The organism is Methyloterricola oryzae, assembly GCF_000934725.1.
Lineage (GTDB): Bacteria > Pseudomonadota > Gammaproteobacteria > Methylococcales > Methylococcaceae > Methyloterricola > Methyloterricola oryzae.
Window position 1 is genome coordinate 1 of the sequence record NZ_JYNS01000020.1, and the last position, 57,671, is coordinate 57,671.

Consider the following 57,671-nt stretch of genomic DNA (forward strand, 5'->3'; position numbering starts at 1 on the left):
TAGGCGCTATCGGATGAACAAATACCAACATGTTGTCGCTTGGTAATACTTCACGCGGCCAAACCGATGGTTTCGAAGGTGCGCTGGAGTTCTTCGCGGAGTGCGACATAGTGTCGATCCAAGGGGTGGGGATGCGCCGGCGGTCGTCCGGGTTTGCGGGTGATGCCGGCCAGCAGCGGCTTGATGACCTGTTCGCGGAGCAGCAGGTAGGCACACATTGTCCGCACGCCGGCGGGTTCGGCCTGGTAGCGTCGCGATCCGCGGCTGCGCAGGACCAGCTGCTTGCCACGCAGTTTGGCCAGATCATAGGCGGCGTGGCGGCTGGAATAGGTTTCGACGGGCCAACCGGATCGCTGCCGGACCGTTTCCGCCAATTGCGCCAAGGTAAATCCATCGGGTCGGGTGGCGAGGCCGACCACGGCGTCCACCACGGTACGGTTGCGGGCTTTATTCAGATCGATGCCCGCCAATCGCCGGGTGCCGCGTGTGGTCGGCTCACACCATTGATCAAAGGTACCTTCATCCAGGAAGCTGATATGGGCCACCTGCACGGTATCCAGAAAACGGACCAGCATGCCGCCCATGCGTTCCAGCATCACCGGCAGTTTGTCCAACACCTTGCCACATCGCAAGTCCTTGCTGTTATGGACGACGACTTCCGCCCGCAGAACCCGCTCGCCTTTGTCATAGAGCTTCAGCGTCAGGTGCCCCCAGTGCAGCTTGAAGACCGTCAGGTCGTAGCTCGGGGTCTGGACGGCTTTGACGAGTTTCGGTACGTCGCGTCCCCGCGTTGGTATTCGAAACGGGCGATGCGTGCGGCCGAAGATCGTCTTGAGCTGTTTGACATCCAAGGGCTGGCGGGCGCGATCAATCAGCTTCTGATACACCTCGTCCAGGGTGGCGCCCCGGTGGAACAAGAGGTTGCGGCTCAGTTCCAGTTGAAACACCGAATACTGATAGACAAAGCCGCTGTGTTCCTGCGCTTCCCGGTCCAGGACGAAGCACAGACAGCTGGAGTAGATCCAGCGATCACACACCGCTTTCAGGCTGCCTTGTGCCATGATTTCGTGCAGCGTCTCCGCCAGGCGGTTGACCGCCTCGAAGTCACTGCCCTCGACGAAACAATTACTGGCTTTGCTCACCGTCAGCCGTTGCCGTCGCGCCTGCCGTTCCACCCATTCGTGGCCGTTCAGGATCACCTGCGCGCCAAACGGCGGATAGCCGCACATCCGGATGGTGACATGCCCCCACTCGGCGTCGATCAGATGAAAGTAGTAGTGCTTGACGTAGGGCCAACTCTTGCGGTGATGCAAATCGAGAATCCGGCCGTCGGCCGTGCGCTTCACTTCCCACACGGGCGCCGGCGCGTTGCCCGTGATCACCAGGAACAAGCCCTGAAATCCGGGATCGGTCGGCAGATGCTCCTCTGCCAATTCGTGTTTGCGCTCCCCAGCTTTCGTCTCGACCAGCGGAATCCCATGCTTCTCGCAATAACCCCGAACCCGTCGGGAGAACGTCCCCGCCAGATCGCGCAGATGGGCATCGTCCAGTTCCGAGTCATCCCCACGCCAGCGCCGCCACCAACTGCGCATCCCGCCGCCAGTCTGACCCATCGGGAAGTAGGCATTGACCACCAGGCGATCGACACAGTCGTAACGCCCTTCGATCAGCTCCGCATAGTACCGGGAAAATTCATCAGGTGTGTTCATGCCACAAGGCTAGACCCTTCACAACCGCCCGCTACATCTGTTCGCCCCAAGCGAACCTCAGTTTCCCGGCGAAGTCCGGGAAAATGCATAGTATCTGACGCTCGAAAGTTCAATTCTTGGGAGTATCTCCGAAGCCAGTCTGTGATCGTATGAATGCGACTTCAGGCGAGAGTCAGTTCATCGAGTCGAATCTCCGAAGATTCCGCAAGCGGTCCAGGCGGCTCGCAATCATTGCATAGAACAGCGAAATCCTGATCATCGACACAGTGCCCAATAGGTGGGTCTTCGCCTTCAAGCAGTATCTCCGTCAGCGCATAGCAGACATAGGGGCTGTCACGCTGAACAAGCGTTCCACACCGAGAGCATGGAGTGACCAATCCACTGGCAGTATAGACTGTCGAGAGCTTCAAGATGGCGGCAACTTCCGGCTCGTGAGTCTGCCAGCAGCTATGGGAGCAATAGTGGTGCAGCGATTCACTGGATGAAATAAAGAGCGATCCGGGCGTCTGACTTGCGGGGTCAGACGGCGTCAGTTCTTCAATGCGCCGATCTAGGCTAATAAGTGGCCCCTGGACGAGACCACCGCACACTTCGCAGATGAATGTCAGCTTGCTCATGATGTTGCCCCGTTAGCTGGAAGGTCTGTGGTTGCGGAATGTTCGCCGTTGAAAGCGATCTCGCCAATGCCGGGCGAATCGAGCAGCTCAGCACAATGTCGGATGCCCGGCTGGTGCCATCGTCCACAACTCTCCCATCGATGCCGTTATAACCCACAAGATGGCGGTGGACTTGCTACCATTGAGTTACGTGGCGCGCCTTTGGGAACCATTTTGTATCGTCGCGCAGCCGGATGAAAGGGAAGCCGCACTTGTTCAGAATCGTCATATTGGGGTGTCTCGCCACCCTCACCAGCGCGGTGTTCGCCGCCGCCAACACCCTCCAAGTCAACTACGACGGCTTCACCGTCTGGCTGGACTGCACACGGCACGGTGCGTACATGTTCGCCTACACAGTAGGCTTTGATTCTGGGCATGAACCACGGTTGAACGATTTCGCGCTTGATCCCGGCGTACCGGCAGAGTGTCAGCCAACCTCGTCCAAGACGTTCCATTCTCCGGATGGGGCACCTCGTTTCGATCGTGGGCATCAGGTTCCCGCAAATCACATGGACGGTTCGCCCGTGTCGATCATGGAGACGAACTATATGACGAACGTATTGCCGCAGACATCGACGCTGAACCGCGGTGCTTGGCTGGCCACGGAGGAAATCATCGAGTGCTACCGCGATCTGCAGGATATCCAGGTGTTCGGTGGCGCCATCTGGGGCAATGACACTACCAATGACTATTTTGTCGAATCCCATGGGATCGAGACTCCCGACTACTACTGGAAGGTGATTGTCCGTGCTGACGGCAAGGCCCTCGGCTGGCTATTTCCGAATACCGATCAACCGACACGTAAGCGCCTGGACAAGTATCTGGTGAAAATCTTGAATTTGGAGAAACGCACAGGCGAGCGGTTTCCCGTCACGCCAATGGTCCGCAAGCGCAAACCGCTGGCGTCCTGGCCGTTGCCTGACGACTGCGACAAGGGCTAAGACATGATCATCAAGCCGACCGGCGATGGCAAAAGCGTACTGGCTGAACTGGAAGCGCTCCGACAGTCAGCCGACCGCAAGCGTCGCCGGCAGATCGAGGAGGAAATCCGCATCGTGCGTGCCGGACAGAAGGGCGAAAGCGAGTCGGCCTATTTCATCGACTTCGATTTCGCACAATCCCCCGACATAGCGGTGATCCATGACCTTCGGATCGAGTTCAACGACCGGGTCGCCCAGATCGACCATTTGTTGATCCACAGCAGCCTTGCCTGCTTCGTGCTCGAGACCAAGCACTGCTATTCGGGGGTGAAGATCACGGAGTCCGGCGAGTTCTTGCGCTGGAACCATGACCAGAAGAACTACGAGGGCATGCCTTCACCCCTGGCACAGAATCAGCGCCACGTCGCCGTCTTGGAGGACCTCTTCCGTTCTATTCTGAATCAGGATCCATGGTACTCGGCACGACCAAGCTTCCACCCATTCATCTTGATCTCGCCCCGGGCCCGCATCGACCGTCCCAGCCAGTTCGACACCACCCAGGTCATCAAAGCAGACCTGCTGGGCGCCGCGTTGCGGGAAATCCTGGCACGCCCGGGAGAGACTGATTTCCCTGCCAAGATATTCTCCGAGGAGGAACTGCAGCGATTCGCCAAGATCGTCGCTCGACACCACAAGCCGCTGGTGTTTAACTACGCCCGTAAATTCGGGATGGAATCCAAGAGGGAGCTAAAGGTAGGACACAATCGGCCGTTTGATCCGGTCACTCCCTCGCCGCGTCGAGACAAACCGTGTCGCTCCCGGCGCAGCCCGCTTCTGCCCAGCGTGGTCGGGCTCGCAAGTCTTGGCGCGCTCATACTGTTCTGGCCGCAATACAGTCCGTGGCTGCAGAACTGGATGACCAAGTCTTTCAATACGATCCTCAGCCCGCAGCACGTACCCGTGCGTCAAACACCGAAGTCACAGTCCGCCGGCACCAAAGCCATGGATGAGCATGCCATCACGATCGGCGATCAAAATGGCAATCCGGTACCCGTAATCCAAGGCAACTTGTCCAAGATTCGTCAGGAAATGCAGCGTTCGGGACTCGGCACTGGGCAATTGTCACAGGAGACCGCGCCGGAGAATCAGGCAATGGAAGGCTGCGACCCCAAACCCGTGATGAGCGACGCGGAAATCCAAGCCTGCCGGCGGGCTAGGCCCGGTCGGTAGTGTCCTGCGCCAGGTAACGGTCGGACTTATTAGGAGGCTCTCTCTCGTTCTGGGCTCCTGGGTGTATGCGCCGCGGTGCCTGCCCGGCTGACACCGCTCGCAAGAACCAACTCTGGGCATAAACGTACTCCCGGTCGGCCTGAGGGTCATGTATTCGCTCAGTGCCCGTTAAGGTCATGGACGCCTCATCCACGGCAACCAATGTGGTATCCCAAAGGGCTGGAAAGTCGTGGAGGGATTGTCGGGTTCGCGGATCGAACAACTCGGCGACCCGGATATGACGGTTCAGTGCATGGTCGCGCTGCTCGCCCAGTCGCAGAATGGCGCGGACAGGTGGGATCATGCAGGAGCGAAAGCGAGGGAGCAACCAACCCTGCTCCCTCATGCGCCAGACGTCGAACATCATGATTCGACTGTCCCAGAGATCGGCAGAATGGTGGGTTTATGCAGCAGTGAGCACCTCACCGCATCGCACCACAGGCCGAGCGCCGGCGCAGGTAGGTGGGGATGTCGTAGTTCACCCCGTTCTGCCAGGCAGGCCGATACGGCAGCACCGGGCGCGGTGCAAATCCGGTTTTCCAGCCGGAACGAAAGGCGAACTTGGCGGCCACAAGGCCCTGAATCAGTCGGTTCAACATGGTCGGTCTCCGTCTTGGGTGATGGACGGGACCAGTCTACGGAAGGCAGTCGCTCACCCGGTGAGCCACTAAAGATTATTTTTGATACAGGGCCGCCAGCCGCTGCGCTGTCTCCTGGACCTGCTGGCGCAGTGCCTCGGGCTCCAGCACTTCGACCTGATCCCCGTTGCGCAAGATGTCCATGAGCAGTTCTTGGGGCTGGGTATAGGGCAACGTCAGGCAATAGCGGCCTTGCTCATCCCACTGCCCTTGCTGCTGGGGATGCCAGTGCTCGGCTTGGACCCACCGCGAACGCTCGGGGGTGAAGCGCAGCAGCGCCCAGTGCACCTGGGTGCCGGAGAAGATGCCATAGCCCCCCGCGAGTTCTGCATCCAGTTCCGACTCATCCACCTCGATGGCTTGGGTCGGCAGGACCGTGACCTGCTCCAGGGCATCCACGGCGAAACTGCGGAGGCCTTCGCGTAGATGACACCAGGCGTCCAGGTACCAGTTGTCCCGGTAGTGCACCAAGCGCTGCGGGGAGATTTCCCGGACTGTGGTTTCATTGTTTGAGCGGTTGTAATGAGTGACTGTGAGCCGCTTGCGCTGCAGCAAGGCCTGGGCGACCTGCGGAAACAGGCGCGAGTCACAGCGGCGCCGTGCCGCAGGCAAAACCCGGACACGCTGTTCCACTGCTGCCGGTGTGTGGTCTCCTGACGCCAAAAGCGTGTTCAAGCGGGTCAACAACGGTTGGATGTGGGCATCCAGCAGTCCTGGCTGGATCTGCGCCAGTAACTGGCGCATGGTCAGCAGGGCATGGATTTCCGAGGCGTTGAACCAAAGACCGGGCAGTTCGTGCGCGGGCAGTGTTGTTCCTTCCGTCTGTCCCTGAAAGCGATAGGCTCGCGCCTGCCGGTCCCAGACGATGGGCGCGCCCAGTCGGTCGCGCAGATACTCCAGATCCCGCTTGAAGGTGGCGATGGAGACATTCAGTGCTTCGAGAAAGCGTGCGACCGGAACCACGCGATGTTCGTGCAGCAACTGTTCGATGCGGTAAAAGCGCTCGGTCCGGTCCATGGTCGGTTGAGGTTCAGCGTTACGTGATCAGTCACGGTCCTTCGACGTGGCTGTGATCAAGGCTACTTGTCACCGGTTGCTACTTCGGTTCTGCTCGTCCCGCGTTTGCGGCTTGCACTGGCTGGCCTGGGATCGGGTCGGGCAGTGAATTCATCGGCGGGCAGGGGCAGCAGCAGTTCCCCGGCCTCCTGGGGCGTGGCATGCAGCCACTCGGTGCGCAGTGCCTGTGGAACGATGACCAGGGAGCGCTTTTCGTCCCCTGGCGCATGGAAGCGTCCCATCACCGGATGGCCGTCGGCATTGATGGTGAGCATGGAGAAGCTGGTAAGCCCGACGCCGTCAGGAGTGCGCCAATAGTCCCAAATGGCGGCCACGGTAAACACGCCCTGGTCCTGGCGCTCAATGCGCCAGCGAATGGCCTTGCCGGTGGCATAGTCCGGCTCGAAGAAGCCCTGCATGGGTACCAGCGCATACCGGCGTTTCTTCCAGGGATCGCGGTAGCTGGGTTTGACCGCCACCGTTTCGGAACGGGCGTTATAAGTGTGCCGTGAAATCTTGGTGTCTTTCGACCAGAACGGTACCAGGCCGAACTGGGCTTCTCGCAATTCCATGGCCTCGGTGTCCGGCGCCACGATGACAATGGGCGCCCGATACGACACATAGGTTTCCCGCGGATAGTCGAAGGTCGGCTCGGGCAGATTCAACGCGGAACGGAAATCCGGCCGGGAGGCGGGAATGAAGTTGGTGCACATACGTGACTCCTGGACTTTCACGGTGGGCCCTGAGGATTCCGTCGCTGCTGTAGGATCGGCAACAGGAAATATCAGCGCCCCAGAATGCCTGATTCTCGCGCAAGCCGAGTCGATGCACCACGGCGAAAACCAGAAGGGTTTTGGATTCAGCCGGCGTTCATCTCGGCGGTGATAGAAAGGAGGCGTGGAACCTGAGTTCCCGCCTTCATTCACCACGAGACACGACCTGGTTAACAGGCGTGCAACCACCATGAATACCTCAGCCCGCTCGAAGTGGCTGGTCTGTTTGCTCGCGATGCTCCTGCTGCTGTCCGGCTGTGCCGTCTATCCCCGTTACGGCGGATACGGTTACGGCCATGGCTGGGGACATGCTTACGGCCGGCCCTATGATGGGTATGGCAACGGCTATGGCCACCGCGGCGGTTGGGGTGGCTACGGTCATCACCACCATCACCACGACGATGATTGAGCGAAGTCGCAGGAAAAAAGGCGCGGCCAGCGGAGCGCTGTCTTGGGATCGTAGGCCAGCCGCGCAAGCAAGTGACAGGGAAGGAGGAGGTGACCCTGCCACATAAACAGTCTAGATCCCTTTGCCCGCTCGGACCGACCCCAAAACGGATACGTTGTATCACGGGTCCGAGCGGGGTCTCAGCGCTACTGGCTTCGCCCAGATGGCGAAACCTGCAATTTGGACCCGACTCAGCCTGGCCAATCGAACGCGTCTACATCGAAGGTCACGGGGCGGTTCGCATCAGGGCTCTTGAGAACCCTCCCCCCAGAACCAACCCAATGTCGTGACCGGGATCAGCCCGGCGAATTCACCGGAAATTCTGTCCCATTGCCTTCAACTGGCCAGGGTGCCTTCAGGTCTCCGTGCTTTGCGTGGGGGTGTGGATTTGCACTGGAGACGGTTATAAGGCTAGTGGCTTCAAGCGGAACCATCGGTGATGCAGTTCACAGCGCGGGTCCGCAGAATTCCCGGTTCGACCTGGAGCGCTTGTCTACCCTGAACAGCCCCTTCGTCCGATGTCATCGGGCAAAGCGTGAATACTTCACAAGTCTGGCGGTGAATAGGATACGGAATCCCAGTTACCCATCGGCGAGACTATACCCAACCCCGATGCGATCCTGATGAATTCGGTCAGCGCGTCGCCTCGGGAACAAGATATCGAATCACAAACACCGGAAGGAGAGATTCATGGAAACTCGTCATGGCCGTTTCGCTATAGCCTCGCTTGTCGTTGCTTTCGTCATGCTAGCCCCGTTGGGAGCCGCCCAGGCACAAGGGAAATCCGGAGCCCACATCGCTGCTCAGGACACAAAGATGCCCACGACCAAGAATCTCTCCGCACGCGGGAGCATCGCGATGGTGCCAGGATCGGTGCCGCTGATCCGGAATCTGTCGGCCAGGGGCAGTCTCGCCCAGGTGATGCCTGCTCCGAAAGACGAGCCGAAGGCAAACCTCGATACGGCACCTGCAGTGGCCGGCCTATAGGATCGAGGCCCATTTATTCGGGCGTTACCCGCCCGCTTCGTTGTCCGGCTCAGCCGTCCTCGAAAGCCTAACCCACTACTCTTCGTCCAGGGATGGACGGCCCTCACGACTGTTAGAGTACCCCTTGCTGTCAGCCAGCTCAAAGATCACCTGATGGCAGGTTCCAGCCAATTCCTGCCCTTGGCGCCACCGTCAGGGTGGCCAGTGGAGCGACTGTTCCGCTCCGGTAGCTGTCGCTCGCGCGCCCTCCTTGATCGTCATGTCGGTCGGTCGATACGTTTAACTTAAATGGCAGCTTCTGACCCAAGAGTTGCCAAAACAATTAGATCAGACACTCATGCTTACCTCTTTTTTGGCTTTGTCTTACGCCGTCCTTCTTGATAACTGACATTGTATCCTCCATGTCTTAAAGAGATAGCCACGTAATTGGGGGCGAACTTGAGAGAGACGAAGCCTTTTCGGGTACTGTGCCTGGACGGAGGTGGTATGCGCGGCGCGTACCAGGCGGCGTACCTAGCCACCTACGGAGAGCGGGTTCAAAACAGCCAGAAGCTTGAGCAACCAATCGACGTTGGGACTGCGTTTGACCTGATCGTCGGCACCAGCACGGGCGGGATAGTCGCGTGCGGCTTGGTAGCCGGTGTGCCGCTGCTCGACATCCAGAACCTCTACTCCGAGGCCGGCAGCAAGATCTTCCCGATGCAGTGGGCAAGGCCGCTACCGGTGGTTGGCATGCTGGTGAAGGGGCTCGGCGTAGGTCTACGCAAGGGAGATGCGGCGCTTCGAAGCACGCTTGAAAGCACCCTGGGCGACAAGACGGTCAAGTCGGTGTACGACGAGCGCGGAATTGCGCTGGCCGTGCCGACGCTGGACATCAATCGCCATGCGGCCGTGGTCTTCAAGACGCAGCACCTCAAGCGACTGAACGGACGGGACAACGGCCGATCCCTGGTCGACATCTGCATGGCCACCAGTGCAGCTCCGATCCTGCGGTCGATGGCTAGGCTAGACGAGCCTGGCGGCCAGGGCGCCAAGGCAACCTATGTGGATGGCGGACTCTGGGCCAACAACCCCGGCCTCATCGGCATGATGGAGGCGATCGAGATCTTGAACGACCGCTGTGAACAGCGCCCGATCCACTTGTTCATGCTCGGCACCTTGCCGTCGCAAGGGGGCGAAGAGGTCAGCAACAGTTCTCTCCATCGCGGAGCTAGTGGATGGGGCTTCGGGCTTCGCGCCATCGCAGCCAGCCTGAACGCCCAGGCCGTTGGGTACGACTACCTCACATCCAAGATGGCTGAGATGCGGGGCGACGGAAGCTTCGCGTTTCGCCTGCCTGCGCAGTGCCCATCGAACGAACTGCGCGACTACCTGAAAAACATGGATGACGCGCGCCAAAAGGTGCTCAATGCGCTCGCACGTCAGGCCATCTCCGATGTCGACTTCGCGTGGGCATCGCGCGCGAAGGAACTGGAAGCCTTCCGTTCCGCCCTGGCCGAAGCCAGGCTTCAAACCACCGCCCAAGCAACGAGGGAGACAAATGGCTGATATCGACTGCCACAGCGAGATGAGGGGATTCCACCGGGACCAGGTCACGCTCTCGAACAAGCAGCAGGGCGAGATGCGTACGCGGCGTGACGCCGGGCGCACTCGCTTGGAGAACGGTCTGAATGAGGCCAAAAAACCTCAGCCTAAGGAAGTTCAATCGCAGGGGTCGTACCAGATGCGCACAATGGTCCAGGACGATGACAACGACTACGACATCGACGACGGGGCATACTTCGCTTCGGATGACCTCAAGGATGACGCTGGCGTCGCGCTGACACCGCTGGCTGCTCGCCAGCGCGTTTGCGATGCCCTAGTGTGGGACGGTCGACTCAAGCAGGAGGCCACCGTGAAGCGCAACTGCGTTCGGCAGGTCTACGCCGCGGGCTACCACATCGACATCCCGGTTTACCGCATCGTCACCACCAAAGATGAGAACGACGAGCCGGTGGAGCATTACGAACTGGCAAGCGGTGATGACTGGACGCGTTCCGACGCCCGGGCCGTGACCCGCTGGTTCAACGGCTTGGTGGGTGAACTGAACGCCGGCGAATCGGACGGTAGCCAGATGCGGCGCATCACCAAGTTGACCAAGAAGTTTGCGCGCCGCGCGGGCTGGAAGAACAAGACGACCAGCGGGATCTGCATCACCAAACTTGTTGTCGACCACTTCCATTACAGCGCGGATCGGGACGACAAGGCGTTGCGCGAAACGTGGAACGCCATCGAAAAGAAGCTCCAGAAATCCACCGAAATCGACCACCCGGTGCTCGACACCAAGCTCGCGCCGACTGGCGACGATGCCGTCACGTTCTTCCACGATTGCTTGAGCAGTGCGCTCAAGACGCTCGAGGTGCTGGACAACTCAGATTGCACGCGCAAGCAGGTGCGCGAAGCGTGGGATGAGGTATTCGACACTGACTTCTTCAGTAGGCAACCAGACAACAACGGCGATGACGGTGGTGGCAAAGGTTCCGCCATGAAGGTCACGTCGGTTGAGACAGCTCGGCGCAATGATGGTGGCGGGAGGTTCGGCTGAGGACCGACGCAGAGCGCGACCAGATCGCAGGTGAGATCGAAGCCGGCCTCGAGCGATACCGCCCGGGGCAGTGGCAGCGGTTGGGCATGGACCAACTGAACAAGACCCACAAAGGTTTAGTGGCGGGTTGGCGGGTGGACATCCCCGCTGGATCGCTCGAACTGCAAGAGGTCGACCACCTTGTGTTGGCGATCGACGTCGCGTTTCCGAACTCGCAGCCTCGGGTCTTCGCGCCCGCGGCGGGCAGCGACTACAGTTGGCCGCACGTAGAACAGGCCGGTTTGTTGTGCTTGCGGTCCAGCAAGAGCGCCGCACCGATCGCGGATCGGGTTGTGACGCACCTAAACGATGCAGAGGAACTGCTCAACTTTCCTGAGACGAAGCGATGCCAAGAGTTCGAGAGGGAGTTCGCAGCTTATTGGGCGCATCGGGCTACGAACAGTTCCGACCAAGCTCGAGTGTGGAGCCTTGTCACGCCCGGCGGGGTGACACGCGAAGTGGCGTACTTCTTTGACGCGCGGTCCAATCGCCACGTGATAGCCGACGACAAGGAGGCGCTCAAGCGCTGGCTTCGCAACACAGGCGCCAATCCTGGTGACAAGCAGATCTACCCGACGTGGCTTTTCCGTCTGTCGCATCCGTGGACGCCGCGCGAGTTTCCGGAAACTGGCGACGAGATCACCAAGTTGCTGCCGCCGGACATGGTCCGCAAGTGCCTGGAGCCTGGGTTGCAGTCACCGTTCCTGTTCGAGGTCGACACCAAGACCGGCACCGCATTCGCAGCGGTGGTGCTACAAGCCGCTGAGCGTCGTGAAGTGATGCGAGGGTTTCGGAACATCTCGAAGGTGCCGCCGGAACGCATCGTCAACTCCTATGCAAAGCGGCCTGTCAAACGTTGCAAGGTCGCACGTGTCGACGGAGCATGGGTTCATGGTCGAGATCACGCTACGAGCTATGCGTCGGTTAAGAACCGCAAGGTGGCCGTCATCGGCTGCGGCGCGATTGGTGCGGCTTTGGCGTGTCTACTCGCACAAGCCGGCGTCGGCGAACAGATCCTCGTCGACGCCGACAGTCTGACCACGGCCAACGTTTCTCGGCATCCGCTGGGCATGTTCCACGTCGGCTTCAACAAGGCATCCAGGCTGCAAGAACACCTGCGGCGTGAGTTTCCCCACCTGACGTTTGACCATGCATATCAGCGCCGCTTCGAGTGGCTCGCCCCCAAGGAACTCGATCAGTTAGCCAGCGCCGATCTGATCATCTCGGCTGGCATCGACTTCGATGGCGAAGCGGCTCTGGACCATTGGCGGCGGGGCCTGACGCGCCCGCCAGCACACCTCAGCACGTGGGCCGAGGCTTACGCAGCCGCCGGTCATGCGGTCTTGCTCTACGGCAACGCGTCAATCATGGCGGGTTTCGACGGTGAAGAACGACCAAGTTTTCGTTTGACGGATTGGCCCGATGAAGCCGGGGCACTTATCATCGAGGCCGGATGCGGCAACACCTTTCAGCCGCATGGCGTGATCGATTTGCATCCTACTGTCGGCATGGCAGCCGGGTTGGCGCTCGACATGCTGCTGGCCAAGGTGCCAGCCTCGTGTCGTCGTGTGTGGATGGGTGACCCTGCCGTCGTTGAAGCCAATGGAGGCATCCTGCGGGATACCTTCACCGACCGGCTGATGATGCGCGAGTTTGTCTGGCCATGATCTGTTCGTTGGCAAAGTCGATGCCGAGGTATTCGGTCCTTGGTCACCTCGACGATGTCCATCAGGCGCTGTTGATCACCCGACCGGCATTGCAGCATTTGGGTCGGCACCGCCAGTCGACACCCTGGGCTACTGAAGCCGGTGGCCAGTTGTTTGGCACGATCAACGCGGCGCAAGTTTGTGTGATCGAAGCGTCCGGCCCTTACGCTGGCGACGAGCGATCCAGATACCGCTATCGCTCCAACCCGGCAGCTGCCCAGCGCGCCATCGATGACCGCCACGGTAAGGGGTTGCTGTACCTGGGTGAATGGCACACCCACGCAGAAGACCACCCGAGCGCCTCGGACCTGGATGACGACGCCATGGACCGCTTGATCTCCAGTTCGCAGCTGAATAGCGATTCGCTGCTGATGATGATCGTCGGGCGTGCACGTGGCGCTGCCGGTTTGGCAGTGTGGTGTGTCTCCGGCAAGAATATGCGCCAATGGAGTCTCAGCGAGAGTTCAGAATCCATTCTTGTAAGCAAGTAAGAGCCGCAACATGACCCCAGGAGGTTGCTCATGGCATGCAATGTCATCGTTCACCTACGGCTATACGGCAGTTAACCGGCAAATTGCGGCCTGTTTTTTTGCCAGAGTTCCAAAGTCTGCTTTGGCCGAGGATATGGCGACCCCGGATGAGAATCGAACGTCAGCTGCCTGGGTAAAACAGCCATTTCGCACCGGGATGGCCGCTGACGTCTGCATTGCTGTCGTCCCTGACCTCAACTTCGGCGCCGACCCATCGGCCAAACTTGCCATCCGACCCTCGATCTCAGTTCCACTCCAGCAACCGCTTTGTGGAATGCCGCTCGACGGAGGCCGCACACCAGCATCGGCCGTTACTACTTCATCTTCATCCAGCCCCAGTATTCACTATCACCGATTGAAGTTGTCGATACATACGTGGCTATACTTGGAACAGTTCGTAGCCGCTTTGGACGGAAATAAGTGCCTCGCCATAAATACGCTTGTGACAAATGCGACTTCGTAACCGTACGAAGTTTATGAGGTAAACGGTCAAAGAACTTTATGCGAGCCATTTACCAGAACCAGATTTGGTGGAGCGGATTCATTACAAGGGCATTAACCTCTGAATATAATAGATGGATATCAAACTCTTAAAAAAAACGGGTGTCCCACCGGCTGAAGTCACGGCTCACAAACAGATTCAGAATGAACTAAGTAGCACTCCATTCAGTAATGGGTGGCGAGGTTATGCATCTTTCTCTATCGCCCGTAGAGGGAGCGGTGCTGGTGATGATGACTTTGATTTGGTACTGGTTACACATACAAATATTGTGGTAATCGAACTTAAGAACTGGTACTGCAAGCTTGTCGAGTCAGACGGTCAAACGTGGTATCGCAACGATGGGAAGAATGACACCTCACCCGTCCTAAAGGCCAATCTGAACGCAAAAAAACTTGCGAGTCTGATGAAACAGAAGCTTGGGGCGGAGCGTACTCCTTTCATCATGGCTTATGTGGTGATGCACGGGGCTGTTGATGAAATGAGGTTGACCGACGACGAGAAGCGCTCGGTGCTGGATATGTCGGAGTTCCTCACGTGGCGATTCCATGATTGTTACAAGAATTACTTCAAGGGAAAACCGAAGTTCAATCCATTAATCTGCCTTAAGGATTACGATGAATTCTTCGAAGGCCAAGTCTTTAAGCCAAAGGAGTACTTCATAGACGGGTTCCGGCCGGAAACGAATGCGATATTCGAGCACCCGAAGAAGCTATACAGTGAGTTCAAGGCATATGCAAAAGACGACCCAACAACACTGGCGCTGCTGCGACAATGGGACTTTTCAGCATTGGGACTTGAACTTATCGGTGAGAAGGACCGTTCCTTCATTGGTCTGCGGGAGCAGCGAGTATTCGAATACGTGGCTGACCGCAATGATGAACTATCACTCAGCCTCCTCCGTCCGGTCACCAGAAAAGGACCATATGATGTAACCCTTGATTTCTCAGAGCTATTCTTCCTACCTAAAAACGTCACCCGACTCGCAGAGTTCACCCACAGCGCGCTTCCGAAGCTCTCCTCAGAGGACCGAATAACTCTGGTAAAAGCATTACTTAGTAGGTTTGCAGATTTGCACGACCTCCGCGTCGCCCATCGGGATGTCGGAGATCACAGCTTATGGATCGACCGCCCAAAGGTGATGATATCTGGTTTCCCGTCGGCCTATTACCCAGAGCTGAAAACTGTTGGCTCTTTCCGCGACAAGGTCAAGGTCGAACAATCGTCACTCCCGGAAGATGGAACAGATAACAAAGGGGTAACCCCCTATCGTCGCGACGTATTTATGCTGGGTGTATTGGCGTACCTGATACTCTTCGGCGAAAAGCCACCAAAAGTATCTGGCATTTATGAATGGGCACCCCGTGCAGATGATCCTTATGACGGTGCAGCCGACAAACTCCTTGAGCGAGCGCTAAGCCGCGATGCTGCCTCACGGTTTCAAGATGCCAGAGAGATGCTTGAGGCGCTGAATGCCGTCATAGGTAAAAGAGATCCTGACATTATCGATATTGCCACTTTTGAGGCATTCAAGGCGACAACAAAAGAACGTGATTACGACGAAACAGAAAAGTTCGTCGATACGGAGGAGCATTCCTGTTTTCGCTCCGATGAGAACGACACATCGAGGCTCGTCAAGGTCTGGTACGGTGTCGAGCCGGATAACAAAAGGCCAGATTGGACGCTTCGATTGTTGTCGTTCTTAGAACGTGCCAGAACGATCAAGGGTTGTGGCATTCCCGGTCTTCCTAAGGTAGTCGACTTCGGTCTTTCGAGACGCAGTCTTCTGGTCGTTCTAGATTGGGTCGAAGGCCTAACGTTGTCAGTGTGGTTGGCTCGTAATCCCTCATTCGAGCAACGCATAGGCCTCGCGCAGTCTCTGACGGATACCCTTCAGCGATTACACGCTATCGAACTTCCGCACGGCGACATACACCCGCAGAACATCGTTGTTAAGGCTGATGGCTCAGCTGTCCTCATTGACGCGCTCGACTTCCGTGTAAACGCAGACGACCTTTACACCACTGCATATCTTCCAGATAACTATAAATCCCTCACCGCGTTTGAACGGGACAGATTCAGCCTAGCTGCTGTGCTAACGGAAGTTGTCGGTTCGACTCGTGAGAAACCTGAACAAGGCGGATACCCGATTCCACGTGTGTACGAGGAGCTTGCCAATCTACTGTCAACGCAGACTCTCTCGACACTTGACCCATTGGCTAAATCCTTGAAGACTGAGGGCGAGACGGAGGGAAAAGATATTCCTGAGTTCACTGTGGTAGTCAAGAATTTGGCCTACTACGGGGTTCCCGCCTGCCAGCTGCGTAACGACAACGGTGTGTTCCATGTCTCCGCTCAGCAAGACAGAAAGGCCGCGTGGGCAATGCGCTTCTGGATCACGGGCATTGGTCGCCAAATATCGTTTGTATGGAAGCTGACTGAGGAAGCGGCTGAGTCCCTCAAGGTATCAAGCGTGCCGCAAAGTCAGCTCCTGCGGTCGCAAGTGATGCGCGATGCAGCGATCCGAATGCGAGTAAACATCGTTGATGGCTCGGCTGTAGATGTCAATGACCTAGCTCTATTCCTTCTCCAAGACGAACGGATCAAGCGAAAACTACCGGTCGAAGCCACAGAAGGCGACCCGGTGCAAACGATGCCAGACGAAGAACTGGTTGAAGCTTATTCACTAGACGACGAAGCCGAAACGGTTACATGTGAACCAAAAGTCCGAGTTCCGGAACTCTGGCAGGCGTTGCTCGACGCAGAAGAGGAGGCGTTCGTCACCGTGACAGTCGCTGGCGATGTTCGGAATAGCCCATATCGCAATGGCCAAGTATTGGTCCCGTATCATGCAGACCTTGGCGTCATTGACTATGAGATATCCGACACAGTTGTCGTCCAGAGCCAGACCCCGGAGGGAGTTTGGAAAGACTGCGGTCACTTGAACCTCAGAGATACAACCTTTGGACAACTAGCCGAGCTAGCTATCCACCCAAATCTGAGGGCTAACTTTCGAATCGGCAATAAGTTACGTTTCGTCAGTACCCGTGAGAAGGGCTCATTCACACGGCGCCGGTTTGCTGCGGAGCGGATTCTTGAGGACAAGGCAGTCATTCCTAATCTTATCAAGTACTTCGAGCGAGACGAGGCTGCTCGGTTGCTTCCAATTACTTACTCGATGCCTACGGACGCAGAGCTTGATATCTATTCCGAAGGTGATAAAAAGCTTAATCCAAGCCAGAAGGAAGCATTCCGGCGCGTCCTTGGGAATGGCCCTATCAGCTTGTTACAGGGGCCACCTGGAACAGGGAAAACTTCATTTATCGCCGCCCTTGTCCATTATCTGATGACAAAGGACCATGCCCGGCGAATTCTGCTAGTCAGCCAGGCACACGAAGCGGTAAACAACGCACTCGAAAAGAGTCTAGAGTTATGCCGAAGCAAGGGTATTGACTTCAATGCGGTCCGGTTGGGTGCCGAGTCGGCCGCCTCTGATGCCATTCGACACCTGCATGCTTCGTCCATTGAGCAGAGCTACAGAGAGCGCTTCAAAGCCGAGCAAAAGGAACGAATCGTCGAGTTAGCTTCAATACTTGGCCTTCCCAAAGGCCTAGCGTCGGAGTTTGTCGATCTCCATCTGAGACTTGGAATGCTCAGCGAAAAGATTAGCAAGCTCCAAGAACGTACTGGAACGGAAGACGACCGAACAGTCGCATCACTTGATGCCCGTGTCCGAGCTTTGTCCGAAACCTTTTTCGATATCGCGCGTGATGTGTACGATTTTTCCGAGGAGGTGCCTCCCGGTGAGGTGGTCGAAGCAATCCAGCAGCGGCTAGTCGAGCAGTATGAGGTTCGGTCGAAGGACGCGATTCAACGGCTTCGCAAATTGCTACGTTTATCTGAAGAGTGGTTGGGCGCTCTTGGTTCACCGGACGCGAACTTTGCTGAATTTCTGGGGAAATCACGCACGGTGGTTGCAGGGACGCTCGTTGGCATCGGCTACCGTGGAGCGGGCGTGGTTCAGAATATCTTTGACTGGGTCATCATTGACGAGGCAGGTCGAGCAGCACCAAGCGAATTGGCCGTTGCGATGCAGGCAGGGCATCGTATCCTCCTGGTGGGAGATCATCTTCAACTCCCGCCGACATTCGCGGAAGAGGTCAAGAAATCCATTAAACAACGATTTTCCGTTGGCAATGAATCACCACTGTTTGGCAGCGACTTCGAGCGCATTTTCGGTTCGGACTATGGCATAAAGGTTGGCACGACACTACTTAGTCAATACCGTATGGCCCCTGACATCGGTGAAGTGGTCTCGGATTGCTTTTACGGAGGAAGACTCGAAACCGGTCGAGGCGGTCCGCCCGAGTACTATGACCTCCTTCCTGAGCATTTATCAAAACAGGTTCATTGGCTTGATACCTCGTCGCTCGGTGACCGTGGCCTAGAACAGAGTTCCGAGGACGACAAGAACAAATGGAATCAGGCGGAAGCACGAGTTGTCATGGAACTGCTGCGACAGATTGTCGAATCTGAGGAATTTATGATCTTTCTGGAGGAAGACCTCCTGCCCCAAGAACTGCCTATCGGTATCATCTGCATGTACGAAAAGCAGCGTGAACTCATCGATCAGATGAAAGCTGAGGCAACCTGGTTGGGTAATGCACGGCGACTCGTGAAGGTCGATACGGTTGACAGCTATCAGGGCAAAGAGAACCGAATCGTCATTCTCTCGACTGTTCGCAATAACCGGCGCTTGCTTCCGGGTTTCCTGAAAAGTCCAAATCGCATCAATGTCGCCCTGTCTCGAGCAATGGAGCGCTTATTTATCGTTGGCGCTGCCAAGATGTGGAGGGGCCGGAACTCGGCCCTACCACTTGGCACTGTACTCACAAAAATTGATGCGATGGCCTCTCAGGGGCGTGCCAGTATCCAGCCGGCAGATCAATTTCTAGGGAATTAGATGAACATTTCATTCGACTTCAACCAAGTCACATTTGGACTTCCGGTCGAGACTTTCCATGTGGAAGCATACATCGCTCTGGAAGAGCGGCTGCCGGTTGTCACCGAGTTTGTTCTTCGGCTCTTGAGGATATGTGGCCAGGTTCCCTTGCCCGCATTCAGGGACTATTTCGGTTTTTCCGATGGCGAAGCTCTAGCAGTTATTGAGTCTCTGTCTCGCCAGGGGCTCTTAGATGTCTTCGACGACGAAATTCAACTCAGCAGATATGCAATTGAGCGATTTGAGGAGGCTGGAGGCGAGCTTCCACGATTCAGCAAAGTGGAGCTTAAAAAAGATACGGTCACTTTTGACCTCATTTCCTTTACACCCCTTCGGTCGAGTAGTGCTGAGATTCCATCTGACAACATCTTAAAGCTGGATACTGCTGATGATGTCCTTGGCCAAAGTGTTGAGCACGCACGAACTGCTTACCGGCAGCGCTATCCGGAGATTGCATCAATGCGGGAGGATTTCCGGGAGAAGTCTTTTGGAGTCTACTCCGTGGAGGATGTTGAGAGTAAACGGCGCAACTACGTCCCGGTACCAGTTGCATTTGCGTTAAACCAGGAAGGTCAAGTCGAGAGAAGAATCGACGAAGCTTTTGAGCGCGTGGCGCCTCCTGAGTTGGTGCACTTCGTCAATGAACAGGTAACCTTGTCAATTCCACGAACGTTGTCGGTCGTACTGCCTGGACTGGAGGAATTTATCGACACTTTCGATCTTAAGCTGATGCAGCAGTACCTCACAGGTAAAAAGTTCGATCTGCACACTTATCTTAAGGAAGTACACATCATGCGCTCTACGAAGTACCCGCGGGGGATGGATGCGGTGTTCGGAAACCTTTATCTTCAGGAAAATCGTGAGCGCATCATAGCCCGTATCAAAGACAGACGCGAAGGCCGGCGACGGCACGGAAAGCTTCTCACATCAATGGCATGGTTGGCACCAGACTATCCGCTATGGGGGCGTGGAGGTGCATTCGCCGGGGCGGTTAGTGCGTTTTCCAGCGAGCTTCAAAGTGAGAAGTCTTCCGACTCCCTGTATCTGTTCGCGTGTGCTGAACAAGACCAGGAAAATTCGGCAACACAGCAGTTTCGTGTTCCGCAACTTCGTGAGCTCCACTATTTTCGACCACTGTTAGCTGGTGGCTTCCTGCAATCGGGCCGCCTTGAGCTTCTACTGTACCCCACAGCATTCATGATTGCGCTTTATCATCTTCCAATAGCAGGAAGCAATGGCCTTTGGGTACCTGTCGGATTTATGTCGACCCTGCCCAAACATTTGGATACGGCACAGAAACTGTTGCGTAAGACAATAGGTGGACAGCGTTATGGCAAGCGGGCGCAATTCAATCTACGAGAAAAGAGAGAGCAACCTCGGTCTTTCGAAGAAGCATGCCCGTTTTTACAATACTGTGGGCTGAACACTCCAAGAAATTTGGACGACAACATCGAGGGAGAAGATTCAACCTAGGCCGAACTTTTCAGTGCGCACGGATACCAATCGGAGCAGTCTCAAACACGGGGTTCTTCATGTGCCGAAGTCAAAGTGACCTCCTGGAACCGTGCCCAAGAGTGCCAATGTGTCGTTGGTGCTGGATGACCGTTTGGCACTGCTGAACGGGCATCGGATGGGGTAGGCGGGTTTCCGCTACGTGCCCAAAGCTGTCGCCTGGCTCACCCAAGACTCAATGACGGCTGCCGCAACGTAATCGGACGTTCTTCGTAGAGCGCTCGTTTCTTTTGAGTCCAAGTCAGTTGGATTGCGTCCGATCGCCTTGCACGCTCAATTCAAACTGTTCATCTCCGGGCGTAGGCGTTGGCAGACGCGGAATGAACAGCCGGTACAAAACCGGAACCAGCACCAAAGTCATGATCGTGGCACTGAACAGCCCCCAAACAATGACGGTGGCCAGCGGGCGCTGCACGTCCGAACCCAGTCCAGTGGCCAGGGACGCGGGCACCAGGCCGAGAATGGCGACAAGCGAGGCGATCAGAATCGGTCGCAGACAGCGCACAGCACCCTGTCGGATGGCTTCATCCAGGGGCATGCCGGCAATACGCAGATCGGTGATGGTACGTACGATCAGGACACCGTTCATGATCGACACGCCGAACACGGCGGCGAAGCCCACCCCCGAGGACACGTTGATGTTCATGCCGCGCAAGTACAAAGCGATGGCGCCGCCGACGAAGGCGAAGGGGATTGCCAGCAGCAGGATCAGGGCCGCGCGTTGGGAGGCGAACATGCCCAGCAGCAGGACGAAGATGACCGCAATGGTGGCCGGGACCAGCAGCTTGAAATGGTCGCCGGCGCGCTTCAGGTTCTCGAACATGCCGAGCCAAGTGGCGCGATAGCCGGGCGAAACCTGAATGTCCTGGTCGAACAAGCGCTGGGCGTCGGCCACGAAGCCGCCCTGATCGCGGCCGACGATGTCGCTGCGCACCGTGAGACGGCGTCGGCCGTCGCCGCGGGCGATCATGGTCTGGCCGTCGACGATGTCGATACGGGCGACCTGAGCCAGGGGAATCGGCACGCCTTCGGCGTTGTAGACTGGCAACCGGCCCAGAGCCTGAGGCGAACCCAGATGCTCCGGAGCGAAACGGGTGACGATGTCGAAGCGGCGTTCCCCCTCGAACAGAGTGCCGATGGGTGCCCCGCCGATGGCCGTGTCGATGAGGCGAGTCACGTCCTCGATGCGGACGTTGTAGCGAGCACACAGGGAACGGTCTGGCAGGATGATCAGCTGCGGCTGCGGTCCTTCCTGCTCGATGTTCACGTCCACCGCGCCGGGCACCTTTTTTAGCAGCGTTTCCGCTTGGCGGGCAAGCTTCAGCAGCACATCGGAATCGGCGCCGGAGAATTCGATGGCCATGTTCGCCGAGGTGCCGTTGGTATCCTCGGTCACGCTGTCGATAATGGGCTGGGTGAAGTTGAACCGGGTCGTCGGAAACTCTTCCCGGAACCGCGCACCCAGGGCTTTCACCAACGCCTGCTTGCGATGGAACTGAGTCCAACTGTCGCGGGGCTTGGGCCCCACCATCATCTCGATGCGGCTGGGCGGATAGGGGTCGGTGCCGCTGTCGTTGCGGCCGGTCTGCACCGCGATAAAATCGATATCGGGAAATTCGAGGGCGACCTCGCGCAGGCACCGGCCGAAGTGGGAGGTCTGCTGCAGGGATGTGCCCTCCGGAAAATTGGCCCGCACCCAGATCACTCCTTCATCCATGTAGGGCAAGAACTCGGTCCCCATGCGCGGCGCAGACATCACCCAGCACGAGTTGTTCAGCTACCGGACACTGGAAGACCGGATTCCGCAGGACCATCCCTTGCGCAACCTGCGCGCAGTGGTGGATATCCTGCTGAAAACGATGGATGGGGAGTTGGCTGCGCTGTACGCCAAGACCGGGCGCGTGTCGATTCCGCCGGAACGGCTGCTGCGGGCCAGCCTGATCCAGGTACTGTTCTCGATCCGTTCCGAGCGGCAGTTGGTCCAGCAGATCGATTACAACCTGCTCTATCGCTGGTTTGTCGGGCTGACCTTGGATGGCGAGGTGTGGGATCACTCGACCTTCAGTGCCAACCGCGAGCGCTTGCTGAACGAGCGGATCACCCGGTCCTTCTTTGAACGGGTGCTGGCCTTGGCGGAGTGGCAACAGTTGCTGTCCGACGAGCACTTTTCGGTGGACGGCACCTTGATCGAGGCGCGGGCATCCATGAAGCGCTTCGAGAAGAAGGATGGGACGAGCCCGCCGCCAACTGATGGGGGACGCAACCCGAGTGTCGATTTCAAAGGCGAGACGCGCGGCAACGACACCCATGCCTCCACCACGGACCCGGATGCGCGCCTGTACAAGAAGAGCGCGGGTGACAAGTCCCGGCTGTGTTATCTGGGGCACGCCCTGATGGAGAACCGTCACGGACTGGTGGTGGATGCCGAAGCCACGGTGGCGAGTGGCACGGCGGAGCGGGAGGCGGCCAAGCGGATGATCGCGCGAACGGTGAGCAAGTCGGGAGCGACGGTGGGCGCGGACAAGGGTTATGACGTCGCGGAATTCGTGGCGGCCCTGCGGTTGCAGGGGGTGACGCCGCATGTGGCGCAGAAAGCCAAGGGCTCGGCGATCGATGGCCGCACCACGGGGCATCCTGGCTACAGAACCAGTCTGAAGATTCGCAAGCGCGTGGAGGAAGTGTTTGGTTGGTCGAAGACCGTGGGCGGTTTGCGCAAGACTCGCTTCCGCGGCCTGCCCAAGGTGAAGGCGCAGACGATTTTCACCTTCGCCGCCTATAAACTGACGCGGATGGGCAGCCTGTTCGGCTGGCGCTGGTCGACCGCCTAGGCGGAGATCTGCCCATCATCCGCCGGATGGGCGGACAAAACCCCGAAAGAAGGGGTATAAACCGGCGAAAACCAGAAATTCAGGGTCCAAAGGGGCTCTGGAGCTCAAAATCGAACTCACGGAATGGTCCAAAGCCGAAGGCATCGTTTCGAAGTTCAACGTCCTGCTAAGTCATTCAAGTCAAGCCTGTTAACGGCAGCGGTGGCTGCGTCGAAATTGTTGGTCTGTTCTAAATTTTTACCACTTTTTTACCGCACTCCCCTCAATTCTTACGACATTTTTCCCCCGACCCGATTTAGAGTGATACCTGTCGGAGCGAATTTTCGCTCGTATCGGCGCTGCCAAATATATGCAGCCGCCTGTCCAAAGCATTCATTCGTGTGATTCATTCAAAGAGGCATAACAATGGATCTCGGGTATCTCGTCCTGATGGTTTTGTTTTTTTCGATCACAGCCGCGCTTGTCTATGGCTGTGAGAAGTTGAGGGAAAAGCCATGAGCTGGATTTATGTCCTCAGTACTGTGATTGCGCTGGGTATTTTTGTTTACCTGGTTATCGCGCTATTTTATCCGGAGAAATTCTGATGACCGGTAACAGCTTGTTGCAGATTGCCATCTACGTCATCACCTTGCTAATGCTGGCCAAACCGCTGGGCGGTTACATGGCGCGCGTCTATCAGGGCGAGTCGGTCGTGAACCGATGGCTGGCCCCCGTCGAAGGGCTGATTTATCGCTTGAGCGGCGTCAACCCTAGGCAGGAGATGCGCTGGACGCACTATGCCATCGCGCTGCTCTTGTTCAATTTGGTGGGTGCCTTGATGGTTTATATGCTGCAGCGTTTTCAAGGTGCGTTGCCGCTCAATCCCCAGGCACTGCCAGGTGTGACTCCGGATTCGTCGTTCAACACCGCAACCAGCTTCGCGACCAACACCAATTGGCAGGGGTATGGCGGCGAAACCACGATGAGTTATCTGACCCAGATGCTCGGCCTGACGGTGCAGAACTTCGTTTCGGCGGCGACCGGCATGGCCGTCCTGGTGGCATTGATCCGGGGTTTCGTACGCCGCAATGCAGATAGCATCGGTAATTTCTGGGTGGATCTGACTCGCAGTACGTTGCACATTCTCCTGCCCCTGTCAGTGATCCTAGCCATCGTCCTGGTCAGCCAGGGCGTGGTGCAGACGTTCGGCGCTTATCAGACGGTCTCTCTGAATGAGTCCGTGACCTATGAGCAACCCAAGCTGGGCGACGATGGCCAGCCATTGAAGGATGAGAGCGGCGCCTTGATCACCGAGAAGGTGGTTGCGAAAGAGCAGACGATCGCCGTCGGACCGGCGGCCTCCCAGATCGCCATCAAGCAGTTGGGCACCAATGGCGGCGGTTTTTTCAACGTGAACTCGGCGCATCCGCTGGAGAACCCGACGCCGCTGTCGAACTTTCTTGAGATGCTGTCGATTCTCCTGATTCCGGCGGCCCTCTGCTACACGTTCGGCAGGATGGTGGGCGATACCCGTCAGGGCTGGGCGATCCTGGCTGCCATGACCCTTGTTTTCGTAACCCTGGTTTTCATCGCCGTGCCTCTGGAGCAGGAGGGCAACCCGGCCCTGCAGGCCTTGAGCGTCGATCAGGCCGCCTCGAGCCAGCAGGCTGGCGGCAACATGGAAGGCAAGGAGGCCCGCTTCGGCATCGTCAACTCGGCGCTGTGGGCGGTTGCCACCACTGCCGCCTCCAACGGGTCGGTCAACGCCATGCACGACTCCTTCACGCCCATCGGCGGCATGATTCCCATGTGGCTCATGCAGTTGGGCGAAGTGATTTACGGCGGCGTGGGTTCCGGCCTGTACGGCATGATCGTGTTTGCGCTGGTGGCGGTGTTCGTGGCAGGCCTGATGATCGGACGGACGCCGGAATACCTGGGCAAGAAGATCGAAGCGTTTGAAATGAAGATGTCGGCCATCGCCATCCTCATCCCGCCGTTGATCGTGCTGGTGGGCACCGCACTCGCCGTGATGGTGGATGCCGGTAAGGCATCGGTCTTCAACCCGGGCGCCCATGGTTTCAGCGAAGTGCTTTACGCGTTCTCGTCGGCCGGCAACAACAATGGCAGCGCCTTCGCGGGACTATCGGCGAACACACCTTTCTACAACACGGCGCTCGGTTTCGCCATGTTGTTCTCCCGCTTCTGGCTGGCCGTGCCGGTGCTGGCGATCGCGGGTTCTTTGGCGTCCAAAAAGGTGATTCCAGCAGGACCCGGCACCCTGCCGACCCATACGCCCCTGTTCGTCGTGCTACTCATCGGGACGGTGATCATCGTGGGCGCACTCGCGTTCTTCCCGGTGTTGGCCCTGGGTCCCGTGGCCGAACAGGTCCAGATGATCGCGGCGCAATCGATTTAAGTTACTGGAGCGATACATGAGCAAACAAAACGTCGCACGCGTGACCGTCGATCACGACCGTCATGGGGAACCGCATAGCCCCCAGTCATCGGCTGCCGATGACTCCCTCTCGCATCACAGGAATGCCAGGAGCACCTCGTTATTCGATCCGGTCATCGTCTGGGAAGCGTTGATCGAATCCTTCCGCAAGCTGACTCCCTCTCAGCAGTGGAAGAATCCGGTGATGTTCGTGGTGTACGTGGGCAGCTTGCTGACCACCGTGCTGTGGGTTCAGGCGGTGATGGGGCAAGGGGAAGCGCCGGCCGGATTCATACTGGCTATCACCCTTTGGCTATGGTTTACGGTGCTGTTCGCCAATTTCGCCGAGGCGGTCGCCGAGGGGCGCAGCAAGGCCCAGGCTGCCTTCCTGCGCAGCGCGAAGCGCGATATCGCCGCCAAGAAACTGGACGATCCGCGCTACGGCTCCAATTATTCGAAGGTTGCCGGCTCCGCCTTGCGTCGCGGGGATGTGGTATTGATCGAGGCGGGCGATTTCGTGCCGGGCGACGGCGAGGTGATCGAAGGCGTCGCATCGGTGGACGAGAGCGCCATCACCGGCGAATCGGCGCCCGTAATCCGCGAGTCCGGAGGCGACTTCAGCTCCGTCACCGGCGGCACCCGGGTGCTGTCTGACTGGCTTGTCGTGCGGATTACGGTCAATCCCGGCGAGACCTTCCTGGACCGCATGATCGCCATGGTGGAGAGCGCCAAGCGGCAGAAGACTCCCAACGAGATCGCACTGACCATCCTGCTGGTCGCGTTCACACTGGTCTTCCTCAAGACCACCGCGACCTTGTTGCCTTTTTCACTGTACAGTGTGGAAGTAGCGAAGGCAGGTCAACCGATCACGATCACCGTTCTTGTGGCTCTTTTGGTCTGCCTGATTCCCACCACCATCGGAGGACTGCTGTCGGCCATCGGCGTGGCGGGCATCGGCCGCATGATGCAGAAGAACGTGATCGCCACTTCTGGCCGGGCCGTCGAAGCAGCCGGTGACGTGGACGTCTTGCTGCTGGACAAGACCGGCACCATCACCCTGGGCAATCGCCAGGCATCGGCCTTTCTGCCGGTCGCCGGCATCCTACAGCAGGATCTGGCTGACGCCGCGCAACTGGCCTCGCTGGCCGACGAGACGCCGGAAGGCCGCAGTATCGTCATTTTGGCGAAAAACAAATTCGGCATCCGCGAGAGAGACATCCAGTCGTTGGGAGCTACCTTCGTGCACTTCAGCGCCCAAACCCGCATGAGCGGCGTCAATCTGCAGGGCAGACAGATCCGCAAGGGTGCAGCGGACGCTATTCGCGCCTACGTGGAGGATCAGGATGGCAAGTTCCCAAAAGATGTTCAGGTGCTGGTCGATGACGTCGCCCGCCGCGGCAGCACGCCGCTGGTGGTGGCCGACGGTCCCAAAACTCTGGGCGTGATCGAGCTCAAGGACATCGTCAAGGGCGGCATCAAGGAGCGGTTCATCGAACTGCGGCAGATGGGCATCAAGACCATCATGATCACGGGCGACAACCGCCTCACCGCGGCCGCCATCGCCGCGGAAGCGGGGGTCGACGACTTTCTCGCCGAAGCCACGCCGGAAGCCAAGCTCAAGCTGATTCGCCAGCATCAGGCGGACGGACGTCTGGTCGCCATGACCGGCGATGGTACCAACGACGCTCCGGCCCTTGCCCAGGCGGACGTGGCGGTGGCGATGAACAGCGGTACCCAGGCGGCCAAGGAAGCCGGCAACATGGTGGATCTGGATTCCAACCCCACCAAGCTGATCGAGATCGTCGAAACCGGCAAGCAGATGCTGATGACTCGAGGTGCGCTGACCACCTTCAGCATCGCCAACGATGTTGCAAAGTACTTCGCCATCATCCCCGCGGCGTTCGCCAGCACCTACCCGGCGTTGAACGTATTGAACGTGATGCATCTGGCGACCCCGAGCAGCGCCATCCTGTCGGCGGTGATATTCAACGCGCTGATCATCATCGCGCTGATTCCCTTGGCCTTGAAAGGCATCAAGTACAAACCGGTTGGTGCGGCCACATTGCTGCAAAACAATTTGCTGATTTACGGACTGGGCGGTCTGATCGTGCCCTTCATCGGCATCAAGATCATTGACCAGGTGTTGGTCGCGCTGGGGTTGGTATGAAAGGCGGAACATCCATCACTGTCGAGGTTGTGCGCGCTGTTAAGGCCCACCGTTACTTTTGGAGCACCCTATGATTTCGCATCTCAAACCGGCGATTGTGTTGTTCGCCATCCTGACGGTCATCACCGGCATCATCTATCCAGGCACCGTGACCGCCCTGGCTCAGCTTCTGTTCTCCCATCAGGCCAATGGTAGCCTGATTTCGGATGAGAACGGCAACCCAGTCGGATCGGAACTGATCGGCCAACCCTTTAGCAATCCCAAACATTTCTGGGGCCGGCCTTCGGCCACCGCCCCCTATCCCTACAACGGCGGAGCTTCCAGCGGTTCCAATCTGGGGCCGAACAACCCGGCCCTCAGCGATGCCGTCAAAGCCCGCATTCAGGCGTTGCAGGAGGCAGACCCTGGAAACACGGCGCCGGTGCCGGTGGATCTGGTGACGGCCTCCGGCAGCGGTCTGGACCCGCACATCAGCCCCGCGGCGGCGGCCTATCAAATCAGTCGTGTCGCGAAAGCGCGGCATCTGGACAAGAAACAGATCCAGGATCTAATTGCCGCCCACACGAAAGGCCGGCAGTGGCTGGTTCTCGGCGAACCGCGCGTCAACGTGCTGCAACTCAATCTGGCGCTAGACGCCCTTGAGCAGCCGAAAAGCCGTTAGACGAATGGGATCAGCCGTTCTTCCGGCCGAGCCCCTGAAAAATACCATTACTGAACAGTCACAAGAAGACTCCGACCCATGCCATTTTCCTCTTTATGCGTTGAAGCGCTGTCCTGGTTTAGCGACCTTTTCAAAACGCTGGCCCGTCAGAAGAGCCTGGGCCATCTCGTTGTCATTGCGCTGCTTGTCGCGCTCGTGTTCGGGGTGATTCTGTATGTGATCGATGACAACGTCCACTCGCCGCTGGACGGCATCTGGTCCGCCTGGGTCACCATGACCCACGTCGGGTTTGGCGACGTGGTGCCGGTTTCGTTTCTGGGACGCCTGGTGGCCGCCGGCTTGATTTTGTTCGGGCTGGTGCTCTTCTCACTATTTACGGCAACGCTGTCGGTGGCGCTCATCGGGGGGAACATTGAGACGCTGGGCCAAAATCTTCGGCAGGTCGGCGACGATGCCGGGCGTATCGAACGGGGTGAAGAACGGATTCTGCAGGAACTGGAGAAGCTGAACGAACGTCTGCGCGCGTTGGAAGATCAGCTGTCGACCTTGAACGCCCAGGAAGAGTAGGGAATGAGCGGTATCGTCCGGCTCCATGCGCCGCATGACCCCAGCGGCGCGCCATTTAACGGTCCGGTGACTCTGGACGATTCAAAGGCAAAGGCACTGGATACGCGGCCCCTGGATGGCCAAAAGCCCACGAGCCAGGGGGCCTTGCATTGCCCTGATCATGTCCGGCATTCCCAAAGCCTTGTTGGAATTAGAACTGTTCGCCCAAGAGCGGGGGCTTCGCCGGGGCCCCTGTGCGACGGATCAACAACTCCAGGCAGCGGCGAATCAACAGGCGCTGCGCAATTGGGTGACGGCGCAACTGGCAACCGACTGTGAGGTCATTGCCTGAGATGACATTGCCATGGGCGAGGCCGTGGTCATCGAAGCCGCTTTGCTCGCAACGCGTCGCAATCACCAACTGGCCGCCAAGCGGCTGGGATACGGACGCAACGAGCTGACCAGGAAGATCGAGACGATGACGCTGCCTGTAAGGTCGAAGCCGCAACTATTTTTACAGCACAGGTGGTGAGCCCCTCATGCAGATAGAACGCCCGGACCCGGATGAATTGCTGGCCAAGGTCGAACGGGAGACAGCGAAGGCGAAACGCGGCCGACTCAAGATTTTTTTCGGCGCCGCCGCAGGCGTGGGTAAAACCTACGAGATGTTGCTGGCCGCCCGGGAGCGTCGGGCGGAGAACGCGGACATAGTCATCGGCCTGGTGGAAACCCATGGGCGCAAGGAAACCGCGGCCCTGCTGGAAGGTCTTGATGTGTTGCCTCCAATTCAGGTCCAGTACCGAGGCACCACCCTGCGCGAATTCGATCTGGATGCCGCCCTCAAGCGCAAGCCGTCCATCATCGTGGTCGACGAATTGGCGCATAGCAATGCGCCCGGCTGTCGGCACCCGAAGCGGTGGCAGGACATCGAGGAGCTCCTGGATGCCGGTATTGACGTGTACACGGCGCTCAACGTCCAGCACCTGGAAAGTTTGAACGACGACATTGGTCAGATCTCCGGCATCCGAGTCTGGGAAACTGTGCCGGACACGGTGTTTGAGCGGGCGGATGAAGTCGAACTGGTGGACCTGCCTCCCGACGAACTGTTGATGCGCCTTAAGGAAGGCAAAGTCTATCTGCCACAACAGGCTCAGGAAGCCATCAACAATTTCTTCCGCAAGGGCAACCTGATTGCACTGCGAGAGCTGGCGCTCAGACAGACCGCCAACCGCGTCGATGCCCAGATGCTGGACTATCGCGAGGATCACGCGATCCGGGATGTGTGGCAAGTCAACGAACGCATCCTGGTGTGCGTCGGACCCAACGAATTGGCGGAGCGCCTGATCCGGGCCGGAAAGCGCTTCGCGACCGCGTTGCGTGCGGCGTGGCTCGTGGTCTATGTGGAAACACCGCAACTCGAGCGTTTGTCGGCCGAGAGGCGCGACGCGGTGCTGCGTGTGTTGCGCCAGGCCGAGCAACTGGGTGCCGAGAGCGTGACCCTAAGCGCGCCAGAGATGAGCAAGGCTATCATTCGCCTGGCACGCGAGAGGAACGTCACTAAGATTGTGATAGGCAAGCCGTTCCGACGTGGCTGGCGGCGCTGGCTTCTGGGCTCCGTGGTCGACACCCTGATTAGTCAGGCGCACAACATCAATCTATATCTGCTCGGCAGTCCGCAGGGGGAGGGAGGCAGTACCGAAAAAGAGCTGACCCTTTACCGCAAACGTGCGCTTCCGGGGCTCAGTAAACGTCTATCGCCGCGCAAGAAGAACTACTACCAGAGCTATGTCTGGGCCGTAGTGGTCACCTTGATCAGTACGCTTATCGCGCGCTTGATGCACAGCCGGTTTGAAGTGGCCAATCTGGTCATGGTGTTTCTGCTGGGTGTTGTGTTCACCGCCGCACGATTCGGACGAGGGCCTTCGATTCTGGCCTCCTTTCTCGGCGCGGCTATATTGGATTTTTTCTTTGTTACGCCGTATTTCAGCTTTTCCATTGCCGATACCCAATACCTGGTGACTTTAGCGGCCATGCTGATCATCGCCATCCTGATCAGCCATCTGATGGCCAATGTTCGCTCACAGGCCAAAGTGGCTGCGCATCGGGAACGTCGAGCGACCGTTCTCTATTCCATGAGCAAGGAGCTTGCAGCGAGTCAAAATGAGGAGGAAGTGGTGCAGGTTGCGGTGCGCCACATCCATGCCGAATTCAGTAGCCGCAACGTTATCCTGTTCCCGGACGTCCACGGCCGCATCGTTTATCCCAGCGAACGCCCGCTAACGGAATCGTTGCCTGGCGCGGACCTCAGCGTCGCGCAATGGGTGTTGGACCACAACGAACTGGCCGGGCAGGGAACGAATACGCTGCCGGGCGCCAACGCGGTCTATTTTCCCCTCAGCGGCTGGGACCGAGTCTTGGGCGTTTTGGCCTTGCAGCCCGTCAACCTGCGCCGTGTCTTCCTGCCCGAGCAGCGAAAACTGTTGGAAACCTTCATTCAGCAAATTGCCCAGGCCCTCACTCGTGTTCGCTTTGCCGAACAGGCCAAATCATCGCAACTGCAAATGGAAGCCGAACGGCTGCGAAATTCGCTGCTCAGCGCCATATCCCATGATCTCAGGACGCCGCTGGCCACCATCATGGGCTCGGCAAGTACATTGGCAGAGGGCGATGAACGCTTGAAGGCGGAGGAAAAAATCCAACTAAACCGGGACATCTTTGAGGAAGCGAAACGGATGTCTAGTCTGATCAACAACATCCTGGATATGGCGCGACTCGATTCCGGATCCGTCGAACTCAACCGCCAATGGTATCCGCTGGATGAGATCATTGGCAGCGTGCTGAGCCGGCTGGAAAAGCCACTGCACGGGCGAACCGTGAAGGTTAAATTGCCGCCAGGCGTGACTATGGTATACATCGATGCCGTCATGATCGAACAGGTACTCGTCAACCTCTTGGAAAACGCAGTGCGTTACACGCCGGAAGACAGTCCCTTGGAAATTACGGCGGTCTCATCCCCCTTTGCGGTGGAGATCGCGGTAGCCGATCGAGGTCCCGGCATTCCCAAGGGCAAAGAAGAGCAACTTTTCCAAAAGTTTTATCGGGTCCGACAAGAGGCCGCGCAAAGCGGGGTTGGACTGGGGCTTTCCATCTGCCGGGCCATCATTGAGGCCCATGGCGGTTGCATACAGGCGGAGAACAGGTCGTCCGGAGGGACTGTCTTTTCCTTTGTCCTGCCGATCGATCTGACGCCGCCGGTCATGGAGCAGGAGGAACATCTGTACGCCGAAGGACACTGATCCGACATGTCGAGTCAGGAGCCTGTAATCGTCGTCATTGAGGACGACCCGCCCATTCGCCGCTTTTTGCGTACCGGCCTCGGTTCTCATGGCTTCAAGGTGTTCGAGGCGGATACCGGGCAGCGCGGTATTATTGAGGCCGATACGCGCAAACCCGATTTGATCATCCTTGACCTGGGGCTTCCTGACATGGACGGCATCACCGTAGTCAAGGCCGTGCGCGAGTGGTCGCAGACGCCAATCCTCATCCTGTCCGCGCGTGATGCCGAACAGCAGAAGATCGACACCTTGGACGCTGGTGCCGACGACTATCTAACCAAGCCCTTTAGTCTCGGCGAATTGTTGGCAAGAATCCGGGTTGCGCTCAGACATGCGTCGAGAACGCCCGGTAATGACCCATCCGGAATTTTCGTCGCTGGCGACCTGAAAGTGGATCTACAAAATCGTAGGGTATATCTCAAGGATCAGGAGGTAACACTTACACCCATCCAGTATCGTCTGCTTTCGGTCCTGGTCAAACATGCCGGCAAAGTGTTGACCCATCATCAGCTCGTCACGGAGGTGTGGGGGCCTAGCCACGGGGATTGCCTGCATTATCCGAAGATATACATGAGCCAGCTGCGGCAGAAGTTGGAAGAAGACCCCGCCCATCCTCAACACTTGGTGACGGTCTCCGGGATTGGCTATCGGCTCAAAAGCGACTAGCGTGATTTGTGCAAAGAAAAAACAGAGCGGTAAAATATTACCAGCATCTTACCACAGCTTTAAAAATCTTTACCGCTAATTTATCGCTGCCGTAATAGACTGTCTCCGCTTTCACTACAGCGAGACAAATCAATGGCGCAGCAAGCTTATTTTGGGATTGACAGTGACGATGACAATACCTGGGTACTCGCCCAATGTCTGGATGGAAAAACCATTCTGGTGCAGCGATTCCGGAATACAAACGATGGGTTGGATTCGCTGAAAAGATTCATCAGAGATAAATCCGGACGACCTAGGCTCTGCATAAAACTGACCAATAAATCCACGCTTGATTTCCTGAAATACCTTAGCGCCATTCCCGATATAGAAGTCATCTTCGTCAATGAGGTCGGCTTCCGGCAGTATCAACTGAGCATGACCCATCACGCCTCATCATCCAAATCGTTCCGTGCTGAACTCCTGGCACACTGTGCCGAACGCATGATTTGAAACTGCGTCGGCATTCAAACGTTTTCTAAGACCGGTGTATTCCCGGCAAAAGCAAGACCGGAATTTTCCGATTCGATAAATTCCGAGGGAGCAAACCCATGGTACGCGCCTTCTTGACGCCAGCGGTGATGGCGTCTGTGGGATTTTCATCGCCTTCCAATGCCGTCCATCTGACTGCTTGCGGAGAGGCGTCGTATTACGAAGGACGCACAACGGCCAGTGGCGTTTTGGCTGGAGCTGGCCGAGCCGCCCATCGGTCGTTGCCTTTTGGGACGCGACTCAATGTCACGGATCTCGACACGGGGCGTTCAACGATCGTCACGGTAGCTGATCGTGGGCCATTTGTCGGCGGCCGCATCATCGATCTCAATCCCAGAGATTTTGCGGCTCTGCGTCAGTTGCGACATGGCATCGCCCGGGTGTGTGTGGCGGTCGTCAGCGGCGCCTCCTGATTTCCAATCGCTACTCAATGATCGACTGGGGCGAATACGCAAAGCGATTGGCTGGATCGATGTCCATCGTCGATCCGGTTGGCGCCATCCCCGTTTTCCTTTATCTGACGGTGAGCCGATCGCCGGAAGTGCGCCGACGCATCGCATTCAATTGCGCATCGGCGGTCAGCCTGGTTTTGCTTGGGGCGCTCCTTGCGGGTGAACACGTGTTGTGCTTGTTCAGCATCAGCGTGCCGGCATTCCAGATAGCCGGCGGGGTGCTGATCATGACGATGGGCACATCGATGCTGCATGCGTCGCCAGACCGGTCGCGGCACACGCCGCAAGAACGCCTGCTGTCCTACGACAAGGCGTCCATCGCCGTGGTGCCTCTGGGAATTCTACTGTTGGGCGGTCCCGGCGCGATGAGCGCCATCATCGTCTATGCACACGAGAAATGCTCTTGCTGGCAGCATTACCTGTTGGTCAGTTTGGCCATTGGCACTGTAGCCGTTGCAGTGCTGGCGGCACTTTGGATGGCGCCTATGATCGCTTCGAAACTAGGCAAGACCGGCGTTAACGTGATTACGCGCGTCATGGGCTTGATCACCTTTTCCATTGCGGTGGAATGCATCGCAAAAGGATTGACCGAACTGTTTCCCGCTCTGGGAAAACCCGCCTGAATGTAACAAGGCTCACACATTTACTGATCACTGATGAACACGATAAAAGGCAGCATTGTCGCGCTGGTGACTCCGATGACCACAACCGGCGCGCTCGATCTTGAGTGTCTGGATCGGCTAATTGATTTCCAGCTTGAGCAGGGAACGGATGCCATCGCGGTGAATGGAACGACGGGCGAGGCCGCAACGCTGGACGTCCACGAATCGCTGGAGGTCATTGGCAGAACCGTAAAGCGTGTGGCCGGGCGCGTTCCGGTGATCGCGGGAACAGGCACCAATTCGACGACTAAGACGATCGCTCTGACCAAGCGCGCCAGGGATATCGGCGCGGACGCTTGTCTTCTACTGACTGCCTATTAAATCAAACCCACGCAAGAAGGTCTTTATCGTCACTTCATGGCAGTCGCAGAAGCCGTGGACATCCCACAGATTCTCTACAACGTACCGGCGCGGACCGCCTGTGACTTGCTGCCGGAGACCGTAGCGCGGCTGTCTACCATGCCACGAATCATTGGCATCAAAGAAGCCAGTGGCAGCCTGCCGCGCATGAAAGAACTGGCAGACTCCTGCCGTCCCGGTTTTCTCTACTACTCAGGTGATGACATCACCGCGCGCGAGGCCTGTCTGTTGGGGGCAACAGGCGTGTTCTCGGTAACTGCAAACATTGCTCCACGGTTGGTGCATCGGATGTGTTCGGCCGCCGCAGCCGGTGAAAGAGCAAACGCGATGGCCATCCACGAGCATCTAATCCCTCTTCATCACGCGTTATTCGTCGAATCGAACCCTATTCCCGTCAAATGGGCACTGCACGAAATGGGCCTCATCCAGCCAGGCATTCGGTTACCGTTAACCTGGCTTTCGGAACAATATCAGGGCCCATTACGACGTGCCTTGCAGCAGGCAGGAAACTGACAACGTTAGGTATTCGGCGATAACCAAGAGGCTTTTCAGATGAATTGATAGCCCCAAAATTTTTACTGTTTTTTTAAAGTTACGCCCAAGATTCTTACGGACATTTTACCAGTGACTTATTAACATTCTTCAATGGCAATACATAACTTGCTTTTATAAGTACTCGTAAAGCCATTGTTTGTACCATTCACATTCGTAAGTGGCCGTAGCAAATGAACATAAACTACTTTGTATGGGAGAAGGATGGGCACCCGAAGGTTTGGTCCGTGGTCGAAGGAAAAGCCCAGGCTCTTGGTGAGTTTACTGAGAAACTGGAAAGTATTCAATATGAAAAGCCCACTGATGAACAACTGAGGGCGGAACTGGATATGGTCGGTTGGTGTGAAGATCAGGCGCAGCTATTACCAGATTATTGGCGTTTTGCAAAAAAACATGAAATCGGGATAATCAGGCAACTGCTTTCAGTGCGAATACATTCGAAGCTGTCTAACGGCAGACGGAAGAAATTCAGTTTCACCATGGCGGTCTGAATTAGACCAGGATATTGAAATGATCAATAACTGGAAAATGGCAGGTTGCTGCGCCATGCTGCTTATTGCAAACCTGCGTACACAGGTTCTGGCAGATACTGAACATCTCGGTCAGTATGCGCTTCCACAAGATAAAACAATTATGGCTGTATGCAGGCAAGCTGCATTGGCAGAACATCCTGGGGTAATTCAGCAGGTTGAAGTCCGTAACACCATTGATGGCTTTCGATATTATTTCTATATCAGAGCACGCGATAGGACCACGTGGACAGTCATCTGCGACGGCGGAAGCCGAAAAATCATACGAGTTCAATATCAGGAATAGCATACTGCTCTTGTATACGCTCTGAAGTTGAATCAAAGGCAGCTGCGTAGAGGTCAGCTTTTTGGGTGGAACAGCCATTCCAACGACCAACTTACTGATAGCTCGACAGACCGAAAGTGGCCGAGACCGGCCTGTCGCCGTCAGGTAGGTGCATTCTTGTGGTACAGCAAAGTTCGAAATGCTTTGCGCCATTCGAGTGGTTGACTGGCAGTGGATTCATCTCTCTCAAAAGCTGCGTGACCAGATTGTGACGACGCCCAGGCATCTTCGGCGTATTTAGGTCACGTCTAGTCACGTTTGCGCGGTTGATGTGCTTTTAAGTGATTGAATTTAATTGCTTCATCTACGGGTAAAGGCCCTCATAATCCCTTGGTCCAAGGTTCAAGTCCTTGAGGGCCCACCATGTAAATCAGAGGCTTGTCTGCATCCGCAGGCAAGCCTTTTTTGGTGGTAGACATATAGTAGACGTTGCACAGGTCACATAACCTGCGTGTTTTATTCGGATGTCTCGGTTAAGAATGGCTGAGCTGCTGAAATTTATGGCTGGAAATGTCGGTCCTTTGTTCAGCTTAAACGGTCATTTGCTTGGCATGAAACTGACCGTTCACAAATGGCAGCTTTCTTCGAATTCTAAAGCCGTAGACTGACGGAACCGGCCACAAGCGGGCATCTACGCCGTATGGCGATTAGCAATTTGAACGACCGGAAAACTTAGAAAGCAGCCATTCCTGAACGACATGTATTGATTCGGGTCGACAACTGGAAAGGTATAAGGTTTGACGACAAAGCCAGGCTGCAAGCGGCAGCTACTTGGGTGCCGTGGCCATTCGTATGGTTAACCGGCAGCCAGGCTGGATGCCTGCTTATCGCCGGTTGCTGCATTCCATGTCGATTTCCGCATTGCTGCCATTCAAAAGAAGTTCGAGGCAGAGCTGTATTGAAAGGCTCAGGTATGGCGGCAAGGTGATTAGTGAATGCCGATTGGGACGGGAGTGATCGCAATTCACTGCTCTTCCACTTTACGAGATTTCGCCCTGAATACGGACGACCAATCCTGAGCCAGATTCACGAAGTCGGAAGGCATCAACACGATGGTGGTCGTGTTGTGCTCGGCACCCACCTCGGCGATCATCTGCATTCGGCGCAGTTCGAGCGCGATGGGATTCTCCGCGATTTGTCGGGCGCCCTCTGAGAGTTTCAATGAGGCTTCTTGTTCGGCTTCGGCCTTGATCAGCCGAGCCCGCTTCTCACGGACAGCTTCAGCTTCTCGTGCCATGGCCCGCTGCATGGCTTCGGGTATCTCAACATCTTTCATTTCCACCATCTCTACCTTGATGCCCCAGTCTTCGGTCGTAGCATCGACGATAGCCTGGAGGGCTTGGTTGATGGCATTGCGCTCCTTCAGCACTTCGTCCAGCAGATGTTGGCCAAAAATGTTGCGAAGGCTCGTCAGTGCGATTTGGTGAACGGCGAGGGAATAGTTCTCGACGGCGATGACGGCTTTTGAAACATCAGTAACTCGATACCACAGCACCGCGTCCACCTTGACGGTGACGCTGTCCTTGGTGATGGTTTCCTGGCGCTCGACCGTCACGGTACGGGTTCTAATATCGAGCAGCTTCTGCCATTCAATCAGCGGAATGATCCAGTAAAGACCTGGACCTTTGATCATCCGAAATCGACCCAGCCTAAAAACAACGCCTCGTTCATATTCATTGGCGATCCGAAATCCGGCCAGAATAAACACGGCAACAATGACGCTGGTTGTGATCATGTGATTTTCCGAGGCGGAATTTGGATGAAGGTATCCCTTTACGGCGCTATTGGCAAAGCCCAGAACCTGGCTAATACCGATGTTTCGATTGCTTTAGGTTCAAACCAAATTCACCGGCTCGGCAACAAGACTTCCATCGACTTTCCACCATAACCAAATTGCCGGTCTCGCGCCTGGACGATGACGGTTCGAGTGTTCGCCGGAATTGATACGCCATACAGATCCCGCGTGAAAGGTTGTTCGTTGGCGTGATCATGGACCAAGACTCTTTCCCCGAACACCTTGCCATCCGGAGCTGACACGCGAAAGGCATCGGCATAATGCTTCACGGTGTCATAGGGAGAGGAGAGGGTGACATCGAAATCATAGATTCGGTCTCCGCTGAGGCGGACCTTGACGTTCAAAACATCCGGAAATTTCTGCGCCCCCGATTCATCGGCGATCGAGAGGCCCAGGAACAAAACGGATAATGTTAATAACAGCGAGGTGAGTCGTTTCATCTTCAACTCCCGTCATTTTGCTGTGCCCGGCAGTTATTATCGGACAAGGGGCTGCGATTCTAGCGCTTTTGTTTGAACCTCTCGAAACTGACCATCGCGAGAATTGGGTTTAGCTTGGCTCAACTTCCATTCCTTGGAGCGTTCGTCCGGCTCTTACATAAAGCCCGACGAAGACCAAACCGCAGAAGATCGGAACCAGCACTGAAAGCATCAACAGCGAGATCATCAGCCCACTGATTTTGAGTGCTCGCGTTAGCCTGAAGACGGCATAAAGCTGGAAAGGGATGGTCATGAAAATCGCGGGCGGAAAGAATCCGATCACCCAGGCGACCATTGCCCAAACCATGAGCCGCTGACCGGCAGTTATTTCGTGGCGGTTCAGGGAAACGGCCAATGATGCCGGTGACGGTTCGGCAGGCGCCTGCAGAACGGGTTGGGATGGTTGATCTTCAGAATTCATCATCGTGCCTCGCTGCCGTGATTACTTTAGTATTGAGCTTTAAAACGGGAATAGCGATGCTTACTGAAACCCCACGATTTTTGATCATCCGCCACCAGTAGCCGTTTCTCGACTGGCTGATGACGGCAGCCCCAATGAGCTGAAAGACCTGACCCTGGCGCATCTTGAGGAAGAAGGTGATGCATTCTTGATTCCCGGCGACCCCAAAATCACTGATCACGCCCAGGCAGTCAAATGGGTCGAGAAGCGCTGGCAGGGATTCTTTGAGTATTTCTTGAACGGGTGGCTCACCGACGAGGCGCTCTGGCCGCAGAATCGATCCCTCAAGCTGTTTCGGCAATGGTTCCGGATTGAGTACCGGTCGATGGCCTGGGACATGGCGGCGGATCAACCCTTGGAGGTCGAAGATTGGGCCGACGAACACGAGGGCGAAGATTCAGAGAAACTTCCGCAGTTTCACTGAGACTTTTCATTGATTTAGGGAAAATGAAGGATGTCGGCTCACACTACGAGTGACCGTTCGAAGACCTCATGGTCGTTTCCTGGTTCTGGTAACGTTGCCTTCACCAGACAAAAAAATAGCCGCGCTTTTGAGGCGCGGCTCCTTTAACAGAACCTTAGGAGGGAGTATGGAACGTCAAAGGAAGAGGGGGGTCACTTGAATCAATTCCGCGTTCAATGACTAGGTTCAGGAAGATCGTTAGCGTCAAACCCAACTCGATTCGTCACTGTCATAGCTGAAATCATCGTTGGCCAGAAAGCTGTCATCGTCATTCTGCGCAAACTCGCTAGGAGATGAATCCCCGTAGTAATTATTGATGACCGTTTCCTCAGCCACCGGATTTCCCAGGCCATTGCTGCTCGATAACCAGCCGCCGCCGTTTTGATGATGCCCAAGCAGGTTCTCGATACCCTGAAACAGAAATGATCCCGCGACGACGCCCGCTGCCGTGGTGGCGATGTTGCCCAGGAAACTCGATGTGCCACTGGAAGGGGCAGGTGCCCAGCTGTTACCTGGCGCAGCGCGCGGAACCTGATAATTCGCGGTTCCGGGCACTGCATTTTGGCTAGGCGCGCTGTCGGGTCGAGCCGCCCAAGGGTTTTCGCTCAAGAATCCATCGCGGCTTCCGGCTCGGTCAGCCTGAAGCCTGGCAAGTTCTGCCTGAGAACGGTTCAAGGCCTGCTCCAGCAATAGCGCACGCTGCACCAGCAGATAGGCTGCATGCGGTTGCTTGGCCACGCTTTCGTTAATCAGGCGCTCCGCATCGGCATCGAAGTTTGAGACCGGTACCGAGGCTAGCTGGGTCAGGAATCGATTGAGGATCTCTTGCTCTTGCGGTGGCATTCAAATCTCCGATGGTCGTTCAGATGGGAATATCATGATCTGGAGAGCTTAAATCTAACTTAAGGGTTGGTTTAGGCCTGGAGTCAGCCAGCCACATCCCCTGAAAGCAAATTGGGGAGGGGATGTCGCCCGTACTCGGATTCAAGCCGCCCGGGCCCGAATCTCCGAGAAGTGTCAGTCCATGAGCAATTGGCCATTCTCCCAGACTGACCGTCGTCAGCGACTATGGGACAGAATTGAGCGGTTGAGGAAAGGAGAGTTTGGTTTCATCGTATGTCGATGAGGACGAAAGATGAAAGCCAAGCCAATGAAGCCGATAGTCACCAAGCCTGCCGCTGAGCAGATGGTTCGAGAGATCCTGCGTGAGACCCATTGACCATGAAAGGCAGGTAACAAAATGGAGCGGTCGGAGTCATCGGAAAGTCGAGTGAGCAACAGTCGGCCAATCCGGACTCTGGGGACATCCGCATTGCCGAACCCCCAGAAAAAACCACTTGATATACCTGGAAATTATACAGGCAAAAGTCAGTCTCCGGCGCCTGCGGCTTGGTCCGCCGTGATTCAAGAGATTTTGTTGAGAAGGTCATCGCCTGGCGAAAGTGGCCGTGATGTTGTCCTACTCGAAATAGTAAGTCGCTAATCAACAAGGATACCTAGCCTTTGTACATTGATATATAGATATATACAGATGGATCTAGGTTATTGACAGGTTTCTTTGCCAAGTCCATCATCAATAAAACTTGGCGTGTAACCTAGGCTGCATCATCCATACCCGAGAAAGGTGCGGCATTCCGATGATACTGCTTCATACGGAAGTGATCCCATCGACACCATCGTTGACGTAACCAACGCATTAGGACTGCCCCTGTGTCGACTGTTGAGGCAGCCACCTAGCCGGCGCGCACGCCATGGCTGCGACGACAATCGTCCATGGCTGCAGTTCAGACAGATGCGCATCGAGTACTTCCGCCTGGGGATGCAAGTACGCACAGCCAGATTTTGATCTGACCACTTCGCAGAGGAGCGAACCATGCCAGATGACGACAAGCCGAAGTCCAAAGGCCCGCAATGGGCCGTTATGGGCGGGATCGCTCTCAATGTGGAATACACGCGCAAATACGGGTTCGAGGCAACCGCTGCGGCGCGGGTCACCGCGAAGATCGTTGCCGTACCGCCCCCGATGGCGTTTCAGGAGGCGGTGTTGGCGGATGCGGCGGGACGGGCCAAGCGCGCCGCTCCAAAGCTGCCCAAGCCTACCCCACTGCCGGAGGTGCCGCAGCCGGACCTGTCGCCAAGGCCGCCCAAGCGTCATCATGACCCCAAGGATGGCGAGGACGAGCAAGTAGACGAAGATGACGATGACGATGACCGATTCTCCACGCTCGAGTTAATCATCGAGGATCACCCCAGCACGGAGTATTACTTTGATGACGGCGTGTTACCCCCATCTCGGGGAGTGACGTTGGACGATGGCACCCTCACCCACCGGGTATCGCGCCACTCCTCCTATTGCAGCATCACCTTCAGCGATGATGAAGGAAGCCGCCTTGAATTCCCGGTTATCCATGACGATGAAGAAGCATTCGCAGCCGGGGAATATGACGACGACGCCGATCTTACGGCCGATGATGACTTTGACGACGACGAGTGGCCGGTGGTGACGTTCCTCATCGAAGACCAGCCCAACAGCCCCTACACCCTCGATGACGGGATCAGCGAGCCCTCTTCGGGCGTGACGTCCGACGAGGGGTTGCTAGTGCACCCGGTGTCCCCGGATTCGACAGCCTGCACTATTCAATTCGGGGATGAGTTTCTAATCCGGTTTCCGGTTTATACCCGCGCCTAGATCATAATTGAGGAAATTGCCATGAAGGTAATCGCGTGGAAAACACCCATTCATGTGTCCAAGGTTTATCAATTTCAACTCAATTCTCCGGATCGTCCTGAGCCGATTGACTGGTACCAGATTCCTGGTGAGCATAAGATGCGGAAGTTTTTCGCCGACAAAAAGGATGATGTATTTACCTGGCATAAAGACATTGATGAAATAGACTTTGCGGGCTCCAAGAATGGAGGGGTAATTTTTATCAGAAAAAAAAGGGTGGTTCCTGGGGTCCCCAGAATTAGCTACGCCATCAAACTGGTTGAGGCCCCTGAGCGAGTATTATTCGCGGAATTCGTGCTGGGGCAGATTGCGAAAGCCAAGATACCTAAGAGCTTGGTGGTAGAATTAGATTGGGACAGCCTTGGAAATGACCTGCCGGCGAAGCTGGAACAAAAGTATTGCGGAAAAAATAAGCCGTTTGATAGAACGAGATTCTTTGCAGACTTGAACGGACTCGATGTGTCTGCAAGATTACTCCACTTTATTTTTTGTGATGGTTTGCTGAAACAAGAGACAAAAGATGAACTTAGGCTTTATCAATACATAACCGACTTCAGAAATAAATTTACTTCGTCCCAAAGCAAACCAAGGTATCTGATTATTATGAAGTCCCTGAAAGCCAGGGATGAGGAATTCCTTCCCTTTGATTACGAGGTGAGGCCATTCGACAAGCCAGAAGTTAAAATAACGTATTCTTATCGCCTAGATAATGGCGAAGATTTAATCGACGTACTAAAGTCGGTGCGAGGCTCAGATAAAATTACCTTGGGCGGTGTAGACGTTGCCAATCACATTAGTACGGCGTTCCCAGACTACAGGGAAAACAAAAAACTCCTTAAAGCTATAAGTCAGGTTTTAATTTCAAAGCAAATACTTTCCAATGAGAAATTAATGAAAAAGGCTGGCCGAGTCCTGGCCGTAGATACCGCTTTGGGCAATTCGGACCGATTTGAAGGAACCGAATTGGCAGCCAACATTGGCAATGTGTTTTTTTTCAAAAAGAAATATACAAACCGACTCGGCCTGAACAAAGACGATAACCCCGTTGGCGTCATCGATAATGATGCTTTTTTTCCTCTATTGAAGCGATTCGGAAATCTCGATAAATACCTCGCATTTCTATTGGAAAATGGTTGGTCCGATATCGATGCAGCCAATGATCCAGAGAATTTGTCGGCCGCGGGCATTAAACTTTCCAATCTAAAATCCTTGTTTTCGCAATTTGAAGAACATATCGCAATGGCGCTCGCGGTTGCACTAATGAGCCCTAGTCAACGTGAAAGTAAAATGGTACCGGAAATCTGGTCGGATGACGGGAAGCTTTTCGGGCATCCAGGAAAGTATAAGACATTTGAGAGTCCTTGGGTGCGTGCGAAAAGACAGGGATTGCAAGAAATAAAACATGTAACCCGGGATAATATTCTCGCATTGCTTTCCGATGACTGGAAACAAACTATCGCTTGGATGAGGGAAGGATTTGTTGAGGGAATAGCAGATTTGTTAAAGTTTTCAGAACTTAGGTACAAATCTGTGTGGGCACATCTGGTAGGATTATATGGTATTAATGGCTGTCAATCGGACTTTAAGTCATTTTTAGTGCGTCTCGAATATATGCGGCATGTGGATTGCTCAGGAAAATCCTTTGGGTTTATAACTAAAAACGGCCCAGCAGATCATAACGCTGTTGTTTTGGAGCTCAAAAATCAGCTACAGAAACGGACAGTACCAATTCCTGCGCTGGTGGAAGCGCTCAGTTTCGGGGTCGACACGAATCTAATCGATGCACACGAAAGGGATTGGATTGAGCAAAGCTTCCTAGATATCGATGCGAGTGATCAAACAAAGGTCTTAACGCGTTATTCCGCAGACCAAGTAAAAGACAAAAAACTCAAGAATAGAATAATGGCCATAAATCTGGCTTTGGCCATAAATTTCGCCAAACACATGGAAGCCTATGTTGATGTGGATGTCAGCGATCCACAAAGTCAGGCCACCAAGAAAAACGAAGATGTTACGAAAAGGTTTAACGTTAAAAAGTGTGATTTCACCAAGTCCAAATACCCAAAGGTAAAGACCGACCCTTATGATGCCCTAGGCGACGTGGTGGCTATGATTCCAGAGCCGCGTCGGAGCGATTTCAAGAAATTTATTATTTTAATATAGTCGCTGATTTGAACAGATAATTATCTAGCACCTAAGAACATTCTCAAGGGCCCTAACATAATCACGGCCGAAATGTTTGATCTCTCCGAAGACGGGTACCGCATTGTCATCCACTCCATCGGCACCGCCGGTGCCCGCATGGTTGGCGTCCTGAAAAAGGTGCTGCCCTACGCGGAGAGCAAATTGGCCGCCCTGCTGTTTCAGGCCCCGGCCGAGATCATGGCTGGCCTGACGCTTGAGCAGGCCGATGAGATCAACGCACTGCTCCGTTCAACCGGGCTCGACAGCCAGGTGATGGGCGCCGATGAGCCGTTTACGCCGGGCGACGGCAGCCACGAAGTCGCCCTGGCCATCATGGATGCGAGCCAGATGACCCTGGTGGCGCAGGTGGTGATGGACGTGCTGGGTGTCAGCCTGGACCAGGCGCGGACGTTGCTGTGCGCCTCGCCTACGGTGCTGGTGGGCAAGGTCTCGGCCAATACCGTCGATGCCTTGCGGCGGCGCTTCGCGCCGCTCGGCGTGGAACTGGACGTGTCGCGACCGGCAGAGGCGCGGTACGATGTGTTCCTGGGGGCGTGCGACGCGCGGGGCCGAGAGCGGGTCATACAGTTGTTACGCGATCTTCGGGTGCCGACCTTGCCCGATGCCGGAGATGGCCAGGAGCAGCCCGTGCTTGCGGTGGGGCTCTCGAAAGCGGAAGCGGACGCGCTTTGGGACCCGCTGCGCCGCACTGATGTGCCGCTGCGCCTGGTGAACCGCGACTTCGAGCGCTTCGACGTACGGCTGGAGGAGGCTGACGCGACCCCGGCGTTGGCGGATTTCCTGGTTAGCGAGGTTGGCATGCCCGCGGCCGTGGTACCCAAGGTGCTCGCCAGGCTGCCCATCGTGATCGCGCAGAACGTGCCATACGAGCGGATGGCCCAGCTCTTGGCAGGTGTTGCGGCGGTCGGCGGGCGGGCATCAGGCCACCTGCTGGCGTTCCAGACCTTCGGCCTCGTCGTGACCAAGGCGGGGCAAGTCACGGCGGCCGCGCAGCTTTTGCAGGCCCTCGGCCGGGTCAGCCCGGAGGAGGCTCTCGCGGCCCTGCCACCCGCCAGCAAGCCGGTGGGCACGATGACCGATCCACAGGTCCGCTGGCTGCAGCATGAATTGAAGCGCGCTGGCGCCGAGAGCCGGGTGGTGCTGCGCTGAACAACTGCGTATCGGGGAGGCGGACGCGCCAAGCGAATCTTGCGCGCCGCTGGCATGTCATCCGGTCCGGGATACAACCCGAAAGCGGCGTGCTGCCGCGGCTGACGACATGTGATATTAGGGCCAACTACCTTTTCGGCCTTGTGCGATTGCCTAACTGAGCGAGGAGAATCCATGAACTTTGATGCAAAAGTGATCGGCCAGGCTCTCGACGACGTGCCGCTCGGCGAACTGGTGGGGAATCTCGGCATCGCCATTGCCGAGGCCCAGCAGCGGCTCGACGACGTGGCTATCGCCGCGACCCTCAAGCTGGCCAACGAGAAGACCACGATGTTTGACGCCGATGGCAACCCGGTCACGCGTTCCTTGCTCGAACTCGGATTTGCCCCGACCTTTTACCAATTCACCGAGGCGACCATCGAAGTCTCTTTCATTGCCAGCATGCGAGTCTCCGAGGCCTTGAAGATTGGGTTTGGGTTCGACGTCTCCGGGCAGATCGGCAACGCCTCGGACGGCGAGAGGGCCATCGGCGATGTCGCGGCGAGACGGAGCGCATTGAAAGAGGACGTGGCCGAAAAACAGAAGGCGCTGGATGCCGAGGAGAAGGACATTCTCACCGACTTGAAGAAGATGCGCGACGATCAGCCCAAAGAGCGCGAAAAGCTCAACGACCTGATCGGGGTGCTGACGCGGAAAATCGGTGATGACCAACGAGATCCAGTGTAAGAGGTGTCTGAGTCGTGGAAGCCTTGACGCCCACCTGCATGAGTACTGACGATAGCCCCGAGGTGTCGATGCCCGCCAGCCACATCGGGGTGGCCGAGCAGGGAAAATGCTACGCCTTGCAAGGTAAGCATGACTGGGCACTGGCCTATTACCGGGAAGCCATTCGCATGACCGTGCAGGCCGGCGAGCACGAGATCGTATTCCGCCACTATTTGGAATGCGTACTGGAATCTCTGGAACTGACCGGGGCCTACGACGAGGTACTCGATTACTGCGACAAGGCCCTCGCGTTGTTGGCCGGTTCAGAGAGCACGCCTCATACCGAAATGGAACTCGCGCACATCCTGCAAAGGCAAGGGGTCGCACACCTCAAGGCCGGTCAGCGCGAGGAGGCATCCGCCGCCCTGCGCCGGGCGGTGGAAAAGGCCAAGGCGCTCGGCTGGTCGCTGCCACTCGCGGCAACGCTGCTCGGCTGGGTAGAGCGCGGGTTGCAGGTGGATTCCCGGCGCATCGTCGCCGAGCAACAGCGAAACAGGTACTTTATTGTCAGACCCGAAACGGTCGATGCGGCGCGAGCGGTCAAGCTGCCCAACGAATCGCTGATTCTCGGGCTGGCGTCCCGCTGATGAAAGACTTGGCAGAGCGCGATACCTTGCCGAAGCGAGCTATCGATTGTAGTGACCTAACCTGAGTCCGCCGAGAACCGATTATGACGAGCGTCACGCACATGTTGGAACAGTCGCCGCTGCCGAAGGTGGTGGAGACGCTCGGAGCGGCCATCGCCGAGGCCCAATTGATGCTCGACAAGCGAACGATCGAGGTCGTCCGGGAACTCCAGAAGGTCGACACGAGCATTCCGGGCCTACCCCAAAAATCGATGCTGGAACTCGGTTTCATGCCTAACTTCTACCATTTCTCCGAGGCCACCATCATCGCCAGGGTGGCTTTCACCAGTGTGCAGTCGCAGGAGTTCAGGGTAGGCGCGAAGTTGGGCCTGAAATACGGGATCTTCTCGGCATCGGTCAATGCCTCGTACAGCAACAAGTATTCCTTCACGGCGGAGGCGTCCAGCGAGATCAGGACACGAATCGTGTCCCTGCCGCCGCCCGAGCCACTGGCGGCCATTATCCAGTCCGCGCCCCGCGACACGCGTCGGCCGACGGAGACCGAGCTGAAAGAAGAATAGCGGGTCAACCCCATCATTCCAGACTAATCAGGAGGCACGATGGCTGTAGGTGGTGTAAACATCGGACAGGAATTGCTCAATGTTCCCATGGGGGACATGATCCGCTCCATGGCGCTGGCGATTGCCGAGGCGCAATGGGCACTGGATAAGGCGAGCATGACAGTCACCGAGTTGATGAGCGGGCAGCGCCTGCTTCGCGACCTCGATACTGGCGAATTGCTGAACGCCAACGGCAAACCTCTGGCCGGCGACGGACAAGGTTCTAATGGGGCCGAGAAGAAGCCGCACATCGTGGATTCCCGCGTTTTCTTCGGCTACACCTACGTTACTCTCACCTTTAACGCGAGCGGTAAAGTTACCGCAACCAACGGGGTCGTTGAAAAGGAAGCGAGAGATACGACTGCGGATGAAAAGCAGGCGATGGGATATGAGGCAGTAACCTCCGTTAAAACGCTTCATCTCCGTATCCCCCAAAAGCTCAGCATGATTGAACTGGGCTTCGTTCCGACGTTCTACCAGTTCGTCGAAACCATCATCGAGGTCAAGATGGACTGCAGAGTCATTGGCACGACGGACGACTCTAGGAGCAGCGGACAATCCAACACCAATTCTGCCCATCAGAACTCCGGCCATTGGTGGTGGTACAACGGCGGCGTGTATGGCAGTCAGAATGCCCAGGTGACGACATCCCACGTAAACGCCGCTTATTCCAGCAAGTACAGCTACGATGCGGGCGGCTCGAGCTGGCTCAAAACCCGGCTGGTTCCTGTGCCGCCGCCCGCTGCTTTGGAGGCGCGCGTTCGCGACTTGATGGAAATCGAAAGCGCCTACCGAAAGGGTATTTCGACCAAAACCGAAACCAAATAAGCGTCGAACCTAATGAGCGGCAGAATCGCGGTCGATTGCGTGAGCTTGTCTTAACGCCTAGCCATCGGAGCTAATTTAATGAACGACGTAGTCATTAAGAATAGCGGGGCCCCTAAGCCGGACAACATCGGCCAGGATTTGCTGCAGGTCCCGTTTCCCGAAATGGTGAAAGCCATCGCGGTCGGTATTGCCGAAGCGCAATTGGCCTTGGATATGACGAGCCTCAAGATCGCGCAACTCATGTCGGGGGCAGCCTTCGAAACCAACGGGCAAGGCGACGGCAAGACCACAACGGTCAGCAGTTCGAGCAGGAATCTCGTAGAATTTGGCGGTAATAAGTACTCGCTGCTCGAACTCGGCTTCACGCCAACCTTCTATCAGTTCGTCGATACCATTATCGAAATCAAGATGTCGATCAGCATGAGTCGGGAAAAGTCCGACACGCGCAGCACTTTCGACCTCTTTTCCCAGGTCGGGTACGAAGCGTCCATGGGATTCATGGGCGCGCGAGCCACGGCTAGCCTCAACGTCTCTACCGTCAGTGCATCTTTTGCGTCCAAATACCAGTACAGCGCAGAGGGCTCAAGCCTGATGCGGACCAAACTCGTTCCCGTGCCGCCGCCCGCCATTCTGGAGGAGCGCATTCGGCTTTTGCTTGTCGAGGGGGCGCAAAAGCGGGACCCGACAAGTGCGGCTACCATCTGAGACATCCCAGGTGCCGTAGTCAAGCCGCCGCCGTCGCCAACGGAGATATCGCAAGACATTACGCAAGCCGGCCAGAGCCCACCTACCGTTACCTATGGCAACCGACCTTTACCTAAGCTGGCAGGACCTGCTCGAAGAAGACGCGCTGGAGTCACAGAACGGTGCGATGGCACCGCTGGTCGATGGGCAGATCTCCGCAGAGGAAGCGGTCAGCGAGGACGCGCAGCTTCCAGACGAAATCCTGGCCCTATTCGAGGAACGGGAGCGGCTGGAAAAGGAGCTCAAGGCGTTGGCCGGCGGGGGCGGAACTGCGCCGGAGGATAAGCGCGCCGCGCTGATGTTCGCGGTTAAGGTGCACACCAAGGAAACCCGCCTGGAGGAACGGCGGCAGCGCCTTCGGGACGAGCGGAGGCAGGAGCAGGCCAAGCGCATTTTAGAGCGTCGCTTGAATGAAGCACGGCTGGCTGCGCTGCGCGCCCGCAAGGCTGCGGAACGCCGCGAGGAAGAGACCGAACGCATTAAGCTGCGCGAGCGCTGGGACCGGGAGCGCGTAGAAGCGGCAAAGGAGTCTGCCCGGAAGCAATTGCTGGAAGCCAAATGGGCGGCGCGGCGGGACGCCCGGCGTGATACAGCCCAAGCCTTCAGTTTGAAAATCGGCTCTGCGGGCCCTGGACAGGCGACAGCCACTCCAGACCGCAGGACAGCGGAGAACAGGCTAAGTGATGGGGCCAGCCTGAGGGACGTTCCGCGATGGGACCGGGCCCGCGCCGAAGCAGGCTCGAAAGCCCTTTTGGATCGCCGACTCGAGGCCCACTGGGGGGAGTGCCGTGATGCCCGTCGCCTTGACGCAAATACGCACGACGGCCGCCCGGTCGCAACCAAGTCTACTGCGAGGCAGGAATTTCTTCGCTGGGAAGAAGACCGGGATACGCGGAGGGATCGAGCGTCGGAACTGCGCAAGGAGCAGCGGCGGGAAGAGATGCGGACCGGCGGCTCCAGGGGCCGCAACCGCTTCTCGGTCTGATCCATCGCTTGGCACCCTCGATTTGCCAAGCCGCCCGCCCGTAAATGCCAAGGAGAGGCCCGTGATGACAAATAAAAAGACACAGTACGATCTTCCATGGCTGAACAAACAAAACAAATCAACACCAGCATCGACGAGTACCTGATTAGTCTCGCCAATAGCATCAACCACGCTCAGCGCTATATCAGCCAACTCCGCGTCGTAGGCCAGGAAGGCCAACCCACCGTGACTTACCAACTACCTCGTGTGGACTTCGAGCTGAAGTTGCTCTTCCAACTCACCGCCACGCGTCCGGAGACCGCAGGGTTGCAACGCGATATGGCCCGCAGCGTAGGTGGCGCCTATCTGGCGGCGACGCCCATTAGCCTGGAAACCGGCGAAGTCGACAGCGCCACCGCCGCTGCGGCAAGTACCATAAAGGGCAGTTTCGTGGCCGTGCCGATACATGGTGGCGCGCCGCCTCCTATCGTATCGATCGCGTGGACTCGATCGGACAAAGCCATAGACATAAAGGTTTCCGTTCGTTCGGCGATTGGCCAGAACCTCCCGAATGTGGAAGTCGAGTTCAATTTGGATAGGAGCCTGGCGAAACGCGTGAATCCGGCGTTGGGCACTGAAACCGAGGAGGCGAATGTACTGGCTGAAACCTCGCTGTCTGCCGTCATCGCGCGGACCGATCCGAGGGGCGAGGCTACGAGTACGCTGATGATCGGAGAGAAGGCGCTAGGCCGTAAAGTCCCCGTGGTCATCGACGTCATGGGCATAACCAAGACCATGATTTTCGAGACGACTGGGAACCCATGACTGACATTAATTACCGTATCGTCCCACCCGCGCTGGCCTTGGGGGGAGGGGCGGTGATGGATACTGCATCGATCCCCTTAAAAGAAGGCAAGTACGTCAGGGCATTCTCGATCGCTTTCTGGTTCAAGCCTATGGCCTATCCCGCAGAAAATGGCGGTAGGTCCGTTTTCGAGGCCCATGTCAGGTCGGAGTCCGGCCAGCACCATAGGTTGGTTCTCAGGTTCGGGCACGATGGGTTTTACGGGGTTTTCCCGTCCCGTCAAAACGCTCCGACACCTCTTAAAAAGCCCCTTGAATTAGGGCAATGGGTGCATCTCGCGCTTATTTTTTCTGGCGACAAGCTGACCATGTTCGTTTACGTTCCCTCGGAGCAGCGCCATTACACCGCAGTGTCGCCAATCCAGCCGTTGGCCTATCGCCTGGAGTTACTGTATCTGTGTGGACGCGAATCGGCTCACAACTGGTTCGCCGAACTACGTTTATGGGCGAGAGAAAAGACGCCGGAAGAGCTGATTCAAGAGGCAACCAGAAGCCTGATTGGAAATGAGTGGCCACTCATCGGCTATTGGCGAATCGACGAGGGCCAAGGACGGATGCTGGTAGACAGCGCGCACGACGGGGGCACCGGTGACAAATTCGGGAACGACGGCGTGATGGTAGGCGGCCGTTGGCAAGCCGACTCCGGTTTGGAAATCAGCATCGGCTTGTTCCGTCGTGCTCAAGGCGATTGGACATACCGTGAAGGCGGGCGGATGGAATTCATGAAGCACCACGGTGCGGATGGGCACCCGGGGGAATGGCTGGAGCCACTGGAACCCGAGCGCGAGCTTGCTCAAGTGGAGGCCTTGCTCAGGCTTCGGGAACCGATGGCACGTTTTGCCGAACACCAGTCTAGGCTCGCGCAGCGGGGTATCCCGGAAAAGAAGGAGAGCGTATCTAAGCTCGAAGGCCAAGTCGAAAACGCTGAACGGGACGTCCATCTCGAGCAGGAGAAGGCGGAAGGCGAAATGGCCGAGCACATCAAGCGTATCGAAGCCGATAAGGCAGCGTGGCTAGCCGAATTGAGCAAGTTGGAGAAGAGTCCGCCGAAGGACCTGAAAGATTTAATATTCAAGGTGCAGGAGGGTCTCGCGAAAGGCCGTAACGCACTGGGCAGCGGGACGAGCCCGCTTTACGGCCTCGCCACCGCTAGCCTGGAGATTCGGATGATGCCCGGCCCCGGGGGCCGAGGGGTCTATCTGCCCTCCACCGACATGGTCGTCGACCCCGACAGGTTGAGCACTTTGAAACTGCGGTTTCGGGAGATGCCTGAGGAACCCAAAGGGGCACCGGTGAAGCTACCCGCTGTGTGGGACGCGTCGGAAGATTACGCTCGAAGAAAACTGGAGCAGGCGGGCTTTAGTGTCGCTGTCGCTTATCAGGAAGTGGCCGACAGCAAGCAGGAAGGGCGAGTCCTCGACGTAATTAAGCCCACGCAGGGTGCAAAGGAGATGGAAATGACGGTGACTATCATCGTCGGGCGCGGACCGGCAGTGCTGCCGTGACCTGAGCGAAATGGAGAAATCAACATGCGAAATCTAGCGAACATTGATGTCTGGAGCAGGACTCGATGGCTGACTTGAACTCCGTGCCGGCGGTAAGGCTGGGTCCGATGAACTTGAGCACTCTCAGGGAGGCGCTTGATGGCCGCGTGAGCGGGGACGTCGAGCGCTACCTCGCTTCTCCGACTGTTGCTGAAACCATTACGCTCCCGCTCCCCCGAGAACGAGCAGCGTTCGGCGGCGACTCATCATTCACGGTTGAGTTCAGCACTTTCGGATCGATCACGGGATATGACACACGAATTCTGCATCTCGTCGTCCAAGATGGCTCTGTCTGCAAATTGATTAGCCTGGCACAAAGGTCGGTCGATGGACTGTCTTATGATCTTTCACAAACTTTCAATTCCAATTTCTTGAAGGACCAATGGACGCCCTGGTCGCTTAGCGTGAACGGGGACGGGGTGCGCTGGGCAGTCCTCCAGGGAGAACCGCGGCAACCTTGGTGCAACTTCATAAGGTTTCCAACCCGCTATGAGCGAATGCCGGTCAGAGCCATCATTCTGGGGTGGGAACCGCGCTATACGGTCGCGGGGGTGGCGCTTTATTTTGCGGAAGTACGCGTGTGGGGCGGCTCAACCCCGCTCAACGAACCTGCGGAACAACTAGAGGAACTCGCTAACCGCCGGCTCCACGGCCAAGAGCCCAACCTCGTGGGTTATTGGGTGCTCGGCGAAGGCTCCGGCAGCCAGCTACAGAATTCCTCCCGATTCGCCTCGGCGGAGACACGTGGCACCCTCACTGGGGGAAGCTGGCTTTCCGCCGCCGATTCGTCGCTTAAGCTGGACTGCAGCCTAGAGCAGCTTCGAAAGCGCCGGCAAGAATTGCAAGCCAAAGCGGAGGAGATCCAAGGTTATAGGGATACAGCCGAGCAAGGAACCTTCACAAACAACGAGCTGGATCAGCATATCGCGAGACTGGAAGGGCAACTGGCTGACGCACGGGCGCGAAAAAACGCCATACCCGGCAAAACCAAGGAGGCCAAGGCGACCGAAGACACTAAATTCGAGAAATGGAAGACAGCCACAGGGCCGCGAGGCGAGGTTACCTTGCATGACTTCACCGAGGCCTTCATCAGCAGCGTGCGGGAGGCCAGCATGGAGCTTCAGACGCCCGCCGACCTGCATCGCTATTATTTGCAGAGCGTGGGATTGGAAGCCAAACTGCTGCCGCTTCAAAAAGAAGGCCAGAGCGAATTACTGGCACAATTCCCGCTTCCCGTTGATGATGTCCAGGCAAAGCAGCTCACCACGCTGAGCTTGAGCTTCGCGCTTCGTCCACCGGAACCCAAGGAGCAGCTGGCACGCGTTCCTGATGTCCGGGGAAATACCTTCCTGGCGGCGCATCGACTGCTTGAAGGCGCCGGGTTCAAGGTCGAAACTCTCGATCAGGCGATCGAAGATCCCAAGTTATACGACCGAGTGATCAGTCAGGAGCCGAATTCGGGTCTGGAAAGGCCGTTCGGTTTTCCCGTGATCATTATGCTCGGCCGTGCCAGTCAGCGAGGGTCGGATGGCACTCCGTAACCCGCGGTTGCTTGAGAAAATAGGAGTTCGTAATGCCGAAAGCAAATGAGTTAGGCGAGATTACACAGGCCCTCTCTGCGCCTCTGGGTGAACTGATCGCCGCCGTCGGGCGGGGCGTGGCGGAGGCGCAATGGGCGCTCGACCAGCATACGCTCGAGTCCTTCAAGGCCATCTATGGTAGTGACGACGTGCTTTATCGGGAACTGCGCGACCTCGGCTATCAGCCCACCTGGTATAGAATCCCAGAAGCAACAGCGGAGATTTACGTAACGCTGTCGGCCTCCGGTAAGGAAACCATGACTTCGTCGGTCCCGAATATAGCGCCGTCCGGCGCCGTCCCGGCCGTGAATGAACCGTCGGGACGGATCGAGCTTTATGCCACGCCGGTGGACGCGAGCTTCAGCAACACCTACGACTACCGCTTGCAAGCGTGCAGCCAGCTCAAGTTCCGGGTCGTACCGGTACCCGCCTCGGATGGTGCGGACGGGATGAAGGTGGTGCCGCAGCTGCTCGGCCAGACCTACGCCGACGCCACGGCCTTGCTTGACAGACTCGGAATCATCCACGGGCTTGAGCACGAATTCATCGAGCCCCGCGGCGATGAAACCATCGCAAGCACTCAACCGGGGGCCGGCAGCGTATTACCGGCCGGACGAAAGCTGGTACTGACCTTGTCTGGCAAGGCTTCCATGCCTCCAGCCGCGTCCACCTAGGAATCGAGTCATGGCTGCAAAGGATCAACCCATTCTCTCGGAACTCAGCGGCGCGCCGTTAGGAGACGTCATTCGCGCTGTCGCAGTTGCCGTCGCCGACGGGCAATTCCAGTTGGACCAGGCCAGCATGCGCGCCGCCGAATTCATGAGTGGCCATGTCCTGCGGAGGGATGAGACCGGCCAGCCTTTGGCCCATGCTGACCCGCCGACCTTCGATACCTTGGTTGAATTCGGCTATCGCTACGACGAGAACGGCGATGCTCATCCGAATCGGCTCAGCCTGATGGAGTTGGGCTTCGTTCCGACCTTTTATCAGTTCGTCGATACTGTCATCGACGTCAAGCTGACTCTCCGGCTGCAGCGACAGTCCATAGAAGCAGATGCCGTCTCCGAGGTCTGGAACAGCCCGGACCAGCCCCGCAGCGAGATTGGCGGACGTGCCCCCGGCTCGCGATCCAAGACCCTCATTACCGCGACAACGGTGGACGCGCGCTATGCGAGCTCCTACAACTTTCGGGCAGACATGACGAGCCGGGTCAGCACCAAGCTGGTACCGATACCTCCACCGGCCGCCCTGGAGCAGCGAATTTTCCAGCAACTGGAACGGCAGACGGCGAACGAAGCAATCAGGCAACGTGTCCAGGGATTACGAGAAAGCCGCAGCCTGAAAAAATGCCCGCTGACGACCGAGCGGCTCGAGGGCGGATATTGCGAAGGCCCCAAAAACTTTCTGCCGCCGACGCATCTTCCGCACGGTTTCACGGTGGAAGCTTGGGTCGCGCCGGACGCTGGATCTGGGCCTAAGGTGGACGGGTATGTGGATGCCGGTCTTCACAGCGAAATCTTGAGAAAGGGATGGCTGATGGGTCTGTTCGACGGCAAGTTTGGCTTTGCCTTGGTCACGGAGGGCACGCCTACGGAGACGCGTGTGGTGGCCGCCGATGAGCCAATCTCCCCTGGGGTCTGGAAGCACTTGGCGGGGGTTTACGATGGTTCCGTGCTGCGTTTCTATCTGAACGGCCGGCTATGCGATGGCTCGCGTCTGGCGAAAGGGCCGATCCTCTATTCGACGAAGGCCGTTCTTACAATCGGTGCTTTGCGCACCGATGGCCATCTCCAACCCGTGGCAGCCCGGATCGACGAGGTCCGGGTATGGGATAGGCCACGTTCCGCGTCGGAGATCAAGCGCGACATGGAATTCCGGCTTAACGGCAACGAACCGGGGCTCGTGGCTTACTGGTCTAGGGATAAAGGCTTTCTGAAGCCCGTTTCTTAGCTGCTTCACATAGCGAAGGTTAAGGTCGTACCTTGAAAGAATTCGCACCGGAATTGAGATACCGGGGAAAGTGTCCGGTCCTCTCTTGTTGGTATATATCTTCTGAACTCGAGCGGGTTGGGCTTCCAAAGTGCGGTTTAAGGTGCCGCTCACTTCAGAATCTAAATGTCCGCAATCAGGGAACGACGCTGATTTTAGAAGAGTTCCTGAAAGACGCCATTCGAAGAATTCAAGGGAGGGGTGCGAGTGGCCGGTTTGGCCGATCAGTCAGCGCCGAGGTTGCGGTCAGGGACGGCAGCAATGCAATCATCAGTGGCCGTACCGGAACGGATTGTCCGTTGAACGCCCAGTGACGGTCAGTCGCTCGCGTGGATTTCTCGGCTTCAGGATTGGCCATTGCCGTCATTCGATCCAAAACCCAGAGCTCGGCGAGTGGCTGCTTGCAGGACGCTCCCAACAGACCGGAGAAAACAACGAGGTGATTGGGGAGAAAGCTGGTGGTATTCCTTGATGGCTGTTCCTGTGTCCAAAGCCATTTAGAGCGCAGGCACGCTCGGTAGGTTGGCTCTGCCGCCGAAAGTCGCGGCCCATGCTCCGCTAATTGGTTCCGAAGCCCATCTAGGGGTATGCATTCGGTAAGCTTCAACTTCGACCAGTGCTACTTCCGACCTTGGTAGGCGACGAAGCAAGCATCCGGCCCCCCCTTTTCGAAAACGGCTCGGGTACAAGACGCTATCGACGGATAATAGTCGCCCATTACCGACTGAGCGGCGGCCGGGTCGCCGTAATTGCTTGATGGAATTTGCTGGATGGCGTTTGTAAAACTGGAGTTCGGTAACATGTTACGCATAATCAACGTTTCCCAAGCGCGGGGCTTATCCACCTGCGTTGGTAGCCAGGCAATTCCATTGTCTACTGTTGCGTTCTTCGGCTTGTCCGCTGGGTGCGAGATGACCACGTTATAACGCCCTTCTGTGTCCAATGGTGTGCTCAGGTCTGGCGCTCCACCATAAACCACACGCTTTCCACGGCCGAACGTGACCACCGGATACGGCTTTTTGTAGACATTGTTGGCAATAGACCAGTAGCGAACTTGATACTCCGTCTGAGGCCAATTGACCGGAGAGGCGCCAACTGCGTCACCGACAGAGCCGGTGCCAACCGCGCTGGGACTGCTAGGTGCCAAGCCCCGGACCACAACGACTTCGCCTCTTTTCGGCACGAACAGCGCGCTGATATAAGCGTTGTCGGGATTGGGAAACACCGTGCTGGTGACCCCAGACGAGGGCAGGAAAAATTCCATAAGGGGCGGACACCCGGAAGCACTCGAATTGCAAGGCGGTTCGTATTGCGACGTGCGGGTGCGAAGCCCTTTAATTGCCTTAGTTACTTTGGCAACGTCCTTCGATAATTTAGCCAGTTTCTTGAGCCTGCTTGCGCTGCATAAGGCCAAATCTGTGCTCTGCGTGCCATCATCAATCGTCACGGTAGGCAACGACACTTGGGCAGCGCCTCCCGCCGGAACGTAGGTTCTGAATATCAGGAACCGGATATCGCTGGGTAGCTTGCCGGAAACAGGCGTACTGGGACTGATCGGAATGGTGTTTTCAGTCT

The 57,671-nt window shown here is 56.9% G+C and carries 52 protein-coding genes and 1 pseudogene (1 of these 53 running past the window's edge); 40 read left to right on the forward strand and 13 right to left on the reverse strand.

Annotation, left to right across the window (positions count from 1 at the left end; all coding sequences use genetic code 11):
- Positions 1–50: 50 nt before the first annotated feature.
- Together EK23_RS18480 and EK23_RS23440 are read right to left on the reverse strand one after the other, a co-directional pair.
- Positions 51–1,709, reverse strand: coding sequence for a hypothetical protein (locus EK23_RS18480; RefSeq protein ID WP_045226886.1), 1,659 nt, complete (start codon positions 1,707–1,709; stop codon positions 51–53).
- Between the two features lie 161 nt (positions 1,710–1,870).
- Positions 1,871–2,326 (reverse strand): hypothetical protein, encoded by a 456-nt coding sequence (locus tag EK23_RS23440; RefSeq protein WP_145998731.1) that lies wholly within the window; start codon positions 2,324–2,326, stop codon positions 1,871–1,873.
- 251 nt (positions 2,327–2,577) lie between these two features.
- Between EK23_RS23440 and EK23_RS18485 the strand changes: the two genes are divergently transcribed.
- Both EK23_RS18485 and EK23_RS22095 read left to right on the forward strand, forming a co-directional pair.
- The gene (locus EK23_RS18485) at positions 2,578–3,306 is read left to right on the forward strand and encodes a DNA/RNA non-specific endonuclease (RefSeq protein ID WP_158002544.1); all 729 of its coding nucleotides are present in this window, start codon (positions 2,578–2,580) and stop codon (positions 3,304–3,306) included.
- 3 nt (positions 3,307–3,309) lie between these two features.
- Positions 3,310–4,515: a nuclease-related domain-containing protein gene (locus EK23_RS22095; protein WP_052808339.1), complete on the forward strand. Its 1,206-nt coding sequence runs from the start codon at positions 3,310–3,312 to the stop codon at positions 4,513–4,515.
- Here EK23_RS22095 and EK23_RS18495 read toward each other — a convergent pair.
- From EK23_RS18495 to EK23_RS18505, 4 genes are all read right to left on the reverse strand, one after another.
- Positions 4,499–4,921: a hypothetical protein gene (locus tag EK23_RS18495; RefSeq protein WP_045226888.1), complete on the reverse strand. Its 423-nt coding sequence runs from the start codon at positions 4,919–4,921 to the stop codon at positions 4,499–4,501. The two genes, EK23_RS22095 and EK23_RS18495, sit on opposite strands and share 17 nt — an antisense overlap.
- Positions 4,922–4,976: 55 nt before the next feature.
- Entirely contained in the window at positions 4,977–5,153 is a 177-nt protein-coding gene (locus tag EK23_RS23720; RefSeq protein WP_158002545.1) for a hypothetical protein, read from the reverse strand.
- 75 nt (positions 5,154–5,228) lie between these two features.
- Complete coding sequence (locus tag EK23_RS18500; protein WP_045226889.1) at positions 5,229–6,209, reverse strand: helix-turn-helix transcriptional regulator; 981 nt, start codon at positions 6,207–6,209, stop codon at positions 5,229–5,231.
- A 62-nt stretch (positions 6,210–6,271) separates the two neighbouring features.
- The gene (locus EK23_RS18505) at positions 6,272–6,961 is read right to left on the reverse strand and encodes an SOS response-associated peptidase (RefSeq protein ID WP_082054334.1); all 690 of its coding nucleotides are present in this window, start codon (positions 6,959–6,961) and stop codon (positions 6,272–6,274) included.
- Positions 6,962–7,211: 250 nt separating this feature from the next.
- On the opposite strand from EK23_RS18505, the gene EK23_RS24005 reads away from it, so the two are divergent.
- The 8 genes from EK23_RS24005 (at position 7,212) to EK23_RS18545 (ending at position 20,289) form a co-directional block, all read left to right on the forward strand.
- Positions 7,212–7,430, forward strand: coding sequence for a hypothetical protein (locus EK23_RS24005; protein ID WP_045226890.1), 219 nt, complete (start codon positions 7,212–7,214; stop codon positions 7,428–7,430).
- 729 nt (positions 7,431–8,159) lie between these two features.
- Entirely contained in the window at positions 8,160–8,456 is a 297-nt protein-coding gene (locus EK23_RS18515) for a hypothetical protein (protein ID WP_045226891.1), read from the forward strand.
- Positions 8,457–8,894: 438 nt separating this feature from the next.
- On the forward strand, positions 8,895–10,004 hold the full coding sequence (locus tag EK23_RS18520) for a patatin-like phospholipase family protein (protein WP_268748195.1): 1,110 nt from the start codon (positions 8,895–8,897) through the stop codon (positions 10,002–10,004).
- Positions 9,997–11,040, forward strand: a complete 1,044-nt coding sequence (locus tag EK23_RS18525; RefSeq protein ID WP_052808342.1) for a cyclic GMP-AMP synthase DncV-like nucleotidyltransferase — start codon at positions 9,997–9,999, stop codon at positions 11,038–11,040. The genes EK23_RS18520 and EK23_RS18525 overlap by 8 nt, the downstream gene beginning before the upstream one ends.
- 86 nt (positions 11,041–11,126) lie before the next feature.
- Positions 11,127–12,746: a ThiF family adenylyltransferase gene (locus EK23_RS22100; RefSeq protein WP_052808343.1), complete on the forward strand. Its 1,620-nt coding sequence runs from the start codon at positions 11,127–11,129 to the stop codon at positions 12,744–12,746.
- Positions 12,743–13,276 (forward strand): Mov34/MPN/PAD-1 family protein, encoded by a 534-nt coding sequence (locus EK23_RS18535; RefSeq protein ID WP_045226892.1) that lies wholly within the window; start codon positions 12,743–12,745, stop codon positions 13,274–13,276. The genes EK23_RS22100 and EK23_RS18535 overlap by 4 nt, the downstream gene beginning before the upstream one ends.
- 614 nt (positions 13,277–13,890) lie before the next feature.
- A complete protein-coding gene (locus EK23_RS18540; RefSeq protein WP_082054335.1) occupies positions 13,891–18,777 on the forward strand; it encodes an AAA domain-containing protein in 4,887 nt (1,628 codons plus the stop codon).
- Positions 18,778–20,289, forward strand: a complete 1,512-nt coding sequence (locus EK23_RS18545) for a hypothetical protein (protein WP_045226894.1) — start codon at positions 18,778–18,780, stop codon at positions 20,287–20,289.
- A gap of 280 nt (positions 20,290–20,569) precedes the next feature.
- Here EK23_RS18545 and EK23_RS18550 read toward each other — a convergent pair whose 3' ends face one another.
- Positions 20,570–22,069 carry an efflux RND transporter permease subunit gene (locus tag EK23_RS18550; protein WP_235282201.1) on the reverse strand — a complete coding sequence of 500 codons (1,500 nt, stop codon included), beginning with the start codon at positions 22,067–22,069 and terminating at the stop codon, positions 20,570–20,572.
- Here EK23_RS18550 and EK23_RS18555 point away from each other — a divergent pair.
- The 16 genes and pseudogenes from EK23_RS18555 (at position 22,068) to EK23_RS23450 (ending at position 36,314) form a co-directional block, all read left to right on the forward strand.
- Positions 22,068–23,156 carry an IS5 family transposase gene (locus EK23_RS18555; RefSeq protein ID WP_045226928.1) on the forward strand — a complete coding sequence of 363 codons (1,089 nt, stop codon included), beginning with the start codon at positions 22,068–22,070 and terminating at the stop codon, positions 23,154–23,156. The two genes, EK23_RS18550 and EK23_RS18555, sit on opposite strands and share 2 nt — an antisense overlap.
- Positions 23,157–23,650: 494 nt before the next feature.
- The gene (gene kdpF, locus EK23_RS24765) at positions 23,651–23,740 is read left to right on the forward strand and encodes a K(+)-transporting ATPase subunit F (protein WP_045226895.1); all 90 of its coding nucleotides are present in this window, start codon (positions 23,651–23,653) and stop codon (positions 23,738–23,740) included.
- The gene (gene kdpA, locus EK23_RS18565) at positions 23,740–25,551 is read left to right on the forward strand and encodes a potassium-transporting ATPase subunit KdpA (protein WP_045226896.1); all 1,812 of its coding nucleotides are present in this window, start codon (positions 23,740–23,742) and stop codon (positions 25,549–25,551) included. The genes kdpF and kdpA overlap by 1 nt, the downstream gene beginning before the upstream one ends.
- A 16-nt stretch (positions 25,552–25,567) precedes the next feature.
- Positions 25,568–27,736 carry a potassium-transporting ATPase subunit KdpB gene (gene kdpB / locus EK23_RS18570; RefSeq protein WP_082054336.1) on the forward strand — a complete coding sequence of 723 codons (2,169 nt, stop codon included), beginning with the start codon at positions 25,568–25,570 and terminating at the stop codon, positions 27,734–27,736.
- A gap of 70 nt (positions 27,737–27,806) precedes the next feature.
- The gene (kdpC, locus tag EK23_RS18575) at positions 27,807–28,397 is read left to right on the forward strand and encodes a potassium-transporting ATPase subunit KdpC (RefSeq protein ID WP_045226897.1); all 591 of its coding nucleotides are present in this window, start codon (positions 27,807–27,809) and stop codon (positions 28,395–28,397) included.
- Between the two features lie 78 nt (positions 28,398–28,475).
- Positions 28,476–28,964 carry a potassium channel family protein gene (locus EK23_RS18580; protein ID WP_045226898.1) on the forward strand — a complete coding sequence of 163 codons (489 nt, stop codon included), beginning with the start codon at positions 28,476–28,478 and terminating at the stop codon, positions 28,962–28,964.
- A 160-nt stretch (positions 28,965–29,124) separates the two neighbouring features.
- Positions 29,125–29,295 carry a hypothetical protein gene (locus EK23_RS23725; protein WP_158002546.1) on the forward strand — a complete coding sequence of 57 codons (171 nt, stop codon included), beginning with the start codon at positions 29,125–29,127 and terminating at the stop codon, positions 29,293–29,295.
- 12 nt (positions 29,296–29,307) lie between these two features.
- A complete protein-coding gene (locus EK23_RS22765; RefSeq protein WP_082054337.1) occupies positions 29,308–29,475 on the forward strand; it encodes a helix-turn-helix domain-containing protein in 168 nt (55 codons plus the stop codon).
- Between the two features lie 7 nt (positions 29,476–29,482).
- On the forward strand, positions 29,483–32,239 hold the full coding sequence (locus tag EK23_RS18590) for a DUF4118 domain-containing protein (protein WP_045226900.1): 2,757 nt from the start codon (positions 29,483–29,485) through the stop codon (positions 32,237–32,239).
- Positions 32,240–32,245: 6 nt separating this feature from the next.
- The gene (locus EK23_RS18595) at positions 32,246–32,944 is read left to right on the forward strand and encodes a response regulator (RefSeq protein ID WP_045226901.1); all 699 of its coding nucleotides are present in this window, start codon (positions 32,246–32,248) and stop codon (positions 32,942–32,944) included.
- 132 nt (positions 32,945–33,076) lie between these two features.
- A complete protein-coding gene (locus tag EK23_RS23445; RefSeq protein ID WP_145998732.1) occupies positions 33,077–33,433 on the forward strand; it encodes a response regulator in 357 nt (118 codons plus the stop codon).
- A 98-nt stretch (positions 33,434–33,531) separates the two neighbouring features.
- Positions 33,532–33,885 carry a septal ring lytic transglycosylase RlpA family protein gene (locus tag EK23_RS22770; RefSeq protein ID WP_082054338.1) on the forward strand — a complete coding sequence of 118 codons (354 nt, stop codon included), beginning with the start codon at positions 33,532–33,534 and terminating at the stop codon, positions 33,883–33,885.
- A 59-nt stretch (positions 33,886–33,944) separates the two neighbouring features.
- Entirely contained in the window at positions 33,945–34,547 is a 603-nt protein-coding gene (locus EK23_RS18605) for a MarC family protein (protein ID WP_235282203.1), read from the forward strand.
- A gap of 33 nt (positions 34,548–34,580) precedes the next feature.
- Positions 34,581–35,459 (forward strand): annotated as a pseudogene (gene dapA / locus EK23_RS18610) (4-hydroxy-tetrahydrodipicolinate synthase).
- A gap of 212 nt (positions 35,460–35,671) precedes the next feature.
- Positions 35,672–35,989: a hypothetical protein gene (locus EK23_RS18615; protein WP_045226904.1), complete on the forward strand. Its 318-nt coding sequence runs from the start codon at positions 35,672–35,674 to the stop codon at positions 35,987–35,989.
- 19 nt (positions 35,990–36,008) lie between these two features.
- A complete protein-coding gene (locus EK23_RS23450; RefSeq protein ID WP_145998733.1) occupies positions 36,009–36,314 on the forward strand; it encodes a hypothetical protein in 306 nt (101 codons plus the stop codon).
- 1,003 nt (positions 36,315–37,317) lie between these two features.
- Here the strand turns inward: EK23_RS23450 and EK23_RS18625 are convergent.
- The 5 genes from EK23_RS18625 to EK23_RS18645 form a co-directional block, all read right to left on the reverse strand.
- The gene (locus tag EK23_RS18625) at positions 37,318–38,088 is read right to left on the reverse strand and encodes a slipin family protein (RefSeq protein ID WP_045226906.1); all 771 of its coding nucleotides are present in this window, start codon (positions 38,086–38,088) and stop codon (positions 37,318–37,320) included.
- Positions 38,089–38,198: 110 nt separating this feature from the next.
- Positions 38,199–38,588, reverse strand: a complete 390-nt coding sequence (locus EK23_RS18630; protein WP_045226907.1) for a hypothetical protein — start codon at positions 38,586–38,588, stop codon at positions 38,199–38,201.
- Between the two features lie 109 nt (positions 38,589–38,697).
- A complete protein-coding gene (locus EK23_RS18635) occupies positions 38,698–39,051 on the reverse strand; it encodes a hypothetical protein (protein ID WP_145998734.1) in 354 nt (117 codons plus the stop codon).
- Positions 39,038–39,472, reverse strand: coding sequence for a hypothetical protein (locus EK23_RS23455; RefSeq protein ID WP_145998735.1), 435 nt, complete (start codon positions 39,470–39,472; stop codon positions 39,038–39,040). Before EK23_RS23455 ends, EK23_RS18635 begins: the two co-directional genes overlap by 14 nt.
- Positions 39,473–39,754: 282 nt before the next feature.
- The gene (locus tag EK23_RS18645) at positions 39,755–40,393 is read right to left on the reverse strand and encodes a DUF2076 domain-containing protein (RefSeq protein ID WP_045226909.1); all 639 of its coding nucleotides are present in this window, start codon (positions 40,391–40,393) and stop codon (positions 39,755–39,757) included.
- 1,030 nt (positions 40,394–41,423) lie between these two features.
- On the opposite strand from EK23_RS18645, the gene EK23_RS18650 reads away from it, so the two are divergent.
- From EK23_RS18650 to EK23_RS18715, 14 genes are all read left to right on the forward strand, one after another.
- The gene (locus EK23_RS18650; RefSeq protein ID WP_045226910.1) at positions 41,424–42,239 is read left to right on the forward strand and encodes a hypothetical protein; all 816 of its coding nucleotides are present in this window, start codon (positions 41,424–41,426) and stop codon (positions 42,237–42,239) included.
- Positions 42,240–42,260: 21 nt separating this feature from the next.
- Positions 42,261–44,441 (forward strand): hypothetical protein, encoded by a 2,181-nt coding sequence (locus tag EK23_RS18655; protein ID WP_045226911.1) that lies wholly within the window; start codon positions 42,261–42,263, stop codon positions 44,439–44,441.
- Positions 44,442–44,513: 72 nt separating this feature from the next.
- Complete coding sequence (locus EK23_RS18660) at positions 44,514–45,632, forward strand: hypothetical protein (protein ID WP_045226912.1); 1,119 nt, start codon at positions 44,514–44,516, stop codon at positions 45,630–45,632.
- Between the two features lie 174 nt (positions 45,633–45,806).
- On the forward strand, positions 45,807–46,358 hold the full coding sequence (locus EK23_RS22105; RefSeq protein ID WP_052808346.1) for a hypothetical protein: 552 nt from the start codon (positions 45,807–45,809) through the stop codon (positions 46,356–46,358).
- Positions 46,359–46,396: 38 nt separating this feature from the next.
- A complete protein-coding gene (locus EK23_RS18670) occupies positions 46,397–46,984 on the forward strand; it encodes a tetratricopeptide repeat protein (protein WP_235282204.1) in 588 nt (195 codons plus the stop codon).
- A gap of 83 nt (positions 46,985–47,067) precedes the next feature.
- The gene (locus EK23_RS18675; protein WP_045226914.1) at positions 47,068–47,544 is read left to right on the forward strand and encodes a hypothetical protein; all 477 of its coding nucleotides are present in this window, start codon (positions 47,068–47,070) and stop codon (positions 47,542–47,544) included.
- A gap of 39 nt (positions 47,545–47,583) precedes the next feature.
- Positions 47,584–48,411, forward strand: a complete 828-nt coding sequence (locus tag EK23_RS22110) for a hypothetical protein (RefSeq protein ID WP_052808348.1) — start codon at positions 47,584–47,586, stop codon at positions 48,409–48,411.
- A 78-nt stretch (positions 48,412–48,489) separates the two neighbouring features.
- Positions 48,490–49,116 (forward strand): hypothetical protein, encoded by a 627-nt coding sequence (locus EK23_RS18685; RefSeq protein ID WP_200892189.1) that lies wholly within the window; start codon positions 48,490–48,492, stop codon positions 49,114–49,116.
- A 94-nt stretch (positions 49,117–49,210) separates the two neighbouring features.
- A complete protein-coding gene (locus EK23_RS18690; protein ID WP_045226915.1) occupies positions 49,211–50,140 on the forward strand; it encodes a hypothetical protein in 930 nt (309 codons plus the stop codon).
- A gap of 96 nt (positions 50,141–50,236) precedes the next feature.
- Positions 50,237–50,944 carry a hypothetical protein gene (locus EK23_RS18695; RefSeq protein ID WP_045226916.1) on the forward strand — a complete coding sequence of 236 codons (708 nt, stop codon included), beginning with the start codon at positions 50,237–50,239 and terminating at the stop codon, positions 50,942–50,944.
- The gene (locus tag EK23_RS18700; protein WP_045226917.1) at positions 50,941–52,488 is read left to right on the forward strand and encodes a LamG-like jellyroll fold domain-containing protein; all 1,548 of its coding nucleotides are present in this window, start codon (positions 50,941–50,943) and stop codon (positions 52,486–52,488) included. The genes EK23_RS18695 and EK23_RS18700 overlap by 4 nt, the downstream gene beginning before the upstream one ends.
- A 65-nt stretch (positions 52,489–52,553) precedes the next feature.
- A complete protein-coding gene (locus tag EK23_RS18705) occupies positions 52,554–54,068 on the forward strand; it encodes a PASTA domain-containing protein (protein ID WP_145998737.1) in 1,515 nt (504 codons plus the stop codon).
- A gap of 32 nt (positions 54,069–54,100) precedes the next feature.
- Complete coding sequence (locus EK23_RS18710; protein WP_045226919.1) at positions 54,101–54,781, forward strand: PASTA domain-containing protein; 681 nt, start codon at positions 54,101–54,103, stop codon at positions 54,779–54,781.
- A 10-nt stretch (positions 54,782–54,791) separates the two neighbouring features.
- Complete coding sequence (locus EK23_RS18715; RefSeq protein WP_045226920.1) at positions 54,792–56,057, forward strand: LamG domain-containing protein; 1,266 nt, start codon at positions 54,792–54,794, stop codon at positions 56,055–56,057.
- 658 nt (positions 56,058–56,715) lie between these two features.
- Here the strand turns inward: EK23_RS18715 and EK23_RS18720 are convergent.
- Positions 56,716–57,671 carry the 3' portion of a hypothetical protein gene (locus tag EK23_RS18720; RefSeq protein WP_045226921.1) on the reverse strand. The gene runs 427 nt beyond the window's last position, so 956 of the gene's 1,383 nt are visible here — the last part of the coding sequence; its start codon lies beyond the right edge, outside the window; it ends in the stop codon at positions 56,716–56,718.

Bases quoted from the DNA above. Each gene is read 5' to 3' on its own strand.
- EK23_RS18605 (WP_235282203.1), top strand. From the start codon at position 33,945: ATGTCCATCGTCGATCCGGTTGGCGCCATCCCCGTTTTCCTTTATCTG.
- EK23_RS18535 (WP_045226892.1), top strand. From the start codon at position 12,743: ATGATCTGTTCGTTGGCAAAGTCGATGCCGAGGTATTCGGTCCTTGGT.
- EK23_RS18580 (WP_045226898.1), top strand. From the start codon at position 28,476: ATGCCATTTTCCTCTTTATGCGTTGAAGCGCTGTCCTGGTTTAGCGAC.
- EK23_RS18710 (WP_045226919.1), top strand. From the start codon at position 54,101: ATGCCGAAAGCAAATGAGTTAGGCGAGATTACACAGGCCCTCTCTGCG.
- EK23_RS18630 (WP_045226907.1), bottom strand. From the start codon at position 38,588: ATGAAACGACTCACCTCGCTGTTATTAACATTATCCGTTTTGTTCCTG.
- EK23_RS22765 (WP_082054337.1), top strand. From the start codon at position 29,308: ATGGGCGAGGCCGTGGTCATCGAAGCCGCTTTGCTCGCAACGCGTCGC.
- kdpB (WP_082054336.1), top strand. From the start codon at position 25,568: ATGAGCAAACAAAACGTCGCACGCGTGACCGTCGATCACGACCGTCAT.
- EK23_RS18545 (WP_045226894.1), top strand. From the start codon at position 18,778: ATGAACATTTCATTCGACTTCAACCAAGTCACATTTGGACTTCCGGTC.
- EK23_RS18495 (WP_045226888.1), bottom strand. From the start codon at position 4,921: ATGATGTTCGACGTCTGGCGCATGAGGGAGCAGGGTTGGTTGCTCCCT.
- EK23_RS18500 (WP_045226889.1), bottom strand. From the start codon at position 6,209: ATGGACCGGACCGAGCGCTTTTACCGCATCGAACAGTTGCTGCACGAA.
- EK23_RS18505 (WP_082054334.1), bottom strand. From the start codon at position 6,961: ATGTGCACCAACTTCATTCCCGCCTCCCGGCCGGATTTCCGTTCCGCG.
- EK23_RS18670 (WP_235282204.1), top strand. From the start codon at position 46,397: ATGAGTACTGACGATAGCCCCGAGGTGTCGATGCCCGCCAGCCACATC.
- EK23_RS18690 (WP_045226915.1), top strand. From the start codon at position 49,211: ATGGCAACCGACCTTTACCTAAGCTGGCAGGACCTGCTCGAAGAAGAC.
- EK23_RS23445 (WP_145998732.1), top strand. From the start codon at position 33,077: ATGGCGCAGCAAGCTTATTTTGGGATTGACAGTGACGATGACAATACC.
- EK23_RS18590 (WP_045226900.1), top strand. From the start codon at position 29,483: ATGCAGATAGAACGCCCGGACCCGGATGAATTGCTGGCCAAGGTCGAA.
- EK23_RS18650 (WP_045226910.1), top strand. From the start codon at position 41,424: ATGCCAGATGACGACAAGCCGAAGTCCAAAGGCCCGCAATGGGCCGTT.
- EK23_RS24005 (WP_045226890.1), top strand. From the start codon at position 7,212: ATGAATACCTCAGCCCGCTCGAAGTGGCTGGTCTGTTTGCTCGCGATG.
- EK23_RS18515 (WP_045226891.1), top strand. From the start codon at position 8,160: ATGGAAACTCGTCATGGCCGTTTCGCTATAGCCTCGCTTGTCGTTGCT.
- kdpC (WP_045226897.1), top strand. From the start codon at position 27,807: ATGATTTCGCATCTCAAACCGGCGATTGTGTTGTTCGCCATCCTGACG.
- EK23_RS22100 (WP_052808343.1), top strand. From the start codon at position 11,127: ATGGACCAACTGAACAAGACCCACAAAGGTTTAGTGGCGGGTTGGCGG.
- EK23_RS18525 (WP_052808342.1), top strand. From the start codon at position 9,997: ATGGCTGATATCGACTGCCACAGCGAGATGAGGGGATTCCACCGGGAC.
- EK23_RS18700 (WP_045226917.1), top strand. From the start codon at position 50,941: ATGACTGACATTAATTACCGTATCGTCCCACCCGCGCTGGCCTTGGGG.
- EK23_RS18715 (WP_045226920.1), top strand. From the start codon at position 54,792: ATGGCTGCAAAGGATCAACCCATTCTCTCGGAACTCAGCGGCGCGCCG.
- EK23_RS22095 (WP_052808339.1), top strand. From the start codon at position 3,310: ATGATCATCAAGCCGACCGGCGATGGCAAAAGCGTACTGGCTGAACTG.
- EK23_RS23725 (WP_158002546.1), top strand. From the start codon at position 29,125: ATGTCCGGCATTCCCAAAGCCTTGTTGGAATTAGAACTGTTCGCCCAA.
- EK23_RS18555 (WP_045226928.1), top strand. From the start codon at position 22,068: ATGCGCGGCGCAGACATCACCCAGCACGAGTTGTTCAGCTACCGGACA.
- EK23_RS18645 (WP_045226909.1), bottom strand. From the start codon at position 40,393: ATGCCACCGCAAGAGCAAGAGATCCTCAATCGATTCCTGACCCAGCTA.
- EK23_RS23440 (WP_145998731.1), bottom strand. From the start codon at position 2,326: ATGAGCAAGCTGACATTCATCTGCGAAGTGTGCGGTGGTCTCGTCCAG.
- EK23_RS18480 (WP_045226886.1), bottom strand. From the start codon at position 1,709: ATGAACACACCTGATGAATTTTCCCGGTACTATGCGGAGCTGATCGAA.
- EK23_RS22770 (WP_082054338.1), top strand. From the start codon at position 33,532: ATGGTACGCGCCTTCTTGACGCCAGCGGTGATGGCGTCTGTGGGATTT.
- EK23_RS18655 (WP_045226911.1), top strand. From the start codon at position 42,261: ATGAAGGTAATCGCGTGGAAAACACCCATTCATGTGTCCAAGGTTTAT.
- EK23_RS18685 (WP_200892189.1), top strand. From the start codon at position 48,490: ATGAACGACGTAGTCATTAAGAATAGCGGGGCCCCTAAGCCGGACAAC.
- EK23_RS18705 (WP_145998737.1), top strand. From the start codon at position 52,554: ATGGCTGACTTGAACTCCGTGCCGGCGGTAAGGCTGGGTCCGATGAAC.
- EK23_RS18660 (WP_045226912.1), top strand. From the start codon at position 44,514: ATGTTTGATCTCTCCGAAGACGGGTACCGCATTGTCATCCACTCCATC.
- EK23_RS23720 (WP_158002545.1), bottom strand. From the start codon at position 5,153: ATGTTGAACCGACTGATTCAGGGCCTTGTGGCCGCCAAGTTCGCCTTT.
- EK23_RS18550 (WP_235282201.1), bottom strand. From the start codon at position 22,069: ATGGGGACCGAGTTCTTGCCCTACATGGATGAAGGAGTGATCTGGGTG.
- EK23_RS18625 (WP_045226906.1), bottom strand. From the start codon at position 38,088: ATGATCACAACCAGCGTCATTGTTGCCGTGTTTATTCTGGCCGGATTT.
- EK23_RS22105 (WP_052808346.1), top strand. From the start codon at position 45,807: ATGAACTTTGATGCAAAAGTGATCGGCCAGGCTCTCGACGACGTGCCG.
- EK23_RS18615 (WP_045226904.1), top strand. From the start codon at position 35,672: ATGAACATAAACTACTTTGTATGGGAGAAGGATGGGCACCCGAAGGTT.
- EK23_RS18595 (WP_045226901.1), top strand. From the start codon at position 32,246: ATGTCGAGTCAGGAGCCTGTAATCGTCGTCATTGAGGACGACCCGCCC.
- kdpF (WP_045226895.1), top strand. From the start codon at position 23,651: ATGAGCTGGATTTATGTCCTCAGTACTGTGATTGCGCTGGGTATTTTT.
- kdpA (WP_045226896.1), top strand. From the start codon at position 23,740: ATGACCGGTAACAGCTTGTTGCAGATTGCCATCTACGTCATCACCTTG.
- EK23_RS18675 (WP_045226914.1), top strand. From the start codon at position 47,068: ATGACGAGCGTCACGCACATGTTGGAACAGTCGCCGCTGCCGAAGGTG.
- EK23_RS18695 (WP_045226916.1), top strand. From the start codon at position 50,237: ATGGCTGAACAAACAAAACAAATCAACACCAGCATCGACGAGTACCTG.
- EK23_RS18635 (WP_145998734.1), bottom strand. From the start codon at position 39,051: ATGATGAATTCTGAAGATCAACCATCCCAACCCGTTCTGCAGGCGCCT.
- EK23_RS22110 (WP_052808348.1), top strand. From the start codon at position 47,584: ATGGCTGTAGGTGGTGTAAACATCGGACAGGAATTGCTCAATGTTCCC.
- EK23_RS23450 (WP_145998733.1), top strand. From the start codon at position 36,009: ATGATCAATAACTGGAAAATGGCAGGTTGCTGCGCCATGCTGCTTATT.
- EK23_RS18540 (WP_082054335.1), top strand. From the start codon at position 13,891: ATGGATATCAAACTCTTAAAAAAAACGGGTGTCCCACCGGCTGAAGTC.